We start from the raw sequence: 57,671 nt of genomic DNA on the forward strand, positions 1-57,671 counted from the left end.
GTAGGTGCCCCACTTTTTGTTGATGGTGCGCGTCTTGAACACCCGTGGAAACATCTCGTTGGTGACGCAAATGCTCGGGTATGTCTTGCCGTCTTTCAGCAAAACGTTGTAGCGCGGGTTGTATTTCTTGATAAGGCTGTTTTCCAGCAGCAGCGCGTCTTCCTCGGTGTTTACCACCGTGTAGGATATGTCGTGAATCTTGCTCACCAGCACCTTCGTCTTGTAGCGGTCTACTTCGGTGTGGAAATACGACGACACGCGGCTCTTCAGGTTTTTGGCCTTGCCCACATAGATTATCGTTCCATGCTCGTCGTAATACTGGTAGCTGCCGGGCTTCTCCGGCAGTCGGCTTACTATGCTCTTCAAGTAGGCCAGTCTTTTCTCGTTTTCTTCTTTCGTCATCTGTCGTAAGTGCTTTGTTCTAAGATGTTTAGCGGGCTTTTGTTTCACGTGAAACTTATGGTCGCGTCCGGCCGCGGTGGGCGGGCGGGCGCCAGGCCTGGACCGTGGCTGGCGGCCCGTCCCGTGGGCTTGGCCCGGCCTGTGGCAGGCTTGCTTTTTCCTGTAGCCTTGTTTTCTGCCGCTGCCGGTGCCTTTGGTGCCTGCGCTGCGTTTTGCCCCCGGGCGTTGTCGTGGCGTGCTCAGCCCGGCCCTGTGCTCCCGCCTGTGACGTGCCGATGGCTATGCGAGGGTTGTCCAGCCCCTTGCCGCTTTGTCGTGTGCGTGCCTCTGTGTGTGGGGCGTGGCAGTGAGGATGCGGCTTTGTGCTGTTGCTGCACTGCCTGTCGGCTCCGGTGGGGCTTCGCGATGGGGCTTTTGCTGGTTTGTTCCAAGCGTCATGATGCCTTGGGATAAACATCATTGCGTTTTGTTTTAAACGTCACGATGCTTTTATTTAATCTGCACCATGCTTTGGCTTAAACATCATTGGGCTTTTGTTTTGTCTGCATGATGCTTTGGTTTGTGCGGCGTGGCGGTTTTTGCCTCGTGCCAAATAAAGCCCTGTTGCCCTTAGCCTGGTGGTGGTTTTGTTTGGCCTGTTTTTGCATAAGCGCTTTTGCCCGCGGCCCGTAGAGTGTTTCCTGCCCATTTGCCCGCGCCGTGTGGCATGTAGCCGTTGCGCGTTTCGGTATGTGGCAGAGCAGGGTGGGGCGTGGCGCCGGGCGGCGGCATCGCGCCATTTGTGCAACCTTATTATCCAAAAGCCGCCGGACAAAGGTTCTTTCGAGCCTCTTCCGGCGGTTTTTGCGTTGTCGGTCGTTTTCGTGTCACACTCTGATGAGCGTGCTTATCTCCGTCCCGGCCGGGAAGGTGCTGCGCCCGTCGAGTCCGCGGTCGTTGATTTCGATGATGAAATTGACGTAGATTTTCTTCGGTCTGAACTTCTCTACGAGGTTGAATGCGGCATGCATTGTTCCGCCGGTGGCCAGCAGGTCGTCGTGGAGCAGCACCACGTCGTCGGTCGAAATGGCGTCTTTGCTTATCTCGATGGTGTCGGTTCCGTATTCCTTCTCATAGCTTTCCTGCACCGTCTCGCCCGGCAGCTTGCCCGGTTTGCGGCAGAGCACCACTCCGGCTCCGAGCTTCATGGCGAGGGCAGAGGCCAGCACGAATCCGCGGCTTTCTATTCCTACTATCTTGGTGATGCCGTGGTCTTTGTAGATGTCGTAGAGTTCATCAACCATTATGCGCAGGCAGTCGGGGTTTCTGAACAGCGTTGTTACGTCACGGAAGATGATTCCTTCCTTCGGAAAGTCCTGAATGCACCTCAGGTTCTCCATCAGTGTTTTGTTGTTCATAATCAATGAGTTACGTATGTTTGCTTTACTTGATTGTTTCACGTGGAACTTTGTTTGCCCGGGTGCCGTCTCCGGCCGGGCGAGGGGGCTTCCGGGGCTGTGGCGTCAGCGCCCCATGAGCACCAGCATCACGTTGATGTCGCTGGGCGACACGCCCGGTATGCGGCTGGCCTGTGCCAGCGTGACGGGGTCGATGCTTTGCAGCTTCTGCCGGGCCTCGGTAGACAGCTGCTGCATCTCGGCGTAGTTGAACCGCCCTTTTATCTTTATGTCTTCAAGGCGGTGCATCTTCTCGGCCACCATCCGCTCGCGCTCTATGTATCCTTTGTATTTTATGCGAATCTCGGCGGCCTCGGCCGTCTCCTCGCGCCGGTCGGGCAGCGATTCAATCTTCTCTCTAAGCTGCGGCACTATGGCTGCCAGGGCGTCCATCGAGAGCTGCGGGCGGCCCAGCAGGTCGATGAGCTTGCAGCCTTCGCGCAGCGGGGTGGTGCCCAGGTTTTCGAGCGCCGGGTTTATTTCGAGTGGTTTCACCGAGGTTTCCTTGCATAATTTCTCGATTCCTTCGATGCCCGCTTTCTTTGCCATCCAGCGGTCGTATCTCTGCCGTGTGGCCAGTCCCATGGCGTAGGCCCTCTCGGTGAGGCGGGCGTCGGCGTCGTCTTGCCGCAGCAGTATGCGGTATTCGGCCCTCGAGGTGAACATTCGGTAGGGCTCGTCGACGCCTTTGGTCACGAGGTCGTCGATGAGCACGCCGATGTAGCTTTCGTCGCGCCGCATCACGAAGGGTTCGCCCCCGCTGCATGCCAGGGCGGCGTTGACCCCGGCCACGAGGCCCTGGCCTGCGGCCTCCTCGTAGCCCGTGGTGCCGTTCACCTGCCCGGCCAAGAACAGACCGGCCACCACCTTCGACTCGAGCGTGTGCTTGAGCTGCGTCGGGTCTAAGAAATCGTATTCTATGGCGTAGCCCGGCCGGTACACCTTCACGTCGCGCAGCGCCGGTATGTGGCGCAGCGCCTCTATCTGCGCGTCCATGGGCAGCGACGACGAGAAGCCGTTGAGGTACATCTCGTTGGTGTCGGTGCCCTCGGGCTCGAGGAAGAGCGGATGCTGGCCCTTGTCGGGAAAGGTCACGAGCTTGGTCTCTATAGACGGGCAGTAGCGCGGCCCTATGCTCCTAATCTGGCCGTTGTAGAGCGGCGAGTCGGGCAGGGCGGCCCTGAGGGCCTCGTGCACGTCGGGGTTGGTGTAGCATGTCCAGCACGGCAGCTGCGGCAGCCTGCGCCCCGTGTCCATGAAGCTGAACCTGTGGAAGTCGGCCTCGCCCTCCTGCACCTCCATGTCCTCGAAGTGCACCGAGCGCCGGTCGATCCTCACTGGCGTGCCCGTCTTCATCCTGCCGGCGCGTATGCCATGGCGCGTGATGCTCTCTGTGAGGTGGTGGGCCGCCGGTTCGGCTATCCTTCCGCCCTCCACCTGCCTTCGGCCGATGTGCATGAGTCCGTTGAGGAAGGTGCCTGCGGTGATGACCACGCTGCCTGCCAGCAGCTCGGCCCCCCATATCGTGCGCACGCCCCTGGCCCGTCGGCCCTCGACGATGAGCTCGGTGGCCTGGTCTTGCCAGATGTCGAGGCCCGGCGTAGAGTCGAGGGCCTGCCTCCACCGCCAGATGAACCGCCCCCTGTCGCACTGCGCCCTGGGGCTCCACACGGCCGGCCCCTTGCTGCGGTTGAGCATCCGGAACTGTATGGCCGTGGCGTCGGTGATGATGCCCATCTGCCCGCCGAGCGCGTCGACCTCGCGCACTATCTGCCCCTTGGCAATCCCGCCGACGGCAGGGTTGCAGCTCATCTGCGCAATCTTGTTCATGTCCATGGTCACGAGGCAGGTGCTCGCGCCCATGCGTGCGGCGGCCGAGGCGGCCTCGCATCCGGCGTGGCCGCCACCGATCACAATAACGTCGTAGTTCAGTGTCATCTCTTGCTTGCTTCGTTTGCGGGGCTGCCTGCCTGTCCCGGGTGCTCCCGGGTTGTCTGCGGCAGCGTCGACGGCATGTCGCGTGGGCGCCAACGGCCGTTGCCGGCAGGCGCTCCGTATGTCGCGAGGCCGGCTTGCCAACCCCCGTGCCTGATAAAGTACGGCGCAAAATTAAGAATAAAAATTGATTTTTTGCCCAGAAATACTTTGATTAATCATTAATTTATAGTAATTTTGCGGTCTAAAATAAGTAGATGTTTACCTATTATCAAGTAGCGGTACTCATGGGCCGACAGTGAATGGACGGCTGGCTGCGGTCATGCGGCAGGATGGAATATTTTTTATTTCTAACAGTTAAATAATTTAATTTCAATCATTTATGTGGTTAATCAATTCATCTATCGGTAGAAAGGTGGTGATGTCGGTTACCGGCGTCGCGCTTATTCTATTCCTGACATTCCACATGTCAATGAACATCGTGGCCCTCTTCTCGGGAGAAGGCTACAACATGGTTTGTGAGTTCCTGGGCGCCAACTGGTACGCTCTTGTGGCCACAGTGGCTCTGGCAGCCCTGGCCATCATCCACATCGTCTACGCCTTCATGCTGACGATGCAGAACCTCAAGGCCCGCGGAGGCGAGCGCTACGCCGTCACCACGCGCCCCGCCAAGGTTGAGTGGGCTTCGCAGAACATGCTTGTGCTGGGCATCATCGTGCTGCTCGGCCTGCTGCTCCACCTGTTCAACTTCTGGTACAACATGATGTTCGCCGAGCTCACAGGCATCAGCGTGGCACACGACCCGGCCGACGGCTTCGCCTACATCGTGGACACGTTTGCCAACCCTGTTTACGTTGTGCTCTACATCGTGTGGATTGTCGCCATCTGGTTCCACCTCTCCCACGGATTCTGGAGCGCCATGCAGACCTTCGGATGGAACGGCAAGGTGTGGTTCACCCGCTGGAAGGTCATCGGCCTCGTTTATTCCACCCTGCTCATGCTGGGATTCCTCGTCGTGGTGCTCGCGTTCGCCTTCGGCATAGCCCCCAGCCTGTGTGGCGTATGTTATTAAAATCTTAAATCATAAATCACATTCATAATTCCAAAGGTTATGGCTAAACAATTAGATTCAAGGATTCCTGAAGGCCCCGTGGCCGAGAAATGGACCAACTATAAGGCTCACCAGCGCCTGGTGAACCCCAAGAACAAGCTGAAGCTCGACGTCATCGTGGTGGGCACGGGCCTGGCCGGCGCCAGCGCAGCCGCCTCGCTCGGCGAGATGGGCTTCAACGTGCTGAACTTCTGCATACAAGACTCACCGCGCCGCGCGCACTCCATAGCTGCACAGGGAGGAATAAACGCAGCCAAGAACTACCAGAACGACGGCGACTCGGTTTACCGCCTGTTCTACGACACCGTGAAGGGCGGCGACTACCGCGCCCGCGAGGCCAACGTTTACCGCCTGGCCGAGGTGTCTAACAACATCATCGACCAGTGCGTGGCCCAGGGCGTGCCCTTCGCCCGCGAGTACGGCGGCATGCTCGCCAACCGCTCGTTCGGCGGAGCCCAGGTGTCGCGCACGTTCTACGCCAAGGGCCAGACGGGCCAGCAGCTGCTCCTCGGGGCCTACTCGGCGCTGAGCTGCCAGATACACGCCGGCCGCGTGAAGCTCTACACGCGCTATGAGATGGAAGACGTGGTGGTTGTCGACGGGCGCGCACGCGGCATCATCGCCAAGAACCTCGTCAGCGGAAAGCTCGAGCGCTTCTCGGCCAACGCCGTGGTGATAGCCACCGGAGGATACGGCAACACCTACTTCCTGTCGACAAACGCCATGGGCTGCAACTGCTCGGCAGCCATGGCATGCTACCGCAAGGGCGCATACTTCGCCAACCCGTCATACGTGCAGATACACCCCACCTGCATACCCGTGCACGGCGACAAGCAGTCGAAGCTCACGCTCATGTCAGAGTCGCTGCGCAACGACGGCCGCATCTGGGTGCCCAAGAAGATTGAAGACGCCAAGGCACTGCAGGCAGGCACCAAGAAGGGCAGCGACATCCCTGAGGAAGACCGCGACTACTACCTCGAGCGCCGCTACCCGGCATTCGGCAACCTCGTGCCCCGCGACGTGGCCAGCCGCGCAGCCAAGGAGCGCTGCGACAAGGGCTTCGGCGTGAACAACACCGGACGCGCCGTGTTCCTCGACTTCTCCGAGAGCATCGAGCGCCTGGGCATCGACGTGGTGCTGCAGCGCTACGGCAACCTCTTCGACATGTATGAGGAGATAACCGACGTCAACCCCGGAGAGCTGGCCAACGAAATCAACGGCGTGAAGTACTACAACCCGATGATGATATACCCCGCCATACACTACACCATGGGAGGCATCTGGGTGGACTACGAGCTCATGACCACCATACCGGGCCTCTTCGCCATCGGCGAGTGCAACTTCTCTGACCACGGCGCCAACCGCCTCGGTGCATCGGCCCTCATGCAGGGACTGGCCGACGGCTACTTCGTGCTGCCGTACACTATACAGAACTACCTGGCCGACCAGAAGATATGGCCGCGCCTGAGCACCGACCTGCCCGAGTTCGCAGAGGCCGAGAAGGCCGTAGGCGCCGAGATAGACCGCCTCATGGGCATCCACGGCAAGCGCTCGGTAGACTCCATACACAAGGAGCTGGGCCACATCATGTGGGAGTACGTGGGCATGGGCCGCACGGCCGAGGGCCTGAAGACCGGACTCGACAAGATAAAGAAGCTGCGCAAGGAGTTCGAAACCAACCTCTTCATACCCGGAACCAAGGAAGGGCTCAACACCGAGCTCGACAAGGCCATACACCTGCGCGACTTCATCACCATGGGCGAGCTCATCGCATACGACGCGCTGTCGCGCAACGAGTCGTGCGGAGGCCACTTCCGCGAGGAGTACCAGACCGAGGAGGGCGAGGCCAAGCGCGACGACGAGAACTACTTCTACGTGGGCTGCTGGGAGTACCAGGGCAGCGACGAGAAGGCCCCCGAGCTCATCAAGGAGCCGCTGGAGTATGAGGCAATAAAAGTACAAACGAGAAATTATAAGGACTAATAGATATGGCAAACATTTCATTCACCCTGAGATTCTGGCGCCAGAACGGCCCCAAGGCCGAGGGTCACTTCGACACACGCGAGATGAAGGACATACCCGACGACACCTCCTTCCTCGAGATGCTCGACATTCTCAACGAGCAGCTCATCGAAGAGGGCAAGGAGCCGTTCGTCTTCGACCACGACTGCCGCGAGGGTATATGCGGCATGTGCTCCCTGTACATCAACGGCCACCCGCACGGCCCCAACACAGGCGCCACGACATGCCAGCTGTACATGCGCAAGTTCCACGACGGCGACGTCATCACCGTAGAGCCGTGGCGCTCGGCGGCGTTCCCCGTCATCAAGGACTGCATGGTTGACCGCTCCGCGTTCGACAAGATAATACAGGCCGGGGGATACGTCACCGTGCGCACAGGGCAGCCGCAAGACGCCAACGCCATCCTCATACCGAAGGAAGACGCCGACGAGGCCATGGACTGCGCCACGTGCATCGGCTGCGGCGCATGTGTGGCAGCATGCAAGAACGGCTCGGCAATGCTCTTCGTCAGCTCAAAGGTGAGCCAGCTCGCACTGCTGCCCCAGGGACGCCCCGAGGCCGCAAAGCGCGTAAAGGCCATGATAATGAAGATGGAGGAGCTGGGCTTCGGCAACTGCACCAACACCCGCGCATGCGAGGCCGAGTGCCCGAAGAACGAGTCGATTGCCAACATCGCCCGCCTGAACCGCGAGTTCATCAAGGCCAAGCTGGCCGACTGATTGGCTGTGTCGAGCCATAATGCAGGCAATCAATAATTTACTTTGATAATGTCTTTTTACGGCCCCGCCGAGCAGAGATGCCCAGCGGGGCTTTTCCGTGCCCTCAACCCAGGGGCGGTGACTGCAGCGTGCGCCGCCACCCTATGCCAGTCCTGTCTCTGAGGCCAGGGCCCGGGGCCGTTGCCCGGGGCGGCCTGCCGCACGGCCTGCTGCAGCAACCGTCCGTCCGCACGGCCGCAGAGGCCGTTTCCGCGCCACGTGGGGCGCTTTCTGCCGCCGCCCGGCCAATGCGCCACGCGGCCCGTTCCGCGCCGCCGTATGGCCCGTTTCAAGCCTCCCTGCGGCCCGTTTTGCACCCTTCCGCCAGTTGTCGCCTAAAAACGGTTTGCCTCTGATTGAGCGTTGTGTTTGAAAAAATATTTATAAGTTTGCATGCGCTTTCAGCACCGGATGCGGAATTAGGCAAGATATGCCGTGAATGAAGACCTCTTTTCTGATGTTGTGCCCCGTATTTTCGTGGTTTGCGCCTTCGTGTCCGGGCTTTGGTTGGGATGTTTTAAAAAATGATATAAGGAATGGATAGATCAGACAATTTCATCGTGGGGCTCGGCGAGGCACTGTGGGATGTGCTTCCCGACGGCAAGAAGCTCGGCGGGGCGCCGGCCAACTTTGCTTACCACACGAGCCAGTTTGGCTTCAACTCTATGGCCGTGAGCGCCGTTGGCGACGACAGGCTGGGCGACGAGACCCTGGCCGCCCTCGACAGCCGTGGGCTTGTCTACAGCATGGCGCGCGTGCCTTATCCCACGGGTACGGTGACGGTGACGCTCGACGCCAACGGCATACCGGCATACGACATACGCGAGAACGTGGCTTGGGACAACATTCCGTTTACGCCCGAGCTGGCCGACGTGGCAGCCAACTGCCGTGCGGTGTGCTGGGGGTCGCTTGCGCAGCGAAACGTGGTGTCGCGCGAGACGATAAACCGTTTTCTCGACGCCATGCCCGACGGCGGCGGGCGGCTTAAGATATTCGATGTCAACCTGAGGCAGCACTTCTATTCTGCCGAGGTGCTGAGCGACTCTTTTCGCCGCTGCAACGTGCTGAAGATAAACGACGAGGAGCTGGTGGCCATTGGCAGGCTGTTCGGATACCCAGGCCTTGACATGCAGGGCAAGTGCAGGCTGATGCTCGGCAAGTACAATCTTGACATGCTTGTGCTTACCTGTGGCGTCAATGGCAGCTATGTGTTTACGCCTGGGCATGTGTCGTTTCAGGCCACGCCGCGCGTGGAGGTGGTTGACACTGTGGGGGCAGGCGACTCGTTTACGGGGGCGTTCTGCGCCGCCATGCTGCGCGGCATGGCTGTGGAAGAGGCCCACAAGGTGGCTGTGGATGTATCGGCATATGTGTGCACTCAAAGCGGAGCTATGCCGAAGCTGCCGGAGAAGGTGATTGGCTGAGAGAGCTGGGAGGACTGGGAGTGCTGGGAGTTCTGGGAGTGCTGGGAGTTCTGGGAGCTCTGGGAGCTCTGGGAGTACTGGGAGTTCTGGGAGAGCTGGGAGTTCTGGGAGAGCTGAGAGCTCTGAACTGTAGAATTGTTGTGGCAGTACTCTCAGTACTCCCAGAACTCCCAGTCCTCTCAGCTCTCCCAGCCCTCCCAGTCTTCTTGTCACCAAAGCTTAATTATTTTAATCTTTGCTGACTATTTGTCATTGTTTGTCGGGGTTTGGCGTGTTTTTGTCGGGTGGCACGTTAGTTGCACTTACGTTATCGGGAGTTGCGAGCAAAAGCGAGGGCTTCCAGCAGGCCGAGGGGCCGGGCCGTATGGTTGGGCTGCCGGGGCCGCTACATTAACAATAAAGGACAAAACAAAAAATAGGAGGATTGATTATGTTACCAGTATTGAACAGAAACTCATGGATACCTGATGTGTTCAGTGATTTCTTTGACACCGACTTCATGCCGCGCACCAAGGCTACGGCACCGGCCATCAACGTGAAGGAGACCGACAAGGCTTACGTGGTTGAGGTGGCTGCGCCGGGATTGAAGAAGGAAGACTTTGAGGTCAACATCGACGATGACGGCAACCTGCACATCAAGATGGAGAGCAAGGCCGAGAAAAAGGATGAGGACAAGAAGGAGCACTACCTGCGCCGTGAGTTCGCTTACAGCAAGTATGAGCAGACGCTGCTGTTGCCCGACGACGTGGTGAAGGACAAGGTGGCTGCGCATGTCGACAATGGCGTGCTTACCATCGACCTGCCTAAATGCGAGGAGGCTGCCAAGAAGGCCTGCCGCAAGATTGAGATTGGTTGACGCCATGGCCTTTTGGCCTGAGCCATGATGGTAAGGCGTGGTTTTCTTGACTGGGTTTTTAAGTTATATATGGTGCTTTCCCCGCTGCGGACATCGTTCCGCGGCGGGGATTTTTTATTGCAGATGGCAACGAGCCACGACTATCCCCCATGTTGCCTTGGGACGGTCTGTGGCTAAAAACATCTGTGTGGCGGCGTTGGCCCATGGCTCTTTATTGTCCTTCCAGCCTAAAAAACGCGCAGTGGCTTGCCTGTTTGGTGTCATTGTGCTAACTTTGCGCCCGCTATGATGAAATATGCTTTCTCGAGGCATTATTCGCCTTTGATTTCGCTTGGGGTGCCAATTGTTGTAGGGCAGATAGGCAACATCGTGCTCGGTTTTGCCGACACGCTCATGGTGGGGCACCACAGCATGGAAGAGCTGGCGGCAGCCAGTTTTGTAAACACCATGTTCATGCTTTTCGTTATCTTTGCCATGGGATTCTCGTACGGTCTGACGCCCTTGGTGGGCTACAGTCACGGGCGTGGCGAGACGGCGGCCATAGGGGCCACGGTGCGCGCCGGGCTTGTGGGCAGTACGCTGCTGGCGGTGCTGCTGCTTGTTGTGCTGTCGGGCCTTTACTTTGGGCTTCACCTGTTGGGCCAGCCCGACGAACTGTTGCCGCTGATGCGCCCTTATCTGTTGGTTAACATGGTTTCGCTCCCTTTTGTGTGCTGGATGAACACTTTCAAGCAGTTTTTCGATGCCGTGGGTGACACGAAGACCCCCATGGTCGTGCTTGTTGGCGGCAATGTGGTGAACATTGCAGGCAACTGGCTTCTCATATACGGTGTAGGGCCGTTCCCTGAGCTTGGGCTGCTTGGTGCCGGCATCTCGACGCTGGTATCCCGCGTGGGCATGGCCGCGGCCTTCGCCCTGCTGTTCTTTTTCTCACCGCGGTGTTCGGCCTACAGCGAGGGGTTCCGTGCAGGCGGCCTCGACAGGCATCTGTTGTGGCGTGTCAACGCCCTGGGTTGGCCTCTGGCCTTGCAGATGGGCATGGAGTCGGCTGCATTCTCGCTCTCGGCGATACTGGTGGGTTGGATAGGTACCACGGCGCTCGCCGCCCACCAGGTGATGCTCACGGTGTCGCAGCTGTTCTACATGGTGTACTACGGCATGGGGGCAGCCGTGGCCGTGCGCGTGAGTTACTTCAGGGGGCAGGGCGACCTGTCGGCGGCGCGGGCCACGGCGTCGGCCGGTTTCCGCATAATCCTTGTCATTGCTTGTGTGGTGGCTGTGCCCATATTCCTGTTGCGCGGTCAGCTGAGCCTTTGGTTCACCGACAGTGGTGAGGTGTGTGCCCTGGTGGCCCAGACGGTGATACCGCTCATGGCTTATCAGTTTGGCGACGGGTTGCAGTGCACGTTTGCCAACGCCTTGCGCGGCATGGCGCACGTAAAGCCTATGATGTATATTGCCTTTTTCTCTTATTTCATTGTGTCGCTGCCGCTTGGCTGGTTTCTTGGCATAAGGCTGGGGTATGGCCTGGTGGGGGTGTGGTGGGCTTTCCCGGTGTGCCTGACGTGCGCCGGGGTGCTTTATAGGATGGCTTTTGAGAGGAGGCTGAGGGAAGGGTGAGAGTGATGGGAGAGCTGGGAGGACTGGGAGAGCTGGGAGAGCTGGGAGGACTGGGAGTGCTGGGAGTGCTGGGAGTGCTGGGAGGACTGGGAGAGCTGGCTACCTCATCATTAAAATGCAGCTTTATGGCGTTATGCCGCAAGGCAAATTCGTCTTGGCTTTTCTTTTATTGGCTTATTTGTATGGTTTTTGTGGCTTGGGCGTATTTTCTAAAGAAAAAAGCTTTGCTGTTGCTTGATTTTGGCTATATTTGCATATTGTGTCTGACAATCTTAATGTTAACGAAATCAATGTCTTATGCCGAATGCTTTCTTACCGCAGTTGGGACATTATGAGGAGCTGATAGCTTACAAGAAGGCTGAGTGTATATATGATGTCACTTACTTTTTTGTAAACCACTATCTTTCCAAGGGAGACCGGACGGTTGACCAGATGTTGCAGGCTGCACGCAGCGGCAAACAGAACATTGTGGAGGGCAGTGCGGCGGCAACGGCATCGCGAGAGAACTGAAATCAAGCTGTACAATGTGGCCAAGGCCAGTCTGCAGGAGTTGCTGGCCGACTATGCTGACTATCTGCGTGTGCGCAACCTTGAGCTGTGGCACAAGGAATCGCCAAAGGCTGTGCAGACGAGGAGGGTGTGCAGGGAGCACCCTGACTCGGCTTTCTACCGTGAGCGGATGGAGGGGCGCTCGCCCGGGGCTATTGCTAACATTGCCATTGTGCTCATCCACCAGGCTGACTATCTGCTGGCCAGGCTTATCGATACCGCCAAGAAACGATTCCTGGAGGAAGGGGGGATAAGGGAACAGATGACCCGGGCCAGACTGGAATACAGGAAGGGAAAGAGGGGGTGAGGAGAGCTGGGAGGACTGGGAGGACTGGGAGTGCAGGGAGCTCTGGGAGTGCTGGGGGTGCTGGGAGCTCTGGGAGGACTGGGAGCTCTGGGAGACCGGATGGTGGGGCTTTGAGCTCTGAAACCAAAAACTACTGTCATGAATCAAGAAACTTTATCATTTATCAATGAACATGCCGGTGACGATGTGCGCCGGCTGGCTTTGCAGGGCGGGCGGCATCCGGGGGTGGACATGCCTTTTGCCCTTGACCAGATTGCCGGGCGGCAGATGGCGCGGCGCAAGTTGCCGTCGTGGGCTGCCGTTGACGGCATTGTATATCCGCCTCACCTGTCGATGGAGCAATGCTCGGGCGAGGCTGCTGCTGCATACAAGGCTGCTGTGGCACGCAGGGTGGCCGGCGGCGGGCGGTTGGTGGACCTCACTGGCGGCTTTGGTGTCGACTTTGCCTTCATGGCTCCTGCCTTTGCGTCGGCGACGTATGTGGAGCGGCAGCCTGGGCTGTGTGCCATTGCCTCGGCCAATTTCGGGCTGCTGGGCCTTGGCCGGGCGGAGGTGGTGTGCGCCGATTCCGCCGAATATCTGGAGCGCATGGGCCCGGCGGGCCTGATATATGTTGACCCTGCCCGCCGTGATGCGGTTGGCGGGCGCACTTTTGCCGTGAGCGACTGCACGCCCGACGTGGCCGCGCTGCGCGGCGCGATGCTTGCCAAGGCCGACAGTGTGATGGTGAAGCTGTCGCCCATGCTCGACTGGCGCAAGGCCGTGGCCGACATGGGTGGCGAGGTGGGCGAGGTGCACATCGTGTCGGTGGGCGGCGAGTGCAAGGAGCTGCTGCTTGTGATGGGCAAGGGCTGTGGCGTCGGGTTGTCTGTGCACTGCGTGAACGACGGCTCGGACTTTGCTTTCGATGCCTCAGGGATAGGCCCCGTGCCGTCCACGCCCTGCGGCGTTGCAAGTCTTGATGGGCTTCGGGGCATGATGGTCTACGAGCCCAACGCCTCGGTGATGAAAGCCGGTTTCTTCGGGCTGTTGGAGCGCCGCTTCGGTGTGAAAGCCCTGGGCCGCGACAGTCACCTGTTTGTGTCGGGCGGGCCCGTTGACGGCTTTCCGGGGCGCGGCTTTGTGATAGAGCGGGCCACGACGATGAACAAGCGATTGTTGCGCGAGGCGTTGTCGGGCATCGGCCGTGCCAACGTGGCTGTGAGGAACTTCCCCTTGACTGTGGCTGAGTTGCGCCGCCGGCTGAAACTGGGCGAGGGTGGCGGCGTTTATGTCTTCGCCACCACCCTCGCAGACAGGACCCACGTCCTGCTCGTGTGTTCAAAGGCCACCCCGGTCAGGGGCTGACCCCAGTGTGTTGCCTTTCCGGTGTCACTTTACCGGGCCGATGATTATTACGCAGCGGTTCTTGTCGTTGTCGGCAAACGGCTGCACGGTGTCGCCCTTGGCGTCGGTGATTATCCGTGAGGCATTGATGCCATAGTTCTTCACCAGTTCGTCCTTGAACTTGTTGGTGCGCTCCTGCGAGTACTTCTTGTTTATCCTGGCGTTGCCGGTTCCCTTGTCGGCGTATCCCGTGATGCTCACCTTGGCCTCGGGGTTGCGCTTCATGAACTCGGCCACGGCCTTGAGCTCTTCGGTAGCCTTTGCCGGGTCGGACTGGCGTATCTGGTAGAACACCTCCTCCTTCAGCGTCTCGGGCTTGGGCTCTGGCTTTGGCTCAGGCTTCGGTGCCGGTGTGGGCTGGGGCTTGGGCGCCGGTGTGGGTTGCGGCTTGGGCTCCGGGGCGGGTTCGGGCGCAGCCTTGCGCTGGTTGTACTTGTGGCCGAAGCGGAAGCTTACGCCGAGTTGTGCCGTTATCATCCAGTCGTCGCTGTTGTTGTATTTCGAGTTGAACCTGTCGTCGAGGCTGTTTGCCGTCACCTCGAGCGACACGCCCACAGGTTTCGTCACGTCGGTCTCAAGCCTTATTCCGGCCCTGATGTTATGGCTCAGCCTGGTGCCGTCCCATGCGAATGGCATGTTGAGCTCCGGGTTGTCGGCCAGCTTTAGGGCCTCGTCGTTGCCCCACGAGGTGTTCAGTCCGATACCTCCGATGAGCATGGCGTTGACGGCGTGGTTTTTCTTGCTGAAAAGCTTGTTGAGGTTAAGCATCAGGTCGATGTCGGTGGTAATGTAGTTCCACTTGTAGTAAGAGCTCAGCCCGGCCCTCTCGAACCCGCTCTTGCCCTGCCATCCGCTCACGTGCAGCCTGGCTCCAACGGCAGGGGCGAAAAACCTTCCGAACGACAGCGATGTCATCGGCGTTATCAACTTGCTGTTCTTTGCATCGGTGGGCGTGAACTGCATGCCGCCCTGCGCCTCCACGAAATTGTAGGATTTCAGCCCTTCGTTGCCGTTGTCCTGCGCCATTGCCGGTGCGGATAAGAGCAAGCCAAGAGCAAGCGCGAACATAGTCTTGTTATTCATTGTCCCAAATTTTGATGTTGTTTCGCAATCGTCTTGTTTGGCTACAAAAATACTCTAAAATGTTGAAATTTCCAAATATTTCTTTCTCTTTTTGATTTTTATGCCTACCTTTGCAGTGGGCGCGGCGGAATCGTCAAGCTTCCCCATGCGCCACGTGTTTTAAAAGTAAACATTGCTTTCAAAATGTCATCAGTAAGAATTGTAAAAGTGGCCGACCGCAAGGGCCTCGAGGAATTCATCCAGTTTCACTATGACCTGTACCGGGGCGACCCTTATGATGTACCCAACCTTAGGAGCGACGAGCTGCGCACCCTGTCGAGGAACAAGAACGCCGCTTTCGACTTCTGCGAGGCAGACTATTTCCTGGCCTACAAAGACGGTCGCGTGGTGGGCCGCGTGGCAGCCATCGTCAACAACCGCGCCAACGAGCGCTGGCAGCGCAAGAGCGTGCGCTTCGGCTGGATTGACTTTGTCGACGACCGCGAGGTGTCGTCGGCCCTGTTGAAGGCTGTCGAAGACTGGGGCCGCGAGAGGGGCATGACCGAGATAGTGGGCCCGCTGGGCTTCACCGACATGGACCCCGAGGGCATGCTGACCGAAGGCTTCGACCAGCTGGGCACCCAGGCCACCATATACAACTACCCCTACTACCCGCAGCACATCGAGTCCATGGGCGGATGGGAGAAGGACAACGACTACGTGGAGTTCAAGATGTTCGTGCCCGACGAGATACCCGACAAGTACACCAAGGTGGCCCGTATGGTTGAGCAGCGCTACAACCTGCACGTGAAGAAGCTCACCCGCCGCGAGGTGCTGCGCGAGGGCTACGGCCAGAAGATATTCGAGGTGATAAACGAGACATTCAAGGACCTTTACGGTTACTCGCAGCTCACACCGAGGCAGATAGACCAGTATGTGGACATGTACCTGCCCATGGCCGACCTCAACCTCATCACCCTGGTGGAAGACTGGAACGCCGACCGCAAGCTGGTGGGTGTGGGCATCACCATCCCGTCGCTGTCGAGGGCATTCCAGAAGTGCCGTGACGGCAGGCTGTGGCCATTTGGCTGGTGGCACGTGCTGCGGGCCCTGAAGTTCCACAAGACCGAAGGTGTCGACCTGCTGCTCATGGGCGTGCTGCCTGAGTACCGCATGAAAGGGGCCAACGCCCTGATGTTTGCCGACCTGATACCTTGGTACAGGAAGTACGGCTTCAAGTGGGGCGAGAGCCAGGTGGAGATGGAGACCAACGAGAACGTGCAGAGTCAGTGGCAGTATCTGGACAAGGTGCAACACAAGCGCCGGAGGTGCTATAGGAAGGGATTGTGAGAGGACTGGGAGGACTGGGAGTTTTGGGGGCTTTGGGAGCTCTGGGAGCTCTGAGAGATCTGGGAGCTCTGAAACAAATTGAGCGGCGTAAACAGCACTCTCAGCACTCTCAGCACTCCCAGAACTCCCAGCCCTCTCAGAACTCTCAGAGCTCCCAGAGCTCCCAGTCTTCCCAGCTCTCCCATCAATTAGCCTTCTCTATCAAATAACCAGCAAGCATGAATGAAAACGACATAAACACAGACATCATTGGAAATGGCGGGCAACAGCCCGTGGAATACACAGACGACAACATACGCCACCTGTCCGACATGGAGCATGTGCGGACAAGGCCGGGCATGTATATCGGGCGGCTTGGCGACGGCTCGCTGCCCGAGGACGGCATCTATGTACTTCTCAAGGAAGTCATCGACAACTCCATCGACGAGTTCAAGATGCACGCCGGCGACCGCATAGAGGTTGACATCGAAGACAACCTCCGCGTCAGCGTGCGCGACTACGGCCGCGGCATACCGCAGGGCAAGCTCATCGAGGCCGTCAGCGTGCTCAACACCGGCGGCAAGTATGACTCCAAGGCTTTCAAGAAGAGCGTGGGGCTCAACGGCGTGGGCGTCAAGGCCGTCAACGCGCTCAGCTCGCGCTTCGAGGTGAGGTCGTACCGCGACGGAAAGGTGCGCCGGGCCACGTTTGAGCGTGGCGTGCTCACCTCAGACTCCACCGAGGACAGTACCGACGAGAACGGCACGTACATATTCTTCGAGCCTGACGCCACACTGTTCACGGGCTACTCCTTCCACGCCGACATCGTGGAGACGATGCTCCGCAACTACACCTACCTGAACACCGGGCTGGCAATAATGCACAATGGCCGACGCATACTCAGCCGCCACGGCCTCAAGGACCTGCTCAACGACACCATGACCACCGACGGCATATACCCCATCATACACCTGACGGGCGAGGACATCGAGATTGCCTTCACCCACACCAACCAGTATGGCGAGGAGTACCACTCGTTTGTCAACGGACAGCACACCACGCAGGGAGGCACCCACCAGAGCGCGTTCAAGGAGCACATTGCCCGCACCATCAAGGAGTTCTACGGCAAGAACTTCGAGTACACCGACATACGCAACGGGCTCGTGGCCGCCATAGCCATCAACGTGGAGGAGCCCATGTTTGAGAGCCAGACAAAGATAAAGCTCGGTTCGCTCACCATGGCGCCGGGCGGCGGGGTGAGCATAAACAAGTATGTGGGCGACTTCGTGAAGACCGAGGTGGACAACTACCTGCACAAGCACGCCGACGTGGCCGACGCCATGCTTCAGAAGATACAGGAGAGCGAGAAGGAGCGCAAGGCCATGGCCGGGGTGACCAAGCTGGCCAGGGAGAGGGCCAAGAAGGCCAACCTGCACAACCGCAAGCTGCGCGACTGCCGCATACACTTCAGCGACGCCAAGAACGACCGCAAGGAGGAGAGCTGCATCTTCATCACCGAGGGCGACTCGGCCAGCGGGAGCATCACCAAGAGCCGCGACGTAAACACCCAAGCCGTTTTCTCGCTGCGCGGCAAGCCCCTCAACTCGTTCGGGCTCACCAAGAAGGTGGTTTACGAAAACGAGGAGTTCAACCTGCTGCAGGCCGCGCTCGACATCGAGGACGGCCTTGACACGCTGCGCTACAACAAGGTGATTGTGGCCACCGACGCCGACGTGGACGGCATGCACATACGGTTGCTCATCATCACCTTCTTCCTGCAGTTTTTCCCCGACCTGATAAAGAAAGGCCATGTCTACGTGCTCCAGACACCGCTGTTCCGCGTGCGCAACAGGCGCACCAAGATAAAGAACCGCGCCGTGGTGGCCGCTGCCGACGCCAGGGCCGACGCGGGCAAGAAGACAGACTTCATCACCCGCTACTGCTACACTGAAGACGAGAGGGTGCGCGCCATTGCCGACCTTGGCCCCGACCCGGAGATAACCCGCTTCAAGGGTCTTGGCGAAATATCGCCCGACGAGTTCAAGCACTTCATCGGGCCCGACATGCGCCTCGAGCAGGTCACTCTGCACAAGACAGACCAAGTGCAGAAGCTGCTTGAATATTACATGGGCAAGAACACGCCCGAGCGCCAGAACTTTATCATAGAGAACCTTGTAATAGAGGAAGACCGCCCGGAGGAAGAGGATTAAGTATTAAGTGATTAATGATTAAGGATTAAGGGGGGATAATGGGAAGTATTAAGTATTAATGATTAAGGGGGAAAAGGGGAGGAAGCCGTGCCGGCGGATAGTTGCGGCCATAAGTCGAAACTATTGTCTTAACTCCCTGACTCCCTGACTCCTTAACTCCAAAATAACTCCTTCTAACTCCCCAAATAACTCCTTCTAACTCCAAAACAACTCCTTCAGACTCCTTAAAACGAAACCAATGAAACCATCAAAAAAGATAATAGCCGCCGCACTGCTGTTGCCATCTCTTGCCTCGGCCCAGTTGCGGATAAACATGGGGCCCGACAGCCCTATGCGCAAGCTACAGATAGCCGAGGTAGCCATCAACAGCCTATACGTAGACAGCGTCGACGAGCACAAGCTCGTAGAAGACGGCATACGGGGCATGATAGAAAAGCTGGATCCCCACTCATCATACTCCACGGCCAAGGAAGTGAAGGCACTCAACGAACCGCTGGCCGGCAACTTCGAGGGCATAGGCGTTCAGTTCAACATGATAGAAGACACCCTGCTCGTCATCCAGCCCGTCAGCGGAGGGCCTTCTGAGCGCGTGGGCATCGTTGCCGGCGACCGTATCGTGACAGTCAACGACACCGCCATAGCAGGCGTCAAGATGCCCCGCGAGGAAATAATGAAGCGCCTGCGCGGCCCCAAGGGCACACAGGTGCGCCTCGGCGTGACAAGGCGCGGCATCTCCGGCCGGCTGTCGTTCACCGTCACCCGCGACAAGATACCCGTCGAGACCATCGACGCCGCCTACATCATACGTCCCGGTGTGGGGTATGTGCGCATAGGCAGCTTCGGCGCCACCACCCACGCCGAGCTCACCTCGGCCATGCAGCGGCTGCGCAAGGAAGGCATGGAGAGCCTCGTGCTCGACTTGCAGGACAACGGCGGCGGCTACCTGCAGGCAGCCGTCGACGTGGCCAACGAGTTCCTGGCCAAGGGCGACCTCATCGTCTACACCTCCGGCCGCGCGGCCCCCCGCGTAGACTACAAGGCCAAGGGCGACGGCAGCTTCACCAGCGGCCGCGTGGTGGCCCTGGTCAACGAGTACACGGCCTCGGCGGCCGAGATTGTCACCGGAGCGCTGCAAGACCAGGACCGCGGCACCGTGGTGGGCCGCCGCACCTTCGGCAAGGGCCTCGTGCAGCGCCCCATCGACCTGCCCGACGGTTCGATGATACGCCTCACCGTGGCCCACTACTACACGCCGGCCGGCCGGTGCATACAGAAGCCCTACGTGAAGGGCGACGCCAAGGACTACGCCATGGACGTTTACAACCGCCTGAAGCACGGCGAGCTGACCAATGCCGACAGCATACACTTTGCCGACTCGCTCAAGTGCTACACCCTCCGCCGCCACCGCACCGTGTATGGCGGGGGCGGCATCATGCCCGACCTCTTCGTGCCGCTCGACACCACCGTTTACACACGCCTGCACCGCGAGCTCTCGGCCAAGAGCATAGTGCTCAACGCATACCTGCACTATGTTGACCGCCACCGCAAGTCGCTGAAGTCTGCCTACAAGACGTTTGCCGCCTTCAACAAGTCGTATGCCGTGCCCGGTGCCCTCACCGACAGCATCATCAGCCAGGGGCGCCGCCAGGGCATCGAGCCCAAGGACACGGCCGAGCTGGAGCGCACGCTGCCATACCTGAGGCTGCAGCTCAAGGCGCTCGTGGCTCGCGACCTGTGGACCATGAGCGAGTATTTCGCAGTGATGAACGAGCAGAATCCCATCGTGCTCGAGGCCGTCAGGCTGCTGGAAAAAGAGGACGACTGACGGCTGCCGTGCCGGGTTTCACAGCCGGTCGCCGTACGCACAGGTGTTTTTCACCGCGCGTACGTCGACCGGCTGTTTTTTGTTGTGGGCATTGGGCCGCAGGCCCGGCCGTTGGCGCCCGGGTTGGCGCGGGCTGTGCCACAGCGCGCGGCACAGCGGTTAAATAAACATAAAAAAACGCTTGTGTGTATTCTCTTTTACTGCTATTTTCATAAATTTGCCCTGTTTTTGTGACAAAGTGCAATGTTTTGGTTCATATTTGGACACAACCATTGGGTAAGATAAGAAAAGAGAGAACATCAAACATTAATAACAAAACTTGTTAGAGCATTATGAAGAAACTGTTTACTTTGTGTGCTGCAGCCATCATGGGCAGTGTGATGGCCTTTGCGCAGAGCGATTACACCCCGACCGAAAACGTTTTCCAGTTTGTTGACGAGGACGGGGCTGTGGTGGCCGACGGAACAACATGGGAGGTGTATGAGAAGCACGACAGCTTGATAAATATCCCGGGGCTTGACCCCATGGACATGGGCACGATGGTGCTGTCCGGCTTGTCGGTGAAGAATACGGCCGAGGGAGATGTCTATTGTGCCGTTGACTTCCAGGTGACGCAGATAGACGGTGGCACTTTCCAGATATGCTTCCCCTCTAAGTGCCAGGGAGTAAGCAGTGTGACCGATGTGCTGAGCACCGATGCCGGCATTGTGTCTGCCGGGTCAACGAAGGACATGCTGACGGAGTGGGTGATAAGGCCGGCATATGGCAATACCGAGGTTACCGGCGTATGCAAGGCCACGGTGCAGCTCAAGACAATGCGCCAGGTGCAGACCGGCGAGGTGGGCGGCTACCCCATCTATGGCTATGAGCTTGTGGCCATGGGCCCGAAGGTGGACATCATATTCCACAACGACGGCACTAACGCCGGCATCTCCGGCGTGGCCCCTGCTGGTAAGCAGGAGGTTGAGGCTTACTACTCGCTCGACGGGCGCCGCAGGGATGTGCCGCAGAAGGGCCTGAACATTGTGAAGTATGCTGACGGCTCTGCCAAGAAGGTGATTGTGAAGTGATGGGCTGAAGCAAGCCCGGGGGTTCCGCCCCGGCCGCCACTCTATCGAGGGCGGCCGGGGCGGATTTTTTTCTGGGAGAGCTGGGAGGACTGGGAGAGCTGGGAGTGCTGGGAGGACTGAGAGGACTGGGAGTGCTGGGCTGTTGGCCGGAAGCCCTGCTGGGCTTCCGGTGTAGACTATTTGAGCATGGCCAGTGCTTGGTTTTCGGCGGCCTCCATCTGTTCGCGCTCGCCGGGGCCTTTGTCGTTGATGCCGCAGAGGTGGAGGATGCCGTGAATGATGACGCGGTGGAGCTCGTCGGAGTATTCCTTGCCGAAGAGCTCGGCGTTTGACCTTACGGTGTCGAGGCTGATGACGATGTCGCCGTTGATGCGGTCGCCCTCGTCGTAGTCGAATGTGATGATGTCGGTGTAGTAGTCGTGGCCGAGGTACTCGCGGTTGACCTCGAGCATCTTCTCGTCGCCGACGAACATGTAGCCTATCTCGCCCACGCGACGGCCGTATAGCCCGGCCACGGCTTTTATCCATGCCGTGGTCTCTCGTTTCTTTATTGACGGCATCTTGACGCCGTCTGCGTTGTATGTTATCATAATCGTTACTTTGATGTTGCTTGCCTGGGGGTGTGCTGCTCTTGGGGCGGGACGGGTATGAACTCGCTTGCGTCTTTGCCGAAGTGTATCAGTTCGCGTACCATGCTCGACGACACGCTCTCGTATTGTGGCTCGGCGTAGAGCAGTATGGTGTCTACACCGCCTATCTTTCGGTTGATGTCGGCTTGCTCGCGCTCGTACTCGAAGTCTTTGATGCTTCGCACGCCCTTGATGATGAACTGGGCGCCCTCGCGACCGGCGAAGTCGATGGTGAGGTCGTTGTATGACTTTACTTCTATCTTTGGCTCTGAGGCGTAGAGGGCCTCTATATGCTGGAGCCTCACCCGGGTGCTGTACATGTATTTCTTTCGCTCGTTGATGCCGACGCCGATGACTATCTTGTCGAACAGGGGCAGGGCCCTGCGGACTATGGCGTGGTGGCCGGTGGTGAATGGGTCGAAGCTGCCTACGAATATTCCTATTTTCATTGTTGGATGGTTTTTTGATGGGAGGTCTGGGAGGACTGGGAGTGCTGGGAGGACTGGGAGGTCTGGGAGAGCTGGGAGGACTGGGAGGTCTGGGAGAGCTGGGAGGTCTGGGAGCTCTGGGGGCACAGCCTGTGGCTGCGACTATTGGCCCGAGCGGATTTCGCCCCTTACCTTTAATTTTTCATTTTTCATCCTTAATCCTTAATCCTTAATCCTTCATCCTTAATTCAAATTTTGTCGTCGAACAGCGATTGCTGCATGATGTTGCCGGAGTAGGGGTTGCGCCCGAAGTGGCGGTAGGCCAGTTCGGTGGCCATGCGCCCCCGGGGCGTCCGCTTGATGAATCCCTCCATGATGAGGAATGGCTCGTATACCTCTTCCACCGTGCCGGAGTCTTCGCCTATGGCGGTGGCTATGGTTGACACCCCTACGGGGCCTCCCTTGAACTTGTCGATGATGGCCAGCAGAATCTTGTTGTCGGTCTCGTCGAGGCCGAAGCTGTCGATGTTGAGTGCCGAGAGCGACAGCGTGGTTATGTCGATGTCTATGCGCCCGTTGCCCTTCACCTGCGCGAAGTCGCGCACCCTCCTGAGCAGGGCGTTGGCTATTCGTGGCGTTCCGCGGCTGCGTCGCGCTATCTCCATGGCGGCCTCGTCGTCGATGGGCACGTTGAGTATGCCTGCCGACCGCTTGAGTATCTTCATGAGCGTGTCGGGCTCGTAGTACTCCAGGTGCAGGTTGATGCCGAAGCGTGCCCTGAGCGGCGCGGTGAGCAGTCCGCTGCGCGTGGTTGCCCCCACGAGGGTGAACGGGTTGAGGTCTATCTGTATCGACCGTGCCGATGGCCCTTTGTCGATCATTATGTCTATGCGGTAGTCTTCCATGGCCGAGTAGAGGTATTCTTCGACCACTGGCGAGAGCCGGTGTATCTCGTCGATGAAGAGCACGTCGTTGCGCTCGAGCGAGGTGAGTATGCCGGCCAGGTCGCCGGGCTTGTCGAGCACCGGCCCGCTGGTAATCTTGAATCCCACCCCGAGCTCGTTGGCAATGATGTTGCTCAGTGTGGTCTTGCCGAGTCCCGGCGGCCCGTGCAGCAGCGTGTGGTCGAGCGGTTCGCCGCGGTACTTGGCTGCCTCTACGAACACCTCGAGGTTTTCGACCACCTTCTGCTGCCCGCTGAAGTCGCCGAAGCGCAGCGGGCGCAGGGCGTTCTCAAACTCGCGCTCGGCTGCCGAGACATGCTCCTGCCTTATGTCAAAGTCTGCGTCCATTGTATGTAGTGGTTTGCTTATCGGTGTGCAAACTTACAAATATTTTCCGAGATACGCGCCTTTGCCGGCTTCAAAAGTGAGTTTTTTGCATGCCCGTGGCCCAAGCGGGCGGCCCCCGCCGCGGGCGCTCCGTGCACGAGAGTGCACCGGTAGCTTCGCGGCGGGGGCCTCGTTTTCCGGTTGGTCAGGCTGCCTCGGGCAGCCCCGGTATCAGAATGCCGCCTTTGCGGCGGTGGCTCCCAGTGCTCCGAGCAGAGCCGAGGCCACGGCGATGATCACCTTGATGACTGTTTGCCAGGTGCTGTTTTTCATGTATAATGCCTCCTTTCCCCTTTAGTTGTTACGGTTGGTTGAAGATGCTGTGCCGCGTGCGCCCGTCGTCACTCGTCGGCCTTGGCGTCGCCTCCGTCCTTGGCGTTGCCGCCCGGCAGCTCCGACACCTTGCACCCGTCGATGAACGACTTCGTGCGCCTGCCGTTCTTGTCGATGTGCAGTTCGGGCTGGAAGAGCACGTGTATGTCCTTCACGTTCTGCGCCGCGGTGAACTCCTTGGCCGAGGGGCTCGGCCCCGTGGCCAGCCCGAGCTTGAACGTTCCGAAGTGGTCGAGCTTCACCCTCTTCGAGCTCTGCAGTTCCTGCTTCATGACCACCACCAGTTCGCTGAGCACCGCGAGCACGTCGGCCCGCTTCACCGTGCAGTTGGCCTCTATCTGCTCGGCCAGCCTGTTGGTGTCGACCGTGTCGACCATCACCGCCCTGGCATACCATTTCCCGAACTGCTTGCTCCTGGAGTTGTTGTTCTGGTAAAGTTTGTACTGTACTGCCATAGTCTTGTTTCCTTTCTTTTGTTTTTGTTGATTATTAAAGTTATGCTGCCACCGGCCGGATGACATTGCAAAGATACGTCGCGGGCACCGCCCTGTCAATAGCCCCGCGGGGTACAATTCGGGGTACATCCCCCTTTTGGCCTGCCCCGCGCTCCCCGCAGGCACTCCCGTAGCGGAACAGCGCGTAAAAAAGGCGCCCCCGTCATGCCCGCTTGTGCAGAAGTTTTATTACCTTTGCATCCGCACGCAATGTTGCGCCTGCGCTAAATAGCAAAGAAATGAACCTGAACGAAATCCTCGACACCACCGTCTTCGGCCTCTCGCTGCGCTGGGTGGCCATGTTCTGCCTTAAGGCAGCCGTCATCTACCTGTTTGTGCGCGCCGTGACGGCATTCATCAAGTACCTTTTCCGCCGCTCGCTCAGGCGCCAGGGCAAGCTGGCCATCGACGAGACCAAGGCCGGTTTCGTGAGGCAGATAGTGGTGGCCGTGGTCTACATCATAGGCACGGCTGCCGTGCTGTCGCTCATACCGGGCATGGAGAAGGTGAGCAACTCGATACTGGCCAGTGCCGGCATCGGCGCCATGGCCGTGGGCCTGGCCTCGCAGGACGCCCTGTCGAACATCGTTGGCGGCCTGTTCATCATCTTCTCGCGCCCGTTCAAGGTAGGCGACTTCGTGATGGTCGACGACATAGTTACCGGCACGGTGGTCGAGATAACGCTTCGCCACACGGTGATACGCAACGCCGAGAACCGCATGATACTCATCCCCAACAGCAAGATGAACTCGAGCACCGTGGTCAACTCGTCGTATGGCGAGACCGACACGTGCGCCTTTGTCGAGGTGGGCGTGTCCTACAGCACCGACCTTGACCGCGCCATGGCCCTGATGGCCGACGAGGCCCTGCGCCACCCCCTGATAACCGACCACCGCAGCGAGGCCGACCGCAAGGCCGGCGTGCCCCAGGTGGTGGTCAGGGTGATGGCCCTGGGCGACTCGGCCATCACGCTTAGGGCCTGGGCCTGGGCGGCCACCCCCGGCGGCGCGTTCACGATGAAGTGCGACCTGCTCAAGTCGGTCAAGGAGCGCTTTGACCGCGAGGGCATCGAGATACCCTATCCCTACCTCAACGTGGTGAAGGCCGAGGGCTGACGCCCCCGGCCCGTTCTCACCGCCAGTCGAGCATCGCCTGGTGGCGGTTGGGCCGCCGGGTGGTGAACGACACGTGCAGCCACCAGTAGCCCCCCTTGATCCTGCGCTCGAAGAGCAGCTGGTCGAAGTCGGTGTGCAGCCTGATGAAGTCGAACACCTTGCGCCCCACCTCCATGTTGGATATGTGCAGGTCGGCGGCCTCGCCACGGAGGTGCTGCGAGTCGGGCGCCCCGCCCACGGCGGCGTTGAGGGCCTGGCTCCTGAATCCGCTGGTGATTCGGGTCACGCCGAACCGGCGCCTGACGGGTTCGAGCACGTTGCGGCACAGTTGCCTCATGTTTTCCACCTGCTCTTCGTCGGGGTTGTTGTCTATCCTCATCCTGATGGCCACTCCCGAGCGTGTCATCTCTTCGAGCGAGAAGTGCTCGCTCAGCATTTTGTTGTCTTCCATGGCTTTTTCCACAATCATTGTTTTGCTTGTCGGTTAGGTAAGTATTGCATGGCGTCAGAGGCTGTATTGCAGTCTCCTGAGGCCCGTTTTGCCGTCGGCGCCGGCCGCCAGCCACAGCCTGTAGCACTCGAGCAGCGAGTTGCCCCTCATGCCCTTGCGCATGGCAGCCCTGGCGGCCCTGCTCCTGGGGTTTCTCGGCACGCCGATGCCCATGCGCCGGCATGTCAGCTCGACAATCTGCCTGAAGGTGAGCGGCTGCCCGTCGGCATGGCGCAGGCATCCCTCGCTGTATGCGTTGTGGGCGGCCTCCATGAGGTCGGTCACCGAGGCCTCGCAGCGTGCCGCCCCGGGGTATGCCCCTGTGAGCAGCATGGCCAGGTCGGCGGCCATGATGCGGCGCGCCTCCCTGGTCAGTCGGGCCTCTTGGGCCATGTGTCTTTCAATGGCGGCCTGGCATGGCCGCGGCTGGTAATAGATTTTTTCCATTTCTTGCGTTGATTTTGGGTTAATTACACCGGGGGCTGCGGCGCCCCCGGTGTCGTGGTGCAAAGGTAGGGGGCGGCTATGCACAAATGGTTCACGATGGTGGTGGCGGCGGTTAAAGATGGTTAACGGATGGATGGAGCATGGTGGCAATGCTGTGGGCGAGCCAGATACCTGTAGGTAAGTGCCAACTGCAATATATTTATAGAAATATATTGCAGTTGGCACTACCACGGACAGGCATCGAGAGAGAAAGGGCTGGGAGAACAGGGAGAGCAGGGAGGACTGAGAGAGCTGGGAGAGCTGGGAGGACTGGGAGAGCTGTGAGAGCTGGGAGGACTGGGAGAGCTGGGAGTGCTGGGGGAACTGGGAGAGCTGGGAGAACTGGGAGTGCTGGGAGAGCTGGGAGAGCTGGGAGAGCTGGGAGAGCTGGGAGAGCTGAGAGAGCTGGGAGAGCTGGGAGAGCTGAGAGGGCTGGGGGAGCTGGGAGTGCCCTTTTCTGATTTGGCTGAGTGGGCGGTTGGCAGCCGGGAGGGTTGTTGGGGCCTTCCCGGCTGCCGGCGTGTCTGTCAGGGCTTGCCGTAGATCAGGGTGGTGAGGTTGTCGGGGGCGAAGAGCTCTTGGGCCACTTGCTGTATGGCGGCTGGCGTGATGGCGTCGATCATGGCGAAGAGCTCGGCGGGGTCTTTCTCGCGGCCGTAGTGGAGGTAGCCCTTGGCGAAGTCGAGGGCGAAGCTCTCGCGGCTGTCGCATGCCACGGCTATCTGCCCCTTTATCTGCTTCTTGGCGGCGGCGAGCTGTGTCGGGGTGAGTGGCTTCTGCATCACTCGGTCGAGCTCACGCCTTACCAGGCGGCGGCAACGCTGCACGTCGTGGGTGTCGCACCCGAAGTAGATGCACCACGAGCCGGTGTCGGAGTAGCTCACCATGGAGCTGTCGACGGTGTATACCAGTCCGTTGCGCTCGCGCAGGGCTATGTTGAGCCTTGCGTTCATGCCCGGTCCGCCAAGCATGTTGTTGAGCAGGTAGAGGGCCATGCGCCTGTCGTCGTGGGCGCTGTAGGCCCTTGTGCCTATCATGACGTGGGCCTGGTGGGTGGCCCTGTCGGCCGTGGTCTCGCCGGGTGTGTAGGCAGGCATTGGCCCCGACGGCCTTGGCCCCCGTGGCGCCGCCGGGGGGAAGTCGGCCGTGGCCTTCTGGAGCAGCCATGCCACCCGGCGGAAGTCGATGTCGCCATATGCGAAGAACACGGCGTTGTCGGGCCTGTACAGCCTTGCCGTGAAAGCGAGCGCGTCGGCCGGTGTGAACGTGCGCAGCCTCTCGGCCCGCCCCAGTATGTTGTGGCCGAGCGGGTGGCCTGCGAAGAGGCGGCTGTCGAACTCGTCGTATATGAGCTCGGCCGGCGAGTCGTTGTAGCTCTCAATCTCGTCGCATATCACCTCGATTTCCTTCTCCACCTCCTGCTGCGGGTATCGGCTGTGGAAGACGATGTCGGTGAGCAGGTCGACGGCCCTTGGGAAGTGGTCGCGCAGGATTGCGGCGTGGTAGACGGTGTCTTCCTTGGTGGTGAAGGCGTTGAGGTCGCCCCCCACGCTTTCGAGGCAGTTGATGATGTGCCACGACCTGCGCCGTGCGGTGCCCTTGAACGTGGTGTGCTCGCAGAAGTGGGCCATGCCCTCTTGGCCCGGGCCCTCGTCGCGCGTGCCGGCCGCGATGCAGTAGCCGCAGTAGACCACCGGCGATGCCGACGGCAGGTGTATGATGCGCAGCCCGTTGGGCAGCGTGAGCGTGTTGTATTCCATAATGGCGGCAAAGATACAGCAAAATCCCGACAGGGCGAAGTTGGCGGCATGTTTTTTTGTGCGCGGCCGCCCGTGGCGTCGCCCGCCCGTGGCCATCGCTGAAAATTAACTTTTGTGAAAAAGTGGCGCGTTGCTTGCCGTTTTGCCAAAAAATTCAGATATTTGCAGATTGGAAAGGATTCAGTATGCGTAAAGTAGTTGGAATAGGGGAGACTGTGCTCGACATAATCTTCAAGAACGACCAGCCCATAGGCGCCGTTCCGGGCGGTTCAGTGTTTAACGGCGTGATATCGCTCGGCCGCTCGGGCGTCGACGCCACGTTCATCAGCGAGGCGGGCAACGACCGCGTTGGCCGCAAGATAGTGTCGTTCCTCAAGGCCAACGGCGTGAACGCCGACAACGTGAGCGTATATCCCGACAGCAAGTCGCCCATATCGCTGGCCTTCCTTGGCGACGACAACAGCGCCGAGTACATTTTCTACAAAGACCACCCCCACGACCAGCTCGACTTCGCCTACCCCGACGTGGGCCCCGACGACGTGGTGATGTTCGGCTCGTTCTATGCCGTCAACCCCGTGATACGCCCCCAGGTGGTTGCGTTCATAGAGTATGCCCGCAGCCGCGGCGCCATACTCTACTACGACGTCAACTTCCGCGCCTCGCACCGCACCGACCTCATCAAGGTGACGCCCAACATACTCGAGAACCTGGAGTATGCCGACATAGTGCGCGGCAGCACCGAAGACTTCGGCGTGATGTTCCGCAAGTCGGACCCCGACACCGTCTACCGCAGCGAGATATCCTTCTACTGCAAGCACTTCATCTGCACCCAGGGGGCGGGCCCGGTGGCCCTGAGGGGTGCCGGCGGCCTGAGCCGCGACTACCCCGTGGAGCACACCGACACGGTGAGCACCATAGGCGCTGGCGACAACTTCAACGCCGGCTTCGTCTACGGGCTGATAAAGTATGGCATCACCCGCGCCGACATCGATGCCGGCCTCAGCGACGGCCAGTGGGACAGCGTGATGCACTGCGCCCAGCTCTTTGCCGCCAACTGCTGCCGCAGCATAGGCAACTACGTTGACGAGGACTTCGGGCGGCAGATGAAGGCCGCCCTGCGGCAGGCCTGAGCCGTCAGCTGCATGGATTGATAGCGGCCGCGGGGCGGCATGCAAACGACAGGCAAACGACAAGAGGATAACCATAATTCATCATTTAAACATATATGCAAGAGATAACAAACAATATTTACTACGTTGGCGTGAACGACCGCAACAAGGCCCTGTTCGAGGGGCTGTGGCCGCTGCCCAACGGCGTGTCGTACAACTCGTACCTCATAGTGGACGAGAAAGTGTGCCTTGTAGACACCGTCGAGGTAGACTTCTTCGTGCCCTTCATTGAGCGCATACGCGAGGTGATAGGCGACCGGCAGATAGACTACCTCGTAATCAACCACATGGAGCCCGACCACAGCGGGTCGATAGGGCTCATAAAGAAATACTACCCCGGCCTGAAGATTGTAGGCAACAGCAAGACGTTCGACATGATGAAAGGCTTCTACGGCATAGCCGACGGCACCCACCTGGTGAAGGAGGGCGACACGCTGAGCCTGGGCAGCCGCGAGCTGCGCTTTGCCATGATACCCATGGTGCACTGGCCGGAGACCATGGTGACGTTTGACACGTCGGCGGGCGCCCTCTTCTCGGGCGACGCCTTCGGCTGCTTCGGCGCCCTGAACGGCGGGCTGGTCGACTCGCAGATAAACTGCGACGAGTTCTGGCTCGAGATGGTGCGCTACTACTCGAACATTGTGGGCAAGTATGGCACCCCCGTGCAGAACGCCCTGAAGAAGCTCTCGGGGCTGCAGATAAACTACATCTGCTCGACCCACGGCCCCGTGTGGCACGAGAACATAGACCGCGTGGTGAAGCTCTACGACCGCATGAGCCGCTATGAGACCGACCCCGGCCTGGTGATATGCTACGGCACGATGTACGGCAACACCGAGCGCGCCGCCGAGGTGGTGGCCGCCGCCGCCAGCCGCGCCGGGCTGAAGGACATCGTGATGTACAACGTGTCGAAGACCCACCACTCGTACATCATACGCGACGTGTTCCGCTACCGCGGACTCATAGTGGGCGCCCCGACATACAACGCCGGGCTGTACCACGAGATGGAGGTGCTGCTCTCCGAGCTGGCCGGCAAGGACATAAAGAACCACTGCATGGGCTGGTTTGGCAGCTACGCCTGGGCCGGCAAGGCCGTGGCCAAGATAAAGGAGTGGAACGACACGCGCCTGCACTACGAGGCCGTGGGCACGCCCGTGGAGATACGCCAGAGCCTCGACGCCGCCACCCACGCCGCCTGCGAGGCGCTTGGCCGCGACATGGCCCGGAGGCTGCTCGGATAAGGGGCGGTTTTCAGGGGTTGTTTTTAGGAGTTCAGGAGTTGTTTTAGGAGTTAAGGAGTTGTTTTAGGAGTTCAGGAGTACAGGAGTACAGGAGTTAAGACAATAGCTTTTGTGTACAATGGAGTTATAGTGAGGTAGAGGGAGGTAGAAGGAGTTATAAGGAGGTAGAAGGAGTTAGGGGACAATGGCATTGACTATCTCTTCCCACTTTACCCATGCCCCCAGGGTGACGTGCTTCCAAAACTATTGTCTGAACTCCTGAACTCCTGAACTCACCAATATCCCCCAAAGCTATTGTCTTAACTCCTTTACTTCCTAACTCCTTAACTCCTAAAACAACTCCAGAACTCCCCAATATCCCCCAAAGCAATTGTCTTCTAACTCCCTGTAACTCCTTCTACCTTCCTCTACCTCCCTATAACTCCATTGTACACAAAAGCTATTGTCTGAACTCCTGTACTCCTGTCTCCTGAACTCCCAAATATCCCCCCCATTCGATGCTCATAGCGGCAGCTCCGACGCCGACGATGCCACCGTGATGTGGTTGCGCCAGCTGCCCCTGACGGCCCCGCGGGCCTCAAGGTCGTCGAGCATGGCGATGAGGCTGTCCCAGTAGCCCTTCAGGTTGTACAGGCATACAGTCTTCGAGTGGTAGCCGATGGTGGCGGCGGCCACCACGGTGAACACCTCGTCGAGTGTGCCAATGCCGCCCGGCAGGGCTATGAACACGTCGGAGCGCGCCATCATCAGCTCCTTGCGGTCGGTGAGGTCGGAGCATGGTATGTGTACATCCATGTGGGCGCTCGTGTGGCCCCGCTCCTCGACGCGCACCGGCACCACTCCCGTGACCCTCGCGCCGGCGCTGCGCGCGGCCCCAGCCACACACTCCATGAGCCCCATGTCGGTGCCGCCGAACACCAGCGAGTGGCCCCTCTGGCCAATGATTCGCCCCAACTCTTCGGCGGCACGGTAGAAGTCGGGGTCGAGCCCGGCGTTTGCCGAGCAGAAAACACAAATCTCCATAGTGCTGCAAAAGTAACAATTTTGGTCATGGCTGCAAAATAATTCAGCTTTTTTGTATAATGCTCGGTTATTTTCACTACCTTTGCAGCCGCAAGCGCCGCACGCCGTCGTCAGCAGTTGGGCTGGGGCATGGGGCGATAATACGTATTATTTTATTTTTTTTAGATTGAAGACATTTGAAGAATTGGGCGTCAGCGAAGAGATTCGCCGCGCCATCACGGAGCTGGGCTTTGAGAGCCCCATGCCCGTACAGGAAGAAGTAATCCCCTATTTGCTCGGCAACCGCAACGACGTAATCGCGCTGGCACAGACCGGCACGGGCAAGACAGCCGCCTTCGGCATACCCGTGCTGCAGCGCATAGACACACGGTGCCGCGACACCCAGGCGCTGGTGCTCAGCCCCACGCGCGAGCTTTGCCTGCAGATTGCAGACGACCTGAAAGACTTCTCCAAGTACATGGGAGGCGTCAACATCGTGCCCGTCTACGGCGGCACGTCGATAGAGAACCAGGTGCGCGCCCTGCGCCACGGCGCCCAGGTCATCGTGGCCACCCCCGGCCGCCTCATCGACCTCAAGAACCGCGGCGTGGCCAAGCTCGGCGGCGTGGGCAACGTGGTGCTCGACGAGGCCGACGAGATGCTCAACATGGGCTTCTCCGACAGCATCAACGAGATATTCGAGAGCCTGCCCGAAAACCGCAACACGCTGCTCTTCTCGGCCACTATGAGCCGCGAGGTGGAGAAGATAGCCAAGTCGTACCTGCGTGACCACAAGGAGATTGTGGTGGGCAGCCGCAACGAAGGCGCCGAGAACGTGAACCACGTCTACTACATGGTGAGCGCCAAGGACAAGTACCTGGCCCTGAAGCGCGTGGTAGACTACTACCCCCGCATATTCGCCATCATCTTCTGCCGCACGAAGCGCGAGACGCAGGAGGTGGCCGACAAGCTCATACGCGACGGCTACAACGCCGAGTCGCTGCACGGCGACCTCTCGCAGCAGCAGCGCGACCTTACGATGCAGAAGTTCCGCCAGCACCTCACCCAGCTGCTCGTGGCCACCGACGTGGCCGCCCGCGGCCTCGACGTTGACGACCTGACCCACGTCATCAACTTCGGCATGCCCGACGACATAGAGAGCTACACCCACCGCTCGGGCCGCACGGGCCGCGCCGGCAAGAAGGGCACCTCGATAGCCATAGTCCACTCGCGCGAGCGCAGCAAGATACGCGCCGTGGAGAAGCAGATAGGCAAGCAGTTTGTTGAGGGCAAGCTGCCCACGCCCCAGGAGATATGCACCAAGCAGCTCTACAAGGTGATGGACGAGATAGTGAAGGTAGACGTCAACGAGGAAGAGATAGCCCCGTTCATGGACGAGATAAACCGCCACTTCGAGTTCATCGACAAGGAAGACGTGATAAAGAAGATGGTGAGCCGCGAGTTCGGCCGCTTCCTGGCCTACTACGCCGACGCTCCCGAGATAGAGCAGTCGGCGGGCCGCGGCGAGAAGAAAGAGCGGCGCAGCGCCGAGCGCGGCGCCGGCGGACGGCGCAAGGCCGAGCAGGGCTACCGCCGCCTGTTCATCAACCTGGGCAAGGCCGACGGCTTCTACCCCGGCGAGGTGATGCAGTTTGTAAACCGCAACGTTGACGGCCGCCAGGAGGTGGGCCACATAGACCTTTACGACAAGTTCTCGTACATAGAGGTGCCCGAGCGCGACGCCGCCCGCGTGATGCGCGCCCTCGACGGCACCCGCTACCGCGGGCGCGACGTGCGCTGCAACGACGCCGACGACACCCAGGCCTCACAGTCGCGCGGCGGTCGCGGCGGCCGCGGCCAGGAGCGTGGCGGGGCCTTCGCCCGCTTTGACCGCAAGCCCAAGAAGCGGCGCGCCGAGCGCGGCGGCGGGGCCGATGGCGGCCGCCAGGACGACTGGCGCCAGTTTTTCCAGAACGACGGCGTGAGGCTCAAGGGCGACGAGCCCGACTTCTCCGAGGAGGGGTGGGCACGCCGCAAGCCACGCAAGAAGTGACACACGGGCACACGGAAGGGGGCCGGCACGCCGATGGCGCGCCGGCCCCCTTTGCCTTTCGCTCTTTAATTATTAATCTTAACCTTTCATTCTTAATTCTTTTCACTTACGCCTCACGGCCTGTAGACCACGGCCCGCCCGTCGTAGCTGATGCCCTCGGCCGAGATGGCAATCTGCTTGCACGACGAGTTGTTGTAGAGCTCTATCCGCGCCCGCCCGTCCTTGTCGGCCTTGACGGCGGGGTTCCAGTAGAGCGTGCGCCTGTGGTCGGCCATGGGCGGCATGAGGCTGTAGTCGGGCATCTGGAACGTCTCCACGCGGCTGTAGCCGTCGAAGTGGGTGTGGCGCAGCCCCTTGCTCTTGGCCGGGAACTCATGGTGTGAGTAGAGGAAGATGGTGACGGGGCTGTACCGCGCCAGTTCGGGCGCCTCGACATAGTTGCGCCATATATCCTCGTCTTCAGATATGTAGACGCTCTTGTACTCGTCGAGCCAGCGGGGCATCTCCTCGGACGTCTCGGCCCTGATGTTCACAATGTCAGCCGTGCTCACCCCCCGCGTCGACGTGCCCATGTAGAACGTGTTGTTGAGCACCCACACTATGGGCCTGTTCTTGTATGACATGCCGTCGCGCGTGAGGAAGCCCCTGTACTGGTCTTGGGCGCTCTCCGTCTGCATTTCTTCCATCTGGCTCACCTCCGTCTGCAGCTTCCCGCCCTCGTTGACCATCGAGAGCTGCTGCTCCACGGGCAGCTCCTGCGGCTCGGCCAGCCCGTAGCCCTCGTCGCCCTGGTCTACCTCGTTGCCTCCGAAGAACGGGTTTTTCTGTGCGAGCCACTCGAAGATGGTGGGCGTGTCATCGCCGGCGTCGTATATCTCGTCGGCGGCCCGGTCGCAGTCATACCTCACGTAAGCCTTGAACGCGCCTCGTTGCTCGTTTTCCCATCCGGCCCTCGCCTTCTCGAAGAGCCGCTTGCCCTTTACCTTCACCTCCCTTATCATGTGCACCCGGTCTTCCATCGACAGCTTCGTGGCCAGCGTGTCGAAGCCCGCCTCGGGCACCGCCAGCTGCCTGGCCTCGCCCATCGGCACAGGCTCGGTCTCGGCTGGCCACACCGGGCGCGGTGCCGGGGCGAAGTTGCGGTCGATGCCCACCCTGTAGTTCTTGGCCTTGCCCTCGGCGTTGGTGGTGTTGAGCAGCAGCGTGTACTCGCCCTCGCAGTCGGGCAGCCTGAAGGCATACATGCCGGCCGAGTCGGTGGTGGCCTTTCCGCCCATGGCCACCCCCTGCCTGTTGTAGAGCGTGGCCGTGAGCTTCACGCCGGCCGTCTTGTTGCGCCTGCTGGCCTGGTGCAGCTGCCCGAACAGGTAGAGCCCGTCTTCCATGGGCTGCCTCCTGACAAACTCCTTGCTGCCGGCCATCTGCGCCACGTCGTAGCGCCGCCACCCCTGCACCATCATGAGCAGGTCGGCGGCCCTGCGGTGCTCCTCGTCGTCGGCCTCAAGATAGTATTGCGGGTTGCGTATGTAGCCCTTGAGCTCCGACGACAGCAGCAGCCACGTGGCGGCGTCGGCGTCGGCCCCGTTGGCGTCGGCGGCCCTGTCGCGCACGGCCAGCGAGAACGTCACCCCCGGCTCCGTCTGCGCCTCGAGCGCCAGCTTGCCGCATGGCGCGAGCGAGCCCTCGGCCCTGAAGGCGATGGTGTCGACCCCCGCCTGCGGGCTCACGAACACCATGCGTTCGGCCACTATGTCTCCGTTGCGGTCTATCAGCGCCACCTGGCTCACCCCCGGTGCCATGTCGGGGCGGAAGAAGCGCCTGCGCGCCGTTCGCTCGCCAGGCATCAGGATGTCGGCCGCGTCGACGTTGCCCCCGTTGACGAGCACCATGGCCAGCGGTTCGTCGTAGCCCTTGGAGCGCGTCACGGCCACGTTGACATAGTCGCCCTCAATGGCCCCCACCGTGAGCACGCAGCCCTCGGACTCGGCCCCGGGCAGCTCAAACTCGTGCCACCGCCCGGCCGAGTCGGTGAGCGTTAGCGTGGCGCTGCCCTCGGCGGGCGTGTAGTCGAACACCCCTCGGCCCTCGCGCAGCGTCTCCACGACCACGCGCCTGCCGTCGGCCATGGTGAGCGTGCCCCCGGCCTGCAGCGGTTCGCCGCCGGGCCCGGTCACGTCGAAGGCCACCCGCGAGGGCAGTCCCATGACAAGGCGCCCGCCCTCGGGGAAGAAGCGCACCCGGGCCTTGCCGTCGCCGGCCTTGGCCCTGGCCGATGGCATTCGCTTGCGGTAGTCGTGGGCGGCCATGGTGGGCTCCGAGTAGTCGCCCTCGGCCTTTGGCGCCTCGAACACCGGCAGCACGCGCGAGAAGGCCCATGCGGCGTCCCAGTTGAGCATGTAGCGCGTGTAGGCCCTGATTTCGTAAAATCCCGAGGTGAGCAACTTGTCGAGCTTGAACGAGCCCGAGCCTCGGCCATGGTCGAGCTTCACCTTGCGCGTGGCCACCGTCTCGCCCGTTGGGTCGAGCAGGTCGACGTAGAGCACCCGGCTCATGTCTGTGAGGGCAGGGCGGTCGGCCCTGACCACATAGGCGCTGAACCACATCGTCTCGCCCCTGAAGTAGGCCGTGTTGTCGAGGTGTAGGTAGACCTTCTCTTGCGGGAAGAGGCGGTTGAATGTAGAGATGTTGCCGACAAAGCGCTCGAGGGTGGCTTTGGCCCCCGGCCCTGCGGCCACTGTAGTTGCGGTTGCCTGCGGCTGCTGTGCCCCGGCTGTTGCGCAGCAAAGCATGGCCGCCATGGCCATGCAGCATATCAGCGAAGTGTGTTTCATAATCATTGCGTATGGTTGTTAGGTTTTCGTCTTTGCCCCAGCCAAAGGCTTGGGTGCCACAAATATAGCCTTTTTTGCCGAAATGGCCAAGCCGGCGGGCCAAAAAAACATGTGAGTGTATGCAAGTAGCCAAGTAATTATAGGTAGCTGACGGTTGTTAGGCTTCCTCTTGCTGTAGCCCGGAGTCGGCAGACAGCGGTTTTAGCGGGTAATGCCTCTAACTCTTTCTTCCTCCAGCAAATGTCCTCTAACTCCCTCTTCCTCCCTCTTCCTTCTTCTACCTCCTGAAAAAGTCTTAACTCCAGCAAATGTCCTCTACCTCCTTCTTCCTTCTTCTAACTCCTTCTACCTCCTGAAAAAGTCTTAACTCCAGCAAATGTCCTCTACCTCCTTCTTCCTTCTTCTAACTCCTTCTAACTCCTGAAAAAGTCTTCTTCCTCCTCACATTTGGCAGCATGCGGATATTCATAAAGCTATCGCCGCGGGGCTGTGGGATGTGGCCGTTATGGTGTGGCTTTGTGCCTGTTTGTCGGCAGATGGCATGGTGGCGGCCCGTTTTCCGCATTTTTTCTGTATTTTTGCATAAAGCGTGCGGCAACCATGGCAGGGGCTGTGTTGTATGGCTGCCGCGCATTTTTCTCACCGAGAGCCTTCCGCCGCCGTTCCCTGCCCGCGGCCCGAGGCCGCCCCCGGCGCCACCCCTCTTGCGGTTTGCGCCAGCGCCCCTTTGGGGCATGGGGGTCAACCCATTATCGATGAAATGAACATACTGAAAGAAAAAACCACCTTCACACGGACCGTGGCCATTCCCGGCCTGCTGGTCCTGCTGGCCCTGTCGCTGCTGTGCGCCCTGTGGCCCGACCGCACCGAGCAGGCCCTGCTCGCAGTCCAGTCGTACGTATACCGCAAGTTCAGCTGGGTGTACACCATGCTCGTATCGCTCTTCTTCATCTTCCTGCTGGTGCTGGCCTTCGGCAAGGCCGGCAACATACGCCTCGGGCCCGACAACTCAAGGCCCCAGTACAGCTTCTTCTCATGGATAGCCATGCTCTTTGCCGCCGGCATGGGCATCGGTCTCATGTACTTCGGCGTGGCCGAGCCCATGTCGCACTACGTCCATCCGGCGCTGCCCACCGTGGCCAACCCCGCCAAGGAAGCCATGCTGGCCACGTTTTTCCACTGGGGGCTGCACGCCTGGGCCATCTTCGCTCTCATGGGGCTCATACTGGCCTACTTCTCCTTCCGCTACCGCCTGCCGCTGTCGATACGCAGCGGCCTCTACCCCCTGCTGGGCGAGCGCATAAAAGGTGTGGTAGGCAACGTCGCCGACACGTTTGCCCTGGTGAGCACCTTTTTCGGCATAGCCACGTCGATGGGCTTCGGCGTGGTGCAGCTCAACGCCGGGCTGGTGCACATAGGCCTGCTGGGCCACACGAGCTTCGCCCTGCAGTGCGCCATCATAGCCGCGGTGAGCGCCGTGGCCATACTCTCGGCCGTGGCGGGCGTGAGCCGTGGCGTGAGGCGGCTCAGCGAGGCCAACCTGTGCCTGGCCGTGCTGCTCATGGCCTTCGTGCTGCTGCTCGGGCCCACCACCTTCCTGCTGAGCGCCTTCAGCGAGAGCCTGGGCTACTATGTGCAGCGCCTTGCCGGCCTGACGTTCAACACGTTTGCCTTCGAGACCGACGGCCGGGGGTGGTTTACCAGCTGGACTGTCATGTTCTGGGCGTGGTGGATAAGCTGGGCCCCGTTTGTGGGGCTGTTCATAGCCCGCATATCGAAGGGTCGCACCATACGCGAGTACATAGTGGCCGTGCTGCTCGTGCCGTCGCTCTTTGTGTTCATGTGGATGACGGTGTTCGGCGCCGGGGCCATCCACATAGACAGCCACGTGGCCGGAGGGGCCCTCTCGGCCCTGGCCGACCAGCCCGACATACTGCTCTTCAGCTTCTTCGGCCAGTTTCCCATGGCCGGGGCGCTGTGTGTGCTGGGCATAGTCATGATAGCCGTGTTCTTCGTCACGTCGGCCGACTCGGGCATTCTCGTGATGAACAGCATATCGTCAGGCAACGCGCCCAACTCGCCCAAGTGGCAGAACGCCTTCTGGGGAGTGCTGCTGGCACTGATATCCATGGCGCTGCTATACGCCGGAGGGCTGCGCTCGCTGCAGACGATGACGCTCGTGATGGCGCTGCCCTTCGGCCTGATAATGCTGGTGCTGTGCTTCTGCCTGGTGAGGGCCCTGCACACCGACATGCTCTACCACAGCTCAAACCTGCCCTACGGCAGCCGCAACTGGGACGGCAGCCACTGGCGGGAGCGCCTGACGCAGATACTCACCTTCTCGCAGAAAACCGACATACAGCGCTTTTTCAGCCAGAAGGTGAGGCCGGCCTTCGCCGAGCTCGCCGCCGAGTTTGCCGGCCGGGGCATCGACGTGGAGGTGAACGAGGGGCGCCGCGGGGCCCTGTCGGTGGAGATTGTGATAAGGCACGAGAGGATATGGAACTTCAGGTATGGCGTGGCAGCCGAGCGGCGCAGCATATCGGAGTACCTTATCGACGAGGAGAACACGCCCGACGTGAGCACCAACAAGCAGTACATCCCGGTGACTTACTACAGCGACGGGCGTTCGGGCAACGACATTCAGTATCTGAGCCAGGAGGAGATAATTGCCGACGTGCTGCGAGAGTACGAGCGCTACATCAGTGCCGTGGCCGACGACAAGAAGGCCATGATGTATGTAGACAAGGGCGGGTATGCCATAAAGTGACGCGCCGGGATAAGCGGGCGGCCGTGGCGGGCCGGGCATGGCGGACAATGGAGTTCGCCATAGAAACAAAATGGGCGGGCGATGCGATTTTTTAAAAGTTAAAATCGGATAGTTTAACAAAGTGTAACGATGAAATGGCTATTTTTGTAGATGAAGATTTGGGGATCCTAGGTTGCCTAGGCGGCATAGGTTGCCTAGGAATCTTAGGCCTCTTAGGCCTCTTAGGAGGCCTGGGAGCCTTCGTAGACAGTAATAACCACATTAAACAAACAGTTTATGAAAAAGACGTTACTATTAGTTGCCTTGGGGGCGATGGCAGCCGCAGAGCTGCACGCCCAGGCCATTGTCAGGACAACCCGCGGGATTGGGGTTGTGCAGGCCCGTGAGTATTCGCCGGAAGGAATGCTGGACAATGCCATTCCCGACAACGCCTTTGCTGGCGCCGCATTGCTGAGGGAAATCATCCTGCCCGACAACATCACGTCGATAGGGGCGGGGGCCTTCAGCGGATGCGACAGGCTCGAGAGCGTGGTGATTTACAGCCTTGACATAGCCCACGTGGGCGAGGGGGCTTTCCCCGACCGCGACGGGCTTACCATCACCGTGCAGACGGACGGGGTGAAGGCCCGCGTTGAGGGCGACAGGGGCTTCAGCCACACCAAGGTGGTGGTGCTGCACCCCACGGGAGTGGCACAGGCGGGCGCCGGCAACATAGACCTGTCGGCAGGGCCCGGGGGCATGCTGACTGTAAGCAACGGCGGCCGAGAGGGCAGCGACGTCAGGGTCTACGACATGTCGGGACGGCTGGTGGCCGGCGGCACTGCCGTGGCCATGGGCGCATACGCAGTGAGGCTGGACGCTGGCACGTATGTGGTGACAGTGGGTGGAAAGCCGTATAAAATAACCGTAAAGCAATGAAAGGAGGACAATGATGGGCAAGGTATATTACAGAGTGCTCGTGGCCGTGGCAATGGCCATGGCGGCATTGCATGTCAGTGCACAGGAATTGATGGTGGCCACCGACCGGCCCGGTGAGCTGGAGGAGAAGGTGGGGGCCGTGGCCGACGGCATAAGCTCGTTGTCGGTGGAGGGCCTGATAGACTATTCAGACATCGACTACCTCAGGGCTCTGGCCACAGGCAAGAGCCTCGAGAGGATAAACATAAGCCAGGCTGTGGTGTCGTCGGGCAAAGCCACGGCGTTCCCGACGTTTGCCTCGTGGCCAGACACCGAGACCATCTGCCGCGGCATTGGGCAGATGCCTATGAGCGAGGTAGACTCGAGGGAGAAGCAGCTCGGCAGCAAGCGCATGCAGGACATCGAGGCTATATACGAGGGGATACTGAGCTACTACAACTCGTCGATAATGTTTTATGAGACCACCGACCCGCAGAACCCATACAGGTATTACCTGGTGGACATAGAGACAAAGGCGGTGAAGCTGGCCTCGCTGCTGTTCAGGCCGCTGACCTATGCCATCTACCCCATTGCCGACAGCTACGACTGGGGACTTAACAAAAACTTCGAGGAACTGGCCGCCGCCAACGGGTGGAAGGCGCTCGAGAGCGATGGCGACGTGTTTGTGTTCAACAAGGAAGGCATGCCCGTGCAGCTCGAGGTGACAGCCTGGAGGCACAGCGACGATAACGTTTACGCGCAGATGAAGTTTTTGCCCAAGGCCGAGGATGTGGCCTACGACCTGCAGAGCCCCGACCTGGATGCTTTTGGCGTGGCAGAGCCCGCCGCCCACATAAAGGCTTACGAAGAGGGCCTCGGCAACACGGTTGAGACCTACGGCGAGACGTCGGCCCTGGGCGAGAGCTTCGTGGTTAGGTTTGGCGACGGCACCCATGTGTCGCGAAAGTACCAGCTGGCGAAAGGCGACTACAGTCTGATGTCGATAGTGGAGGAGTTTGAGAAAGACAAGGAAGGCATACTGAGCCCCGACAACACGTCGTTCAGGAAGTTCCTGTCGGACAACGGCTTTGAAGACTCTGACAGCGAAAGCAACGTTTACTACAACAAGGCCAGGGAGATAAGGCTTGAAGTGAGGTCTGCCGACGACAACAACGGCAGGTATGCCACCATGACCTTCACCTCGACGCGCCTGTCGACGTCGGGCTACACCATGCCGCTGCTCAACTTTGAGGCCTCGGTGAGAGACGTGCTCGTATACGAGGGCAGGCGCGGCAGCAAGCGCGAGGAGGGCAGTTCGCTGGGCACTTACGTATTCACCTTCACAGGCAAGTCGGAGTTTGCCCGTGCCGTCTACGAGTTTGTGGGCGACAGGCTCACAGTGGTCAGGCAGTTTGCCTCGTCGAAGGACATATTGCTCACCGGCGAGTTTGCGGCCATGTTGCGCGATGCCGGTTTTGAGCAAGTTTCTTCCGACATGTTTGCCACCGTTTACCGCGACAAGGCAGGCAAGGTTGCGCTGACGGTGTTCACCGACAGCGGGCTGATGGAGTTTAAGAAAAACAAAGACGACGGCCCGGGCACCGGCGGCGGCCAGGTGTTTGAAAAAGACGAGAACGGCTACTTCCTGCCGCTGTTGTGCTTCAACGTTGACGACCCGATGACCGCCATCAACGCCTACGAGGAGTCGGCCGGCCACAAGGTGTCGGAATGGATGGACAACATGTTCACTGTTGACAAGGCCGAGCCCAAGAGGCCGCTGGTCGACATAGTATACGTGCTGACCGACGACAAGTCGATGCTCAGAGAGGTGATTGTAGGGTGCAGCGCCGACAACTTCAGCAAGGGCGACTTTGAGCAATTCATGGCATCAAAGGGCTTTGAGGCAATCGGCGGTGCCGACGGCATCTTTGTGGAGCAGAGGTATTACAACAAAGAGTTGAAGGTGCTCGCCCAGGTGGACATATCTATAGGCAGGAGGATAATTTTCAGCTATAACGAAGCTCCAGGAACGGGAGAGTGACTTGAGAATGGCTGGGAGGACTGGGAGGACTGGGAGGACTGGGAGGACTGAGAGAACCGGGAGAACTGGGAGGACTGGCCAATAAAATGCATGAGGGCCTGCGGGATTGTCCCGCAGGCCCTCATGCATTTTATTGGCGGCAGCAGCAGCCTGTTAAGCGATGAGGCTGCTGTGGCAGCGCGTCAGCGCTTCCATGTCGGGGTGGGGCTGCCGCCGGCTTTCTTCAGCCTGAGGTTGAGCTGGATGATGGCCGGCACGAGTATGCAGAGCGAGAAGCCCACGGCCATGAGCACCCGCGTCTGGCTGCCGCCGAAGATCTGTATTAGAGTGGCGTCGGGGGCGGGCAATACATTGTATAGCACATAGGCTATGGTGTTGTTGGCCCAGTGGAAGGCTACGCCCGGCACGAGGCTGTCGGTGCGGTAGTACATCCAGCCGAGCAGCAGGCCCACGAGCATGGCATGGGGCATCTGGGCCGGGTTGCCGTGGATGATGGCGAAGATGACGGCCGAGATGGCTATGGCCACCCAGTGGTTGCGCATGCCGCGGAGCAGCGAGCGCAGTATGGCACCGCGGAACACTATCTCTTCGGCCACTGGGGCGAGCAGGCCTATGGCCAGGTAGCCCCAGCGGTCGCCCATGAGCATGGAGAACTCGTCGAGCAGGTAGTTGGGCAGCTCGGGCATTTGCTCCTGGAGCCATGTGGACGGAATTACGGCGCCGACGGAGGCCACCACGCACCACGCCAGTGCCGTCCAGGGGCGGGAGCGCACGTAGCTGCGGGCTACCTCGCACCACCGCGCGAGCAGGAAGATGGCTATGGTGATGGCACTGAACAGGGTCATCGACACAACGAGCATCATAGTGGTTATGTCGGGTGAGCCGGTGACCATGCGCCACACTTCGCGCACGCCTATGCTGACGCCGCACTGTATGGCTATGAAAACTATTAGGTATATCAGAGCATTCTTCATTTTTTTCTTCTTTTTTATTTTTGGGAGTTATGGGAGGGCTGGGAGTTCTGGGAGTTCTGGGAGCTTTGGGAGGCTGCCAGGGCTTCGCGGGTGTGGCCTATGTCATGGCGGAGCTGTGATGCGAGCTCGGCCGGTGTGCGGAACTTGCGCTCGTCGCGCAGCCTTTTGACGAAGGCTATGCCTATGCGGCGCCCGTAGAGGTCGGCCGAGTAGTCGAGCACGTGGGCTTCGATGGTGGTGGCGGTGCCGTCGAACGTTGGGCAGGTGCCGATGTTGAGCATTGCCGGCAACGGGCGCTCCTCGCCCTCGATGGAGGCCTCTACGGCATAGACGCCCGCCGCTGGCACCAGCTTGAGGGGGTCGTCGGGCACTATGTTGGCCGTGGGGAACCCAAGCGACGTGCCAACATGCCGCCCGTGGGCCACGGTGCCGCTCACGGTGTAGTGGTAGCCCAGGCAGCGGGAGGCCATGTCGACCTCGCCGGCCAGCAGCAGCGAGCGCACCACCGACGAGCTTACGCGCACGCCCCCCACCTCGAGGGGCTGCCACTGCTCAACGTCGATGCCCACGGCGCGGCCGTAGCGGCGGTAGTCGTCGAAGCCTTCGGCGCGGTCGTGGCCGAAGCGGTTGTCGTAGCCTATTACCAGGTGGCGCACGTTGAGTTGCCCGAGCAGCACGTCTTCGATGAACTGCCTGGCCGGCAGCGCGGCCATGCGCGAGTCGAAATGTAGCACGAAGCACCGCGCGGCGCCCGTCTGCCCGAGCAGCGCCAGCTTCTCGGCCGGCGTGCTGAGCAGGGCGGGGCGGTAGTCGGAGTGCAGCACCTGGCGCGGGTGGTTGTCGAATGTGACCACGGCAGGCTCAAGCCCCTTGGCCCCAGCCACGTCGATGACGTGGGATATGAGGTAGCGGTGGCCCCGGTGCACACCGTCGAAGAACCCTATCGTGGCGGCGCAGGGGGGCGGCAGCGGTGTGCCGGGGGTGAGAAACGTGGTTTGCATCATGGCCTGTGCTTCAGTCGTGACACGGCGCGCATCAGCTCGCCAATGATCATCACGGGCGAGGTGCACAGTATGATCCATCCCCATGTCTCGGCCGTGAGCGGCTCGGTGCGGAACATCCTGCCGCCGTATGTCACAATGATCCACTGGCCCACGAGTATGATGAGCAGCACTATCATGAGCCCTTTGTCTTCAAAGAAACCGTGGAAGGCCGAGTGGCTCGAGCCGAGCGACTTGGCGTTGAACAGGTTCCACCACTGCAGCATGACAAACACGGTGAAGAACACCGTGAGCTGGCCTACGGTGACCTCGCCCCGGCCGTTGAACCATACCAACATGCCGAGCAGGGCGGCGAAGAACAGTATGCCCACAGAGCAGATGGCCCACGCCATGTGGGGGTTGATGATGAAGTCGGACTGCTTGCGGGGCTTCTCGTCCATCACCTCGTGCGACGGCGGCAGCGATGCCAGCGCCATGGCGGCGAAGGTGTCCATGATGAGGTTGACCCACAGTATCTGGGTGATGGTCAGCGGCAGCTCGGTGCCGGCAATGGAGCCTCCGAGCACGAGCAGCAGCGCCGTGACGTTGACCACGAGCTGGAAGAAGATGAACCGCTGTATGTTCTTGTACAGCGAGCGGCCCCACTCGACGGCGCGCACGATGCTGCCGAAGGAGTCGTCGATGAGAGTCATGTCGCTGGCGTTCTTGGCCACGCTCGTGCCCGAGCCGAGCGACAGGCCCACGTGGGCGTGGTTGAGCGCCGGGGCGTCGTTGGTGCCGTCGCCCGTGACAGCCACCACCTCGCCGCGCTTCTGCAGCAGGTTGACCAGCCGTTGCTTGTCTGTAGGCCTGGCACGGCTCATCACCCGCAACACATGGGCGCGCTCGTAGGCCTCGTCGTCGCCCAGTGCCTCAAACTCAGGGCCTGTTATCTGCGCCTCGGCCGGCGTGGCGTCGTCCCACGCGCCTATCTGGCGCGCAATCTCGATGGCCGTGGCCGACGTGTCGCCGGTGACAATCTTCACGTCTATTCCTGCCTTGCGACACTGGCGCACGGCGTCGGGCACCTCGGTGCGCAGCGGGTCGCTGATGGCAGCCACGCCCTGCAGCGCCAGGTGGGCGTCGGCCGGCGAGAGCTCAACCCTGTCGACAGAGGCGTCAAGGGGCTTGCAGGCGAAGGCCAGCGTGCGCATGGCCTTGTTCTGGTAGCCCAGCAGCCGCTCGCGGAGGGCGGCGCGGTCGGCCTCGCCCATGTCGCAGTAGCGGGCCACAATCTCGGGGGCGCCCTTCATGAACAGGTAGCGGCGGCCCTGCACCTCGGCTATGGTGGCCATATACTTGCGCTCGGTAGAGAACGGCAGCTGCCACACCACGCCGTTTTCAGAGCGCAGCCGGCGGTAGTCGTGGCCCTCGCGGTGCATCCACAGCAGCAGCGCGCCCTCCGTGGGGTTGCCTATGGGCTTGTCGCCGTCGAGCTCGGCCGTCGAGTTGGCGGCGATGGCAGCGCGCAGCAGGCCGGCGTCGGCACCCTCGGCCCACATCTCCTGCACCTGCATCTTGTTCTGCGTGAGCGTGCCCGTCTTGTCGGTGCAAATCACGGTCACAGCCCCCATCGTCTCGCAGGCATGCAGCTTGCGCACCAGGTTGTTGCTCTTGAGCATGCGCCTCATGTTTAGCGCCAGGGCCAGCGTGACGGCCATGGGCAGTCCCTCGGGCACGGCCATGACAATGAGCGTTACAGACACCATGAAATAGCGCAGCACGGTCTCGGCCATGCGCAGGTAGTCGTCGGTGTGCCACAGGCTGTTGGTCATGATGTCGTGGCCCAGGAATATTACAAAGGCAGCCACGGCCACTCCCGTGCCCACCTTGCTGATGAGCTTGGCCAGCCGGTCGAGCTGCATGTTAAGCGGCGTCTTCACCGACGTCATCTCAGTCGACTTGCGAGCCACCTTGCCAATCTCCGTGGCGTCGCCAACGGCCGTGACCACCATGCGCCCGCTGCCGTTCATCACCATCGTTGAGCGCAGGGCCATGTTGGAAGGGTAGGTGGCGCCGTCGTTGCGCACGTCGGTAAACTTCGAGATGATGGGCTCGCCCGTCAGCGCCGACTCGTCGATCTGAAGGTCGGTGGCCTCGAACAGGGTGCCGTCGGCCGGCACCTCGTCGCCCACGCCGAGCAACACCACGTCGCCCACCACAACCTCGCGCCGGCCAACCTCCTGCACCTTGCCGTCGCGCACCACCTTCACCGGCGACTCCTCGCCGATGGCCGTGAGCACGTCGAACTTCTTGGCGGCGTCGCGCTCAAAGTAAAAGCCGATGGTGGTGGCCAGGAAGATGGCCAGGAAGATGCCGATCACCTCGACAAACTCGTTCTCGATGATGGCCAGGGCCAGCGACACGGCCGCGGCCACGAGCAGCACCTTGATGATGGGGTCGTTGTATTTCTCCAGGTAGAGCTTCCACAGCGGTGTGCGCTTGGGAGGCGTGAGAACGTTCTCACCATGCGCGCGGCGGCTCTCCTCGGCCTGTGCCGACGATAGCCCGCGCCTGACGTTTTCCGTGATACTTTCTTTTTCCATTTATTGATATTGAGTGTTTGGTTTCTTTTTTCTTATCATGCGGCGGCCGCGCCCGCTACGGCCGCGCCCGACAGCGCCGCAACCCGCTGGCAACCGCCGCCGACAGGTACGGACATCAATCGTACATGCCCACCGCAACGTTCCTGCATGCCCGCCGCGGCGCTTTGGCTAGCCCGGCCGACAAGGCCGCCGACGGCCCGCAAACGGCCCGCAAACGGCCAAATGATGGGCAAAGTTAGTTAAAAAAGGCCATACACCTAATATAAAGGCATCATATTTTAAAACTTTTTGCAAAAAACATTTGGTTATTTGATTTATTAAGTGTACCTTTGCATCCGAAATCAGAGCTAATCTGTTTCACCGGGCTTTTAGCTCAGTTGGTTAGAGCAACAGACTCATAATCTGGAGGTCCCAGGTTCAAGCCCTGGATGGCCCACCAAAAGGAAAGGCAGTTACAGATGTTGTAACTGCTTTTTTCATACCTTCTGTTAACATCATGCAAATACCGATTGAATTTTGTTTTGTGTTTCGCCTGTTGGTTGACGCTCGGCGCTATACAGAGCCCCGGCGGCAGGGCAATGGTGTATCACCCTGCCATGCTGCACAGTGAAATCCTGACGGCCGACCGGGGGGAACTTGGAATAGGGCTGGCCGATGGAATATTACTAAGACGGGAGCACTCTTGCCTCGTTGCATGCCACGGGGCGTCCATTCCCTTATGTAATGTGGCAGACGCCGGGCTTTGGCGAGACCTGGCATAGAACATGATGGATGGGGGAGTTTACGGCAAACGCCCCCATCCTTAAAAGATCTCTTGCGTGCAGACCGGCCAAGCCTGCATGTGCTTCGGCAGGCGTGCCCGATGCCGGCGGCGTGGCCGCCGGGCGTGCGCCATGGTGAGCGTGCTACAGGGCCAGCGTGGTTGGCTTGCCTTTCTTCAGCCTGACGTTTTTCACGTGCTTCCCGTAGATGGTGACAGACACTTTCTGCGTGTCATCCGCCCGGATCGTGACGGTAGTCTTGCTGCCGTCCCATCTGAGTTCCTCCATTATAATGCCGCCACGCAGGGCCATGCCCTTTATGCTGCCCCGACGCCACGACGAGGGCTTGGCCGGGAAGATGTCGATGCGGCCCGGCTCGCTGTAGCACAGCATCTTCATCACAAGAGAGGGGTAGCCGCCCGATATGTCGCAGTTGAATATGTTGTGCGGGTCGTGGGTTGAGAACATGTTGTCGAGGAAATAGTTGTCTCCAAGCCATCCCAGCATCTCCTCGCAGCGGTCGGCCTGCCCGAGGGCGGCGGCGGAGAAGGCCAGCTGGCAGATGCCGAACGCCATGACCCCGGTGTTCTCCTTGCGGCGGAAGTCCATGCGTCGGTCGATGGCCTTGAGCGCGCCCTGCCTCAACTCGCGCGACTGCATGATCTCCGGGTCGTGCAGGTCGTAGAGCCCCATCAGGTGTGAGGCGTGGCGGTGCTCATGGTTGTCTTCCATGTCGGCCCACAGCCATTCGCGAAACTCCCCGTCGGCGTTGTTGCCGTAGGCCGGCATCTTGTCGAGCATGGTCTGCTATGCCGGTATCCGGTCGCTGTTTGCGCCGAGCGTCCGGCTGGCCTCTATGACGGCCCTCAGCAGGGCCTTGATGGCAGCGATGTCCATCGTGGCATTGATGCATGCCTGCATCTTGTAGTTCTTAGGGTGGTTCTCCGGCGAGTACGACGGGTTGACGATGTACTTGCCGTCGGCCCCCTCCGTGAGGAAGTCTTCGAAGAACGCCACCGACTCTTCCATGAACGGCAGCGCGCGCCGCCGCAGGAACTCACGGTCGCGGGTGTAGAGGTAATAGTCCCAGTAGAACATTGAGTACCACGGTGCCCCTGCCACCCAGAAGGTCATGGGCCATGTCTTGTCGAACTGGCAGTCGAGGCCGTGGGTGTAGAAGTGTGATGGTATGTGGATGCCTCGGCAGTTGAACAGCACGCGGGCGTTGGTGCGGAAGTCGTCCATGTGGGCCTAAAGCTGGTTGAATAGCGAGAGCATCAGCTCCGGCGTGTTGGCCTGCAGCATGTGGGATATGGCCACGGGCAGGTTGCCGTTGGCGGTGAAGTCGCCCGCCCAGTTGGGCGTCATCTTTGCTCCCCAGATGCCTTGCAGGCAGGGGGCATGCAGCCCTGTGGCAGAGAGCACGTTGTAGCGTGCCGCGTTGAACAGCCGCTCTATGAGGGCGAGGCTGCGTCCTCCCTTGGCCAGCAGTTGCTCGCTGCTGAGACTGCGGTCTTCGGCCGGTGCGCCAAGGTCTATCTTGACTCGGTCGTACAGAGGCTGGTGCCTGGCCACGTGCCTTTCGAGCAGGAGGCCGTAGCCGCCGAGCGAGTCGAGCGATGCCACCATGGCCGTGTAGGCCGGCTTTGAGAAATCGCGGGTCGGTTCCACGCGCGCAAGGAGCAACACCTCGGTGGCACCCGTTATTTCCAAGCCGCCGGCGCCGGGGCGCACGCTGCCGTCGCACTCGGCTATGCGCACGGCGGCCTTGTCGTCCTCGCCCGTCTCGGCCGACAGCTCCGCCATTATCCTGTAGGCCACGGCGGATATGTTGGCGTTGTACGGGTCGGGGTTGCCCCCGGCGTCGTAAGAGTTTTCCGACCCGTCGAAGGTCAGCGGATACTCCTTGTTGCCCAGCAGCTCCACCTGAGCCTTTATCCTGTCGGCGGCCCGCTTCATGTTGGGCCACAGCCTGAGGAAGCTCTCGCGGTCGCCCGTGGTGCGGTAAGCCTCGTATACAGAGATGATGAAGCCACAGTTCAGGTCGACCCACTTCTGTATGTCGCGGTAGTCGCGGTGCTCGGTGTCGTCCCAAGCCACGAGCGCCGACCGCTTCTCCCTTTCGCTGCCCACGTCCATGAGGTTCATGTCGTGGTGAATCTGCCCGTTCTTCATCTGCGTGCGCGCCCAATACTCCAGTTCGCGCCAGCCACATCTGGTCCATGGTGCCGAAGCACGTCCACTGCCCTTCGGCAAAGGCCACGCGCCCGTCACGCTTGTACATCGAGTTGATGACTATTGCCGACAGCGTGTTCGCCACCTGGTTTTGCAGCCAGTGGGGCAGCGAGGAGCTGCGCATGCCGTCGGCCAGCCTGACGGCGTTGTGCTTCAGTCGCGAGAAAACCTACAGCCCGCGCTTGGCTATCGGCTGCGGCGAGGCGTAAAGGTTCTTGTAGTGGGCCAGCTCGGGGTCGGTGTGGTCATACCACGCAACAACAAACCGTGCCGTAGCCGTGCCGCCCTTCCTTATTGTCTTCTCGCCGGTGCAGTCGGAGGCCACGGCCCATGTCTTCACGTATTCCGGGAACACAAACCGCAGCGACACCTTTGCATCGCGGTCGCCGCTGTTGGCCATGGAAATCTCGTAGAAGGCATAGGGCAGGCTCATGTTGTCGTAGTCTTTGTTGTCGAAAGGCGAGAAGGCCGTCATCGTGGCCTCTATGCCGTCGATGCATCCGAAGTTGACGCGGTGGGTAGGCCACAGCGCGTCGTCGTCGGTACGGCCGTCGGCAGTCTTGGCCCCCTTGAGCACCGTTGTACGGCCGTCTACCGTCATCTCTATGCGTGCGCCCTTCACCGGCTTGAAGTCATAGGCGTCGGCCGGGGGCTTCAGCATGGCGGCAAACGTGCCGTCGTTGGCGTTGTACTTTATGCCTCCGGCCCCGAAGCCGCCCAGCGGCGTGCCAGTGGTGCCGTTCACCTTCAGTTCGTCGAAGTCGTAGAAAGCCTTGCCGAGGCCCGTCACGCCGTTGCCTGCGGCCAATAGCGCTGCCTGTAGCAGCACGATTGCCAAAGCCAGTGTCTTTCTCATCTGATTACCTTTTTGCCGTTTACAATTACAATGCCCTTGGCGTCGGGCGACACTCGCCGGCCCGCCAGGTCGTAGTGTTGAGGCTCTGTGGCGCTGTTTGGCTGTGAGAGTGCCGGCGGCATTATGGCGTTGGTGCCGCCCTCGGCATTAAGCCCTAAGGACACGTTGGCAAGCCCTATGCCCTTGCCCGGGGCGTAGTTGTACAGGTAGAAGCGCAGAGTAGACACTCCGGCGGTGTGCTCGCGTTTCACTTCCGACAGTTCTATCGTGTGCTTCTTGTATTCCTCCGAGTTGTCGTTGCGCACAGGCTTGATGCCTTCGGCAAGCGTTGTCTCGGTGCCGTTCCCGTCAATCCACGCAATGTCGATGGCCGTGCCACCGGTGCCGATGCGTATGGCGTCGAACGTGATGCTTGACGGCACTATGCTTGTCCCGTAGCGTGGCCTCACCGCATAGTCTACATACGCCGCGTCGCTGGGCGTCTTGCTCTCTTCTGCGGGTGTGAATGTGGTGAACGTTATGTTGTTGTATGTAGTTGTCTTGCTGCTGTATTCCAAGCCTTCGCCCTTGGTGTAGGTAGCCTCTGCCACGTTGCCGTTGCCCGATATGCTGGCTGCCTGCGCGTCGCTGTTGCTGCCCATGGGCCATGTCACGGAGTCGGTGGTGGCGTAGTCGTATGTGGTGTATGGCTCGCCCGGCACGCCCATAAGCTCGGAGCCCTCGTATTGGCCCTCGGTGATGTCGGCCACGAGGCTGGCCAGGTATACGTCAAGCATGGTGTAGCCGTCGTTGCCGCGGCGGTTGCCGTCGTCGGCGTTGTCGGGGTCGAGTCCGTGCTCCTGCTCCCACGCGTCAGGCATTCCGTCGCCATCGGTGTCTTGCGGCGCCTCGGCCTGTTCCAGCTCGGGCCATGGATTCCAGTCGTCGGCGGCATCGTCGGGCCTAAGGTCTTCCACCGTGTCTATCAGTCCGGGCAGCCCTCCCTTCGAGCCCCTGAAGAGGGCCGTGCCCGTGGCAGCCTCCTCGATGATGCGTGCGTCGTACGAGTCGCGGCTCTTGCTGCACCCCACATACCGCAGCACCTTGTCGTAGGCCATGTCGGCCGTGTGCTGGTGGAACTCGGGTATCTGCCCCATGGCGGTGTAGCTCTTCAGGTCGGCGGCCGTCACCATGCCGTTTTCCATGCTGCTGTTGCCTTTGAAGGAAACGCCAAGCCAGTTGTCGGCCGTCACGTTGCCGTTGCCAGTCACCACGTTGCCGTCAAGGTAGTATTTGCCCCAGATGGCCGTCACGCCATTGCTGTGGGTGGCATATCCCGGTGAGATGAGCTTGTTGCGGCACGATGCCGTCTCGGTGGCCGGCCCCCACTTGTAATAGTTGTTCACGAGGTTTATGTGCATGCCCTCGGCGCCGTAGCACCCGTTGCCCGCATAGTTGTAGTTCACGCAGTTGCGCATGTCAACCATGTGCAGGTCGGGCCGGTCGTTGTGGTCGCCAGTGCCGAAGCGTGGCGTGCGCGAGCCGTGGTGCGCCAGCATGTTGTGGTAGAACGACGCGCCCAGTCCGCCCCAAATGGCTCCATAGCCGTGGGTGCCCTTGGAGTGCAGGCTCTCGCGCAGGCTCTCGGTGACGAGGCACCACTGCATGGTGAAGTTGGTGTTGGCGTAGAACGAGCAGCACTCGTCGGTTGACCAGCTTATGGAGCAATGGTCTATGATGACGTCGGTCATGAAACGCCCGCCGAGGGCATCGGCGCCGTCGGCCTCGTCGGCGTTGAGTTTGCGGTCGCCCATGCGGAAGCGCATGTACCGTATTATCACCTGGCTGCCTGAGACGCTGACGGGGTAGTCGGCTATGCAGATGCCGTCGCCGGGGGCCGACTGCCCTGCTATGGTTATGTTGCTCGCCGAGATGTTGAGCGGTGAGTTGAGGTGAATGGTGCCCGACACCTTGAACATTATCACGGCCTTGCTGAGCCTGGTCACGCCATAGCGCAGGGTGCCCTGCTCGTCGGAGTCGTCGAGGGTGGTCACGTAGTATACCGTGCCGCCGCGGCCGCCCTGCGTGTAGCGTCCGTAGCCGTCGGCTCCCGGGAATGCGGGCACCTGTGCCGAGGAATTGATGTTGAAGAAAGAAGAAAGTACGGCCAGCACCACGGCCACCTTTCTGATGCAGGTTGCTTCCATTGCAGTTGATTTTGATTTGGTTTTTGTGCAATGTTAGGCAAACCCCGGCACATAGAGGTGGAAAATAGCAACAGAAAAGGTGGAAAATGATTACTTTCCACCCTTTTCGCGCTGATTTTCCACATATTGCGTAGGTGTCATGCCCTTAGTCTTCTTGAACACCTTCGCAAAATATTTGGGGTCGTTGAACCCCGTTTGCCACGCAACCTCCTTGACCCTTCTCTCGCCGGCGTCAAAGAGTTGGCAGGCGCGCTCCATCCTCATACGTTGCAGCAGGGCGGCAGGCGTGGCGCCCAGTGTCTCGCTGCAGCGCTGGAACAGCATGTTGCGCGTCATGTTCATACTCGAGGCTATGCTGTCGATGTCGGCATCGGCGTCGGCAATGACAGAGTTGAGCACGCTGTTCAACCGAGCCACGAACGCCGTGTCTGCACCCACGACCTCGGGCTTGCCCGGGGCCACGCCATACCGCTGCGGGGCGGCCTTGGCCTTCTTGCGGCTCTTGCAGGCCAGGGCTGCGCCAAGGGCGGTGGCCACGGCCGCTGCCACGGCTATGGCGCCATGCCATGGTTTGGTTCCCCCGCCATCATCCCTTGCCTCGACATACCGGTCGATGGCTTTGACGTCTACCTCCATCATGCCGGGGATGGCGCCCACATACAGCAGGCTGTCTTGGAAGATGCAGCATTGCGACTCGCTGAAGGTCAGATTCTCGCCGAAGTCGGCCGCGCCAAACACATCGAGCCTGTCTTCGCCGAAGGAGTAGCGCATCAGCTTGTCGTCGGTGACCATCCACAGTGAGCTGTCGGGGCCCCATGCCATGTTCAGCGCATAGCTGTCGATGGCGCGCAAGGCCTTTGGCAGCCCGAGGCTCTTGCCGTGGCTTTGGCGCATCATCCCGTGCCCGTTTGTCGACAGGAGAATGGTGCCGTCGGGCAGCTCGGCGGCGCAGATCACGTTGTGCCTCTCGCTCGGCCGGCTGACAACGCCCAGCCCGGGCGTGCATATCCAGAAGCCGCGCGACGTGCAGACGGCTATGTTGCCGTTGCGCAGCAGGCTGAGCGAGTGCACCATGGCGCTGTCGGCCGCGTGGGCCTTCACCCGGGGCCTCTGCCTGTCGGCAATGTCCAGGGCCCAGAGCCCGTTGTCGCGTGTGCCCACGTAGAGCGTGGTGCCTACCCGCAGCAGTGTGAAGACCTGGCTCAGCGGGGCCATACCTGTCTCCGTGTGGTAGGTTACGCGGCCGTCGGGCGCCACGTGGCACAGGCCCGACGCGCGCAGGCCGGCCCACAGGCCTCCCCGCGGGTCGGCCGCTATGCCATACACGTCGTCGTTGAGCCTGAGCGGCGCCTCGGTGAGCCCGTAGAGCATGCTGTCCTTGCCGCCCGCCACCAGCCGTCCCCGGCTGTCGGTGGCAATGGCGCGCACCGTGGCCCGGAACGGCATGGCGGCCTTGCCGTCCCAGAAGCCCGCATAGCAGAACGGCGATGGCGTGAACGTGAGGTGGTATACGGCATTGTTGAAGTTGAGCCAGACGCCACCGCGCGAGTCTTCGTAATGCACCCTGAGGCGATGGCCCTCGTTCGACGTCTTGCCGAAGGGAATGCGGTAGCAGGCGCCGCGGCGTTCGATGGCAAGCCCGTCGTCGTCGACAGTATAGCGGCAGGTCTCTGCCCTGGCGGCAGGCCTGTCGGGCGCAGAGCGGCATTCAGACACCGTGAGGCTCTTGGTGTCGAGCGTCATTCGCTTGCCGTCCTCGTTGACGTAGGTCACGTTGCCGTCGGGGGTGGGCCTGAGGTCTTTTACCCTGCCTATGCGCAGTCCGTTGCGGTCTGAGCGTATGCCCTCCGTCTTGCCGTTGCCACAGCGCATCAGCCCGTTCCAGGTGCCTATCCACACCTGCCCGTCGGGCGTCTCGCAGATGCTGTTCACGTGGCTGTGGGTCAAGCCGTCGGCGCTGGTGATGCGCCTGGCGTGCATCCGGTCGCGCGCAACCGACAGGCATGCCTGCATGACGATGATGCAAAATATGATTGATGTCCTTGCAAACATACTTCTTTACGTATTGAAACCGTTGGTGCAGCAAGCCAATGGCTCCGCCATGCCTTCCGTTGGTGGCGTCGGGGTTGGTGCCCGCTGCGGGCGGCCGCCCAAGGCGTTGGCCTGCGGCCTGGGCTTCGCCGCGTGGCGTAAAGTCAGGGCGGGGGATGTGCTTCCGCTTCATTTTCCTTTTGTACGGGCTGCGGCCAATGCTTTGCCCGCTGTGCTTGCCATTGCATTGTGCAAGTGGCAAAATTACTGATTATTTGTGACAATCCCAACGCATGGCTTAAAAATAATGAGGCATTGTTTGGCATTGTCGTGTTTCATTGCCTGCCATGTGCCTTCATCCTCTTGCGTCCGCTTTGTCTCGGCGTAGTCTGCTACGCCTTTTGCAAAGTCTGCGGCAAGTCAGCATTTGCCCGCGTCCAGCGTGCGCACATAAAGGGCTGGGGCCAGCGCGGCGGCCATGACCACCCATTTCAGCGATATGCCGCCGAGCAGCATCGCCATGGGCACGGCAGGCGTCAGTATGGCTATTGCCAGCAGCGCCGCCCCGTTGCGGCATTGCCGGAAGAGCGCGATGTTGAGAATGCTGACGAGCACGAGGAACGTACCGCAGGCGTTGGCTGTGGTTATTACCGCCGTACGCACCAGTTGCCCGTTTTCGGGCTCGGCCAGGCTGTCGGCCTGCAGTCCCAGCCCCGCGCCGAGCGAGGCCAGGGATGCGAATATGAAATAATGAATGTAGGCAAACGGGAAGGCCACGCCGCGCCTGCCGGCGAGCAGCGAGCCCGTGGGCAGCTTGAAGTAAGTCCACCACATGGCGAACACCGTGGCGAGCGAGCTCACGATGACCGGCAGGGCCGACTCCGCCCATTGGCTCATGTCTTCGTGTACGGTCTTCGCGGCCATGCTGATGATGCCGGCCACGCACTCGCCGAGCACTATGATTACCAGCAGGCCGTAGCGCTCTGCTATGTGGTGCGGGTGCCACGGCGTGCCACCCTTGCGCTCGGCGATGTACGGCACGGCCAGCTCCACCATGGCGGCCACGGCGAACACCGCCGTCTGCGCCGCGCCCCCTGAAAACAGAGTGGCAGACCAAAGCGCCTGTGCCAGGGCTGTGCCCACGGCATACCTTAGGCAAGTGGCCCGGCCGGCCTCGTGTTGCCGGGCGGCGCGCAGCCATTGCGTCACCATGGCGAGCCTCATTATGACGAAGCCGATGAAAGCCGTGGTGAGGTCGGGGGTATGGAGGAATATGTCGCCTATGCCGGCAGCCAGGATCATGGCGCCAAGCATCTGTATGGCGGTGGTGATGCGGTAGGGCACGTCGTCGGTGTCGTAGGCCGAGGCAAACCAGCTGAAGTTCATCCATCCGATGAACACACACCAGAAGGCCATCATGTAGCACACCGCCCCTGTGGCATACATGCCTTCGGCAAGCATGTGGTGAAGCCCGCCGGCGGCCTGTGCCACGGCCACCACGATGATGAGGTCGAAGAGTAGTTCAAGGGTGGTGGACGTGCGATGCCTTTCGTTGATGTCGCGTCCTTCCATTCTGCGTATGGACATAGTTGTCTAATGTTTGGTTGAGGTAATGAATAGTTCTTTTGCCGTGTAGATACCGCGCCTGCCATGCCTTTGGGCGTCGGCAGGCGCTTGCGGCCGTTCCGCCGTTGCGCGTTGTGGATGCGGCCGTAAGATTACGCAAAATAATCTTGTTGTACAAATTGTTCATCCAATATTTTGAATTATATCGGGATGCGGGAGTGCAGGAGTGCAGACATTTGCATCGGGAGTACGGAATGCGGGATGCAGGAGTACAGACATTTGCATCGGAATGCGGAATTCGGGAGTACAGGAGTGCAGACATTAGCTTTTGGCTTATGGCCGTAACTATCAGCCCGCACGGCTTTCACCCTTAACACTTAATCCTTAATCCTTCACCCTTACCACTTCACCCTTCACCCTTAACTCTTCCCCCCTTCCTTCTCCTATATGTAAGCCGTCTTGTTTGCTTTGATTGTATTGTCTGTTTGGTTAACAAATATTAACAGGGAGGGGGGTAAATATGCCTTATTAATCTATAAATTTGTCAGGACGAGATGTTTTGACGATGTGTTGGGCTTGTCGTCCGGCGGGTGGCGTTCGGTTGCGCTTCATTCATTGCTTTGGTATGCTGAGTTGTTTGCCCTAAAGCCGTTGTTCCCATTCAGCCATGTCGTTGCAGAGCGTTCAGTCGGGTTTAGTGTTCACTTCATTATCATAATTCATAAAAAAATAGTGTAGGCAATGATGAAACAAAGCATTCTCATTTTTGCGGCCATGTCCGTTTCGGTTTCCGTTTTCGGTCAGTTGGCCCAGCGCCGGGGTGGCGCCCTTCCGCAGGCTGCCGCCCCGGAAGTGTCAGCCCGGTCAGAGTTGGCCCCGCCCCGCCATGCCCAAGGCTCGGTAGTGTTTTCATACAACTACCCCGAAGGGCTGAGCTGCCTCGGCACCCATCCGCGTGACGAGAGCCCGGTGTGCAACTACCTTTCTCCCAACAGCCTTGTCAACGGCAAGCATTTCCTTTGGGCCCCGCAGGGCAAGAAGGTGAAGTACGAATGCCCGGGCCCCTCTGTTGCGGTGGGGTTCAGTTGGACCCTTCCGGGCACG

At 60.2% G+C, this 57,671-nt stretch carries 44 protein-coding genes, 1 tRNA gene and 1 pseudogene (2 of these 46 only partly in view); 23 read left to right on the forward strand and 23 right to left on the reverse strand.

The window, feature by feature from the left end:
* From uvrC to mnmG, 3 genes are all read right to left on the reverse strand, one after another.
* Positions 1-402: the beginning of an excinuclease ABC subunit UvrC gene (gene uvrC / locus M3089_RS02460; protein ID WP_249081546.1), read on the reverse strand. Its footprint begins 1,473 nt before the window's first position; the window shows 402 of its 1,875 coding nt (coding positions 1-402); it begins with the start codon at positions 400-402; its stop codon lies beyond the left edge, outside the window.
* Positions 403-1,268: 866 nt separating this feature from the next.
* Positions 1,269-1,799, reverse strand: coding sequence for an adenine phosphoribosyltransferase (locus M3089_RS02465; RefSeq protein ID WP_205106827.1), 531 nt, complete (start codon positions 1,797-1,799; stop codon positions 1,269-1,271).
* A 105-nt stretch (positions 1,800-1,904) separates the two neighbouring features.
* Positions 1,905-3,776, reverse strand: a complete 1,872-nt coding sequence (gene mnmG, locus M3089_RS02470; RefSeq protein WP_249081547.1) for a tRNA uridine-5-carboxymethylaminomethyl(34) synthesis enzyme MnmG — start codon at positions 3,774-3,776, stop codon at positions 1,905-1,907.
* 379 nt (positions 3,777-4,155) lie between these two features.
* Between mnmG and M3089_RS02475 the strand changes: the two genes are divergently transcribed.
* From M3089_RS02475 to M3089_RS02515, 9 genes are all read left to right on the forward strand, one after another.
* Complete coding sequence (locus M3089_RS02475) at positions 4,156-4,845, forward strand: succinate dehydrogenase/fumarate reductase cytochrome b subunit (protein WP_205106823.1); 690 nt, start codon at positions 4,156-4,158, stop codon at positions 4,843-4,845.
* Positions 4,846-4,884: 39 nt separating this feature from the next.
* A complete protein-coding gene (locus tag M3089_RS02480) occupies positions 4,885-6,867 on the forward strand; it encodes a fumarate reductase/succinate dehydrogenase flavoprotein subunit (RefSeq protein ID WP_205106821.1) in 1,983 nt (660 codons plus the stop codon).
* A gap of 5 nt (positions 6,868-6,872) precedes the next feature.
* A complete protein-coding gene (locus tag M3089_RS02485; protein WP_205106819.1) occupies positions 6,873-7,625 on the forward strand; it encodes a succinate dehydrogenase/fumarate reductase iron-sulfur subunit in 753 nt (250 codons plus the stop codon).
* A gap of 575 nt (positions 7,626-8,200) precedes the next feature.
* Positions 8,201-9,088, forward strand: coding sequence for a carbohydrate kinase family protein (locus M3089_RS02490; protein WP_249081549.1), 888 nt, complete (start codon positions 8,201-8,203; stop codon positions 9,086-9,088).
* Positions 9,089-9,518: 430 nt separating this feature from the next.
* Positions 9,519-9,944: an Hsp20/alpha crystallin family protein gene (locus M3089_RS02495; RefSeq protein WP_205106815.1), complete on the forward strand. Its 426-nt coding sequence runs from the start codon at positions 9,519-9,521 to the stop codon at positions 9,942-9,944.
* 288 nt (positions 9,945-10,232) lie between these two features.
* Entirely contained in the window at positions 10,233-11,564 is a 1,332-nt protein-coding gene (locus M3089_RS02500) for an MATE family efflux transporter (RefSeq protein WP_249081603.1), read from the forward strand.
* A gap of 297 nt (positions 11,565-11,861) precedes the next feature.
* Positions 11,862-12,074 carry a hypothetical protein gene (locus tag M3089_RS15850; protein ID WP_317236386.1) on the forward strand — a complete coding sequence of 71 codons (213 nt, stop codon included), beginning with the start codon at positions 11,862-11,864 and terminating at the stop codon, positions 12,072-12,074.
* Positions 12,075-12,090: 16 nt separating this feature from the next.
* Positions 12,091-12,420, forward strand: coding sequence for a four helix bundle suffix domain-containing protein (locus M3089_RS15855; RefSeq protein WP_317236387.1), 330 nt, complete (start codon positions 12,091-12,093; stop codon positions 12,418-12,420).
* Positions 12,421-12,558: 138 nt separating this feature from the next.
* Positions 12,559-13,767, forward strand: a complete 1,209-nt coding sequence (locus M3089_RS02515) for a THUMP-like domain-containing protein (protein ID WP_249081551.1) — start codon at positions 12,559-12,561, stop codon at positions 13,765-13,767.
* Positions 13,768-13,791: 24 nt separating this feature from the next.
* Here the strand turns inward: M3089_RS02515 and M3089_RS02520 are convergent, their stop codons facing one another.
* The gene (locus M3089_RS02520) at positions 13,792-14,889 is read right to left on the reverse strand and encodes an OmpA family protein (RefSeq protein ID WP_249081552.1); all 1,098 of its coding nucleotides are present in this window, start codon (positions 14,887-14,889) and stop codon (positions 13,792-13,794) included.
* A 183-nt stretch (positions 14,890-15,072) separates the two neighbouring features.
* Here M3089_RS02520 and M3089_RS02525 point away from each other — a divergent pair, with 183 nt between their 5' ends.
* The 4 genes from M3089_RS02525 (at position 15,073) to M3089_RS02540 (ending at position 21,302) form a co-directional block, all read left to right on the forward strand.
* A complete protein-coding gene (locus M3089_RS02525; protein ID WP_249081553.1) occupies positions 15,073-16,218 on the forward strand; it encodes an N-acetyltransferase in 1,146 nt (381 codons plus the stop codon).
* Between the two features lie 218 nt (positions 16,219-16,436).
* Complete coding sequence (locus M3089_RS02530) at positions 16,437-18,407, forward strand: DNA topoisomerase IV subunit B (RefSeq protein WP_205106801.1); 1,971 nt, start codon at positions 16,437-16,439, stop codon at positions 18,405-18,407.
* 238 nt (positions 18,408-18,645) lie between these two features.
* On the forward strand, positions 18,646-20,232 hold the full coding sequence (locus M3089_RS02535) for a S41 family peptidase (protein ID WP_249081554.1): 1,587 nt from the start codon (positions 18,646-18,648) through the stop codon (positions 20,230-20,232).
* A gap of 332 nt (positions 20,233-20,564) precedes the next feature.
* Positions 20,565-21,302, forward strand: coding sequence for a hypothetical protein (locus M3089_RS02540; protein WP_249081555.1), 738 nt, complete (start codon positions 20,565-20,567; stop codon positions 21,300-21,302).
* Positions 21,303-21,478: 176 nt separating this feature from the next.
* On the opposite strand, the gene ybeY is transcribed toward M3089_RS02540, so the two are convergent.
* The 5 genes from ybeY to M3089_RS02565 form a co-directional block, all read right to left on the reverse strand.
* Positions 21,479-21,892 carry an rRNA maturation RNase YbeY gene (ybeY, locus tag M3089_RS02545; RefSeq protein WP_205106795.1) on the reverse strand — a complete coding sequence of 138 codons (414 nt, stop codon included), beginning with the start codon at positions 21,890-21,892 and terminating at the stop codon, positions 21,479-21,481.
* Positions 21,893-21,897: 5 nt separating this feature from the next.
* Positions 21,898-22,380 carry a pantetheine-phosphate adenylyltransferase gene (coaD, locus tag M3089_RS02550; RefSeq protein ID WP_205106793.1) on the reverse strand — a complete coding sequence of 161 codons (483 nt, stop codon included), beginning with the start codon at positions 22,378-22,380 and terminating at the stop codon, positions 21,898-21,900.
* A gap of 227 nt (positions 22,381-22,607) precedes the next feature.
* Positions 22,608-23,651 carry a Holliday junction branch migration DNA helicase RuvB gene (gene ruvB / locus M3089_RS02555; RefSeq protein ID WP_205106791.1) on the reverse strand — a complete coding sequence of 348 codons (1,044 nt, stop codon included), beginning with the start codon at positions 23,649-23,651 and terminating at the stop codon, positions 22,608-22,610.
* A gap of 210 nt (positions 23,652-23,861) precedes the next feature.
* Positions 23,862-23,963 carry a smalltalk protein gene (locus M3089_RS02560; protein WP_249081556.1) on the reverse strand — a complete coding sequence of 34 codons (102 nt, stop codon included), beginning with the start codon at positions 23,961-23,963 and terminating at the stop codon, positions 23,862-23,864.
* 68 nt (positions 23,964-24,031) lie between these two features.
* Positions 24,032-24,478: an HU family DNA-binding protein gene (locus M3089_RS02565; protein WP_205106787.1), complete on the reverse strand. Its 447-nt coding sequence runs from the start codon at positions 24,476-24,478 to the stop codon at positions 24,032-24,034.
* A gap of 278 nt (positions 24,479-24,756) precedes the next feature.
* Here M3089_RS02565 and M3089_RS02570 point away from each other — a divergent pair, with 278 nt between their 5' ends.
* Positions 24,757-25,632 (forward strand): mechanosensitive ion channel family protein, encoded by an 876-nt coding sequence (locus tag M3089_RS02570; protein ID WP_249081557.1) that lies wholly within the window; start codon positions 24,757-24,759, stop codon positions 25,630-25,632.
* A 16-nt stretch (positions 25,633-25,648) separates the two neighbouring features.
* On the opposite strand, the gene M3089_RS02575 is transcribed toward M3089_RS02570, so the two are convergent.
* The 3 genes from M3089_RS02575 to M3089_RS02585 form a co-directional block, all read right to left on the reverse strand.
* Positions 25,649-26,083, reverse strand: coding sequence for a D-Ala-D-Ala carboxypeptidase family metallohydrolase (locus M3089_RS02575; RefSeq protein WP_205106783.1), 435 nt, complete (start codon positions 26,081-26,083; stop codon positions 25,649-25,651).
* Positions 26,084-26,137: 54 nt separating this feature from the next.
* Positions 26,138-26,569 carry a hypothetical protein gene (locus tag M3089_RS02580; protein ID WP_249081558.1) on the reverse strand — a complete coding sequence of 144 codons (432 nt, stop codon included), beginning with the start codon at positions 26,567-26,569 and terminating at the stop codon, positions 26,138-26,140.
* Positions 26,570-27,135: 566 nt separating this feature from the next.
* Positions 27,136-28,368 carry a M16 family metallopeptidase gene (locus M3089_RS02585; protein WP_249081559.1) on the reverse strand — a complete coding sequence of 411 codons (1,233 nt, stop codon included), beginning with the start codon at positions 28,366-28,368 and terminating at the stop codon, positions 27,136-27,138.
* A gap of 185 nt (positions 28,369-28,553) precedes the next feature.
* Here M3089_RS02585 and M3089_RS02590 point away from each other — a divergent pair, with 185 nt between their 5' ends.
* Complete coding sequence (locus M3089_RS02590) at positions 28,554-29,498, forward strand: carbohydrate kinase family protein (RefSeq protein ID WP_205106777.1); 945 nt, start codon at positions 28,554-28,556, stop codon at positions 29,496-29,498.
* A 95-nt stretch (positions 29,499-29,593) separates the two neighbouring features.
* Entirely contained in the window at positions 29,594-30,778 is a 1,185-nt protein-coding gene (locus M3089_RS02595; protein WP_205106775.1) for an FprA family A-type flavoprotein, read from the forward strand.
* Between the two features lie 501 nt (positions 30,779-31,279).
* Here the strand turns inward: M3089_RS02595 and M3089_RS02600 are convergent.
* Positions 31,280-31,801 carry an LOG family protein gene (locus M3089_RS02600; RefSeq protein WP_249081561.1) on the reverse strand — a complete coding sequence of 174 codons (522 nt, stop codon included), beginning with the start codon at positions 31,799-31,801 and terminating at the stop codon, positions 31,280-31,282.
* A 166-nt stretch (positions 31,802-31,967) separates the two neighbouring features.
* Here M3089_RS02600 and M3089_RS02605 point away from each other — a divergent pair, with 166 nt between their 5' ends.
* Complete coding sequence (locus M3089_RS02605; protein WP_249081563.1) at positions 31,968-33,833, forward strand: DEAD/DEAH box helicase; 1,866 nt, start codon at positions 31,968-31,970, stop codon at positions 33,831-33,833.
* Between the two features lie 113 nt (positions 33,834-33,946).
* Here the strand turns inward: M3089_RS02605 and M3089_RS02610 are convergent, their stop codons facing one another.
* A complete protein-coding gene (locus M3089_RS02610) occupies positions 33,947-36,670 on the reverse strand; it encodes a hypothetical protein (protein ID WP_249081565.1) in 2,724 nt (907 codons plus the stop codon).
* A gap of 754 nt (positions 36,671-37,424) precedes the next feature.
* Here M3089_RS02610 and M3089_RS02615 point away from each other — a divergent pair.
* The 3 genes from M3089_RS02615 to M3089_RS02625 all read left to right on the forward strand — a co-directional run bounded on the left by M3089_RS02615 (position 37,425) and on the right by M3089_RS02625 (position 42,372).
* Positions 37,425-39,434: a BCCT family transporter gene (locus M3089_RS02615; RefSeq protein ID WP_249081567.1), complete on the forward strand. Its 2,010-nt coding sequence runs from the start codon at positions 37,425-37,427 to the stop codon at positions 39,432-39,434.
* Between the two features lie 276 nt (positions 39,435-39,710).
* Positions 39,711-40,352 carry a leucine-rich repeat protein gene (locus M3089_RS02620; RefSeq protein ID WP_249081569.1) on the forward strand — a complete coding sequence of 214 codons (642 nt, stop codon included), beginning with the start codon at positions 39,711-39,713 and terminating at the stop codon, positions 40,350-40,352.
* 10 nt (positions 40,353-40,362) lie between these two features.
* Positions 40,363-42,372, forward strand: coding sequence for a hypothetical protein (locus tag M3089_RS02625; protein WP_249081571.1), 2,010 nt, complete (start codon positions 40,363-40,365; stop codon positions 42,370-42,372).
* A 182-nt stretch (positions 42,373-42,554) separates the two neighbouring features.
* Here the strand turns inward: M3089_RS02625 and M3089_RS02630 are convergent, their stop codons facing one another.
* The 3 genes from M3089_RS02630 to M3089_RS02640 are packed head-to-tail and all read right to left on the reverse strand — an operon-like array spanning position 42,555 to position 46,932.
* A complete protein-coding gene (locus M3089_RS02630) occupies positions 42,555-43,346 on the reverse strand; it encodes a CPBP family intramembrane glutamic endopeptidase (protein WP_205106762.1) in 792 nt (263 codons plus the stop codon).
* Positions 43,347-43,360: 14 nt separating this feature from the next.
* Complete coding sequence (ribF, locus tag M3089_RS02635; RefSeq protein ID WP_249081573.1) at positions 43,361-44,350, reverse strand: riboflavin biosynthesis protein RibF; 990 nt, start codon at positions 44,348-44,350, stop codon at positions 43,361-43,363.
* Positions 44,347-46,932 carry a calcium-translocating P-type ATPase, PMCA-type gene (locus M3089_RS02640; RefSeq protein WP_249081575.1) on the reverse strand — a complete coding sequence of 862 codons (2,586 nt, stop codon included), beginning with the start codon at positions 46,930-46,932 and terminating at the stop codon, positions 44,347-44,349. Before M3089_RS02640 ends, ribF begins: the two co-directional genes overlap by 4 nt.
* A 362-nt stretch (positions 46,933-47,294) precedes the next feature.
* On the opposite strand from M3089_RS02640, the gene M3089_RS02645 reads away from it, so the two are divergent.
* Positions 47,295-47,371: transfer RNA gene (locus M3089_RS02645), tRNA-Ile, on the forward strand.
* Positions 47,372-47,837: 466 nt separating this feature from the next.
* Here M3089_RS02645 and M3089_RS15890 read toward each other — a convergent pair.
* Both M3089_RS15890 and M3089_RS15895 read right to left on the reverse strand, forming a co-directional pair.
* Positions 47,838-48,092 (reverse strand): glycoside hydrolase family 95-like protein, encoded by a 255-nt coding sequence (locus M3089_RS15890; RefSeq protein ID WP_394802239.1) that lies wholly within the window; start codon positions 48,090-48,092, stop codon positions 47,838-47,840.
* Positions 48,093-49,868 (reverse strand): annotated as a pseudogene (locus tag M3089_RS15895) (glycosyl hydrolase family 95 catalytic domain-containing protein); the annotation flags it as partial. It lies immediately after the preceding gene.
* Positions 49,869-49,915: 47 nt separating this feature from the next.
* On the opposite strand from M3089_RS15895, the gene M3089_RS02665 reads away from it, so the two are divergent.
* Positions 49,916-50,137 (forward strand): hypothetical protein, encoded by a 222-nt coding sequence (locus M3089_RS02665; RefSeq protein ID WP_249081579.1) that lies wholly within the window; start codon positions 49,916-49,918, stop codon positions 50,135-50,137.
* On the opposite strand, the gene M3089_RS02670 is transcribed toward M3089_RS02665, so the two are convergent.
* The 4 genes from M3089_RS02670 to M3089_RS02685 form a co-directional block, all read right to left on the reverse strand.
* On the reverse strand, positions 50,098-50,784 hold the full coding sequence (locus M3089_RS02670) for a GH116 family glycosyl-hydrolase (RefSeq protein WP_249081580.1): 687 nt from the start codon (positions 50,782-50,784) through the stop codon (positions 50,098-50,100). The genes M3089_RS02665 and M3089_RS02670 overlap by 40 nt on opposite strands.
* The gene (locus M3089_RS02675) at positions 50,781-52,970 is read right to left on the reverse strand and encodes a hypothetical protein (RefSeq protein ID WP_249081581.1); all 2,190 of its coding nucleotides are present in this window, start codon (positions 52,968-52,970) and stop codon (positions 50,781-50,783) included. Before M3089_RS02675 ends, M3089_RS02670 begins: the two co-directional genes overlap by 4 nt.
* A gap of 90 nt (positions 52,971-53,060) precedes the next feature.
* A complete protein-coding gene (locus M3089_RS02680; RefSeq protein WP_249081582.1) occupies positions 53,061-55,022 on the reverse strand; it encodes an AraC family transcriptional regulator in 1,962 nt (653 codons plus the stop codon).
* Between the two features lie 399 nt (positions 55,023-55,421).
* Complete coding sequence (locus tag M3089_RS02685) at positions 55,422-56,588, reverse strand: low temperature requirement protein A (RefSeq protein ID WP_249081584.1); 1,167 nt, start codon at positions 56,586-56,588, stop codon at positions 55,422-55,424.
* Positions 56,589-57,308: 720 nt separating this feature from the next.
* Between M3089_RS02685 and M3089_RS02690 the strand changes: the two genes are divergently transcribed.
* A protein-coding gene (locus M3089_RS02690) for a hypothetical protein (RefSeq protein ID WP_249081586.1) crosses the window boundary here: on the forward strand, positions 57,309-57,671 show its beginning. It continues 1,032 nt past the right edge of the window; the window shows 363 of its 1,395 coding nt (coding positions 1-363); it begins with the start codon at positions 57,309-57,311; its stop codon lies beyond the right edge, outside the window.

The organism is Marseilla massiliensis (genome assembly GCF_023336985.1).
GTDB classification, from domain to species: domain Bacteria; phylum Bacteroidota; class Bacteroidia; order Bacteroidales; family Bacteroidaceae; genus Prevotella; species Prevotella intestinigallinarum.

Coding starts and splice junctions, on each gene's coding strand:
- M3089_RS02465 (WP_205106827.1), bottom strand. CDS start 1,799: ATGAACAACAAAACACTGATGGAGAACCTGAGGTGCATTCAGGACTTT.
- mnmG (WP_249081547.1), bottom strand. CDS start 3,776: ATGACACTGAACTACGACGTTATTGTGATCGGTGGCGGCCACGCCGGA.
- M3089_RS02475 (WP_205106823.1), top strand. CDS start 4,156: ATGTGGTTAATCAATTCATCTATCGGTAGAAAGGTGGTGATGTCGGTT.
- M3089_RS02480 (WP_205106821.1), top strand. CDS start 4,885: ATGGCTAAACAATTAGATTCAAGGATTCCTGAAGGCCCCGTGGCCGAG.
- M3089_RS02485 (WP_205106819.1), top strand. CDS start 6,873: ATGGCAAACATTTCATTCACCCTGAGATTCTGGCGCCAGAACGGCCCC.
- M3089_RS02490 (WP_249081549.1), top strand. CDS start 8,201: ATGGATAGATCAGACAATTTCATCGTGGGGCTCGGCGAGGCACTGTGG.
- M3089_RS02495 (WP_205106815.1), top strand. CDS start 9,519: ATGTTACCAGTATTGAACAGAAACTCATGGATACCTGATGTGTTCAGT.
- M3089_RS02500 (WP_249081603.1), top strand. CDS start 10,233: ATGAAATATGCTTTCTCGAGGCATTATTCGCCTTTGATTTCGCTTGGG.
- M3089_RS15850 (WP_317236386.1), top strand. CDS start 11,862: ATGCCGAATGCTTTCTTACCGCAGTTGGGACATTATGAGGAGCTGATA.
- M3089_RS02515 (WP_249081551.1), top strand. CDS start 12,559: ATGAATCAAGAAACTTTATCATTTATCAATGAACATGCCGGTGACGAT.
- M3089_RS02520 (WP_249081552.1), bottom strand. CDS start 14,889: ATGAATAACAAGACTATGTTCGCGCTTGCTCTTGGCTTGCTCTTATCC.
- M3089_RS02525 (WP_249081553.1), top strand. CDS start 15,073: ATGTCATCAGTAAGAATTGTAAAAGTGGCCGACCGCAAGGGCCTCGAG.
- M3089_RS02530 (WP_205106801.1), top strand. CDS start 16,437: ATGAATGAAAACGACATAAACACAGACATCATTGGAAATGGCGGGCAA.
- M3089_RS02535 (WP_249081554.1), top strand. CDS start 18,646: ATGAAACCATCAAAAAAGATAATAGCCGCCGCACTGCTGTTGCCATCT.
- M3089_RS02540 (WP_249081555.1), top strand. CDS start 20,565: ATGAAGAAACTGTTTACTTTGTGTGCTGCAGCCATCATGGGCAGTGTG.
- ybeY (WP_205106795.1), bottom strand. CDS start 21,892: ATGATAACATACAACGCAGACGGCGTCAAGATGCCGTCAATAAAGAAA.
- coaD (WP_205106793.1), bottom strand. CDS start 22,380: ATGAAAATAGGAATATTCGTAGGCAGCTTCGACCCATTCACCACCGGC.
- ruvB (WP_205106791.1), bottom strand. CDS start 23,651: ATGGACGCAGACTTTGACATAAGGCAGGAGCATGTCTCGGCAGCCGAG.
- M3089_RS02560 (WP_249081556.1), bottom strand. CDS start 23,963: ATGAAAAACAGCACCTGGCAAACAGTCATCAAGGTGATCATCGCCGTG.
- M3089_RS02565 (WP_205106787.1), bottom strand. CDS start 24,478: ATGGCAGTACAGTACAAACTTTACCAGAACAACAACTCCAGGAGCAAG.
- M3089_RS02570 (WP_249081557.1), top strand. CDS start 24,757: ATGAACCTGAACGAAATCCTCGACACCACCGTCTTCGGCCTCTCGCTG.
- M3089_RS02575 (WP_205106783.1), bottom strand. CDS start 26,083: ATGGAAGACAACAAAATGCTGAGCGAGCACTTCTCGCTCGAAGAGATG.
- M3089_RS02580 (WP_249081558.1), bottom strand. CDS start 26,569: ATGGAAAAAATCTATTACCAGCCGCGGCCATGCCAGGCCGCCATTGAA.
- M3089_RS02585 (WP_249081559.1), bottom strand. CDS start 28,368: ATGGAATACAACACGCTCACGCTGCCCAACGGGCTGCGCATCATACAC.
- M3089_RS02590 (WP_205106777.1), top strand. CDS start 28,554: ATGCGTAAAGTAGTTGGAATAGGGGAGACTGTGCTCGACATAATCTTC.
- M3089_RS02595 (WP_205106775.1), top strand. CDS start 29,594: ATGCAAGAGATAACAAACAATATTTACTACGTTGGCGTGAACGACCGC.
- M3089_RS02600 (WP_249081561.1), bottom strand. CDS start 31,801: ATGGAGATTTGTGTTTTCTGCTCGGCAAACGCCGGGCTCGACCCCGAC.
- M3089_RS02610 (WP_249081565.1), bottom strand. CDS start 36,670: ATGATTATGAAACACACTTCGCTGATATGCTGCATGGCCATGGCGGCC.
- M3089_RS02615 (WP_249081567.1), top strand. CDS start 37,425: ATGAACATACTGAAAGAAAAAACCACCTTCACACGGACCGTGGCCATT.
- M3089_RS02620 (WP_249081569.1), top strand. CDS start 39,711: ATGAAAAAGACGTTACTATTAGTTGCCTTGGGGGCGATGGCAGCCGCA.
- M3089_RS02625 (WP_249081571.1), top strand. CDS start 40,363: ATGATGGGCAAGGTATATTACAGAGTGCTCGTGGCCGTGGCAATGGCC.
- M3089_RS02630 (WP_205106762.1), bottom strand. CDS start 43,346: ATGAAGAATGCTCTGATATACCTAATAGTTTTCATAGCCATACAGTGC.
- ribF (WP_249081573.1), bottom strand. CDS start 44,350: ATGATGCAAACCACGTTTCTCACCCCCGGCACACCGCTGCCGCCCCCC.
- M3089_RS02640 (WP_249081575.1), bottom strand. CDS start 46,932: ATGGAAAAAGAAAGTATCACGGAAAACGTCAGGCGCGGGCTATCGTCG.
- M3089_RS15890 (WP_394802239.1), bottom strand. CDS start 48,092: ATGAAGATGCTGTGCTACAGCGAGCCGGGCCGCATCGACATCTTCCCG.
- M3089_RS02665 (WP_249081579.1), top strand. CDS start 49,916: ATGGTGCCGAAGCACGTCCACTGCCCTTCGGCAAAGGCCACGCGCCCG.
- M3089_RS02670 (WP_249081580.1), bottom strand. CDS start 50,784: ATGAGAAAGACACTGGCTTTGGCAATCGTGCTGCTACAGGCAGCGCTA.
- M3089_RS02675 (WP_249081581.1), bottom strand. CDS start 52,970: ATGGAAGCAACCTGCATCAGAAAGGTGGCCGTGGTGCTGGCCGTACTT.
- M3089_RS02680 (WP_249081582.1), bottom strand. CDS start 55,022: ATGTTTGCAAGGACATCAATCATATTTTGCATCATCGTCATGCAGGCA.
- M3089_RS02685 (WP_249081584.1), bottom strand. CDS start 56,588: ATGTCCATACGCAGAATGGAAGGACGCGACATCAACGAAAGGCATCGC.